The organism is Rhodococcus sp. IEGM 1381 (genome assembly GCF_030056795.1).
Classification (GTDB): domain Bacteria; phylum Actinomycetota; class Actinomycetes; order Mycobacteriales; family Mycobacteriaceae; genus Rhodococcoides.
Genome location: NZ_JASHKQ010000018.1, coordinates 1 through 57,270, shown reverse-complemented (window position 1 = coordinate 57,270; position 57,270 = coordinate 1). Strand labels below are relative to the sequence as shown.

Sequence of the window (57,270 nt, the reverse complement as noted above, 5' to 3'; positions counted from 1 at the left end):
GAGTCCGGAAATCCGGCCGCTACCGCTGCCGCCACTTCCAGCAGCGCGGTGCGGGTGCGTCCACGGAGACGATCCAGCTCGATCTCTGCGCCCTCCTCGAGATGCGGGTCGAACGGAATCGTCCGTACATGAGCGCAGCGCTGCTCGAAGTGCTCGATGACCTTCTGTAAGTCTACTTTTCCCGCTCTGGGCCGAACGCCGTTGACCACGGCCACCGACGTGGCCACCAATGCGCGATACCCGTGAGCATCGAGCCAGTCCAACGTCGCCGAGGCGCTCCGTGCACCGTCCACCGACGCCGAGCTGACGACCACGAGAGTATCGGTGCCTTCGAGGATGCTTTCCATGGCCGAATGCATCAAACCGGTTCCACAATCCGTGATCACGATGCTGTAGAACTTCTCCAACATGTCGACCGCGCGGTCGTAGTCTTCGCCGCTGAACGCCTCCGACGCTGCCGGATCCGAGTCGGACGCCAACACCTCCAAGCGGTTGGCATTCTGCGACGTGTAGGCACGGACATCGCTGTAGCGATCCAGAGAATCTATGTCACGCAACAAGTTTCGAACGGTTGCAGTCGTTTCGCAAGGAACCTTCTGCCCCAGTGTTCCGCGGTCGGGGTTCGCATCGATCGCGATCACTCGATCACCTCGGATGTCGGCGAACGTCGACCCCAGCGTCGCGGTGGTCGTCGTCTTGCCGACTCCGCCCTTCAGTGAGAGCACCGCGACGCGATAGCACCCCACGAGCGTCCGATCCACCTGTGCGGTCAGCTCGAGCCGGCGCTGCTGGGCGGCGCTGTTACCAACATCGATTCGGCCGCCGGACATTACATACAGCGCCCGACGCCATCCGGAAACCGGTGGCACATTCGCCGATCGAACGAGCAACGAGTTGCCGAGATCGCGCGAGGAGACCGGCTGCAGAATGGGCCGATCACCCGAGAGACTCTGACCGATCGCCGCTGTGTGGGGAATCAGAAGCGGCGCGTCGACATCGCCGTGCTGCTGCTGGGGATGGAGCGGTGCGATGCGTTGCGGTTGCGGAAGTTGTGGCCACTGACCGGCCTGAGCTGGCCACTGATTCTGTGGACTCCATTCACCCTGCGACCCACCCTGGCCGTGAGGCACCACCTGCCCCTGCGGCCCGCCCGGGCCCTGGTGCGGAGCCCAGTTGTTCGGCGGAGCCCAATTGTTCTGCGGCACCCAATTGTTCTGCGGCGCTCCATAATTCTGTGGCATCCACTGCTGAGGTGGCGGTGGCCCTGATGGCACCGGCGGCATAGGCGGATTCTGGATCGGCTTCGCCTCGGGCGCTGGAGCCACGGCACTCTGCACCGCAGGAGTCGCCTGCTCAGGGAAAGCTACGGGAGTCTTGGGCTGGTTTGTCCATGTCCCGCTCGCGGTGGTTTTGTCCACCTCTTCGCCCAGCACCACCGCTTCAACAGAACCCACAGCCGCATCAGGTCCGTCGGCCCCAGTGTTTATCCCGCTCTCGGCTTCTTTACCGATTTCGGTCTGCTCGGAAGCATCTTTCGACACAACCGCAGATTCCGCGGTGACCGGCGGCGGAATAGGCGTGGGCTTGGCCTCGTGTGGCGCTACCGGTGGGTTGTCCGCGCTCTCGGGCGGCATGGTGATGGGGGTCGAGCGGAACGGTTCCCGTCGAACCGCGGGCTTCGCGTCGGATCCGGATGTGGTTTCGACGGCGGCCGCGGGCGAGTCGGTTCTCGATTCGGGGTTCACCGCCGGCTCCGGAGCTCGGTCGTCCGGCAGGTCGTCGTCCAATGGTCGGACAGGTTGCCAGTTGTTCTCGTGCCGATCGGCCATGACCGATTCCCCCCAGTTCGCGTCCTACATCCTTCGATCCGGCTCGGATGTCTCCCCCATCGAGCCGGATCGGACGCTACCAGCTGAGCGGCCTGCGCAGCGGCCGACTGCTAGTTCAGGCCCGCATAGCTGTGCAGTCCCGAGACCACCATGTTGATGATGAAGAGGTTGAACAGCATGGCGGTGAATCCGGCGACGTTGATCCACGCGGCGCGGGTGTTGCGCCAGCCGGAGGTGGCGCGGGCGTGCAGGTAGGCGGCGTAGATGATCCAGGTTATGAACGACATCGTTTCTTTGGGGTCCCAGCCCCAGAAGCGTCCCCATGCGGCCTCGGCCCAGATCGCACCGAGGATGACGCCTGCACCGAAGAGCGGGAAGGCGACGATGGTCGTCTTGTATGCGAGTCGGTCGAGGGCCTGGGCGTCGGGCAGCTTGGACGCGAATTTGCCCCAAAACCCGACGCTTTCCTCGCCGAGGGGCTGCTTGATGCGCAGCAGGAACAGCAGGCTTGCCACACCGGAGACCAGAAGGATGCCGCTGCCGACGCTGACGATGGTGACGTGGATGGGCAGCCAGTACGAGCGCAGTGCCGGGACGACCGGGGCGGCGTCGGCGTAGAGCTTGGTGGCGGCGAAGAACATCAGCACGATGATCGGTGCGAGCACGAACACGAGCATCGGACGCATCGTCTTCTTACGCAGGGCGATGACCGAGGTCAGGGCCGCGGCCGCGGTCGCCATGGTGACGAACTCGTACATGTTGCCGAGCGGGAAACGGTGCGTGGCGAATCCGCGCAGCACCACCGCGAGGACGTGCAGTGCGAGGGCCGGCGCGAGCAGCGCGAAACCCATGCTTGCGAGGCGGTCGGAGAGCGGTCGTTTCGGGGCTTCGACAACCAGTCCCGGTCGGGACTGGGCCACCGGCGCACCGGCACCGACGAGTTCTTTCGCCTGCGCGGCGGTCGCCTTGGCGGAGGCGTACTGGGCGATGAGTAGGACGAATGCGAGCACGTAGATGGTGAACGCTGATTCGAACGACCAGTCGCTGTACTGCGAGAGTGTCTCGTTGATCGGCATCGGTCAGTTCTCCTGTTTCGAGGTGTCGCCGAGCAGGCGGGTGCACAGGCGGTCGAACTCTTCGCCCCACCCCGCCTGATCGGTGCGTGCAAGTCCGCCGAGTTCTACTACAGTACGTCGTGACTCACCCTCGGCGGTGAGTCGGACCCAGATTCTGCGACGCTTGATCACCAGTGAGACCAGCAGCCCGCCCATCATGGTGATCGCGAATATCAGTACCCAGGTCTGGGCGGGATCGTGCGAGACCTGGAGGTTGACGAATTCCTCGGCCCCGTCGAACGTGACGATGGTGCCGTCGCTCAGCGTCGCCGATTCACCCGGCTTCAGGTTGACGCGGTCCTGCTTGACGAGCCTGCCCTGAGCCACCATTTCCTGATCGAGCGAGAAGATGGACTGCGGCAGCCCGGTGTCCAGTCCGGTGTCGCCCTTGTAGATGTCGATGGCGACGGCGGGATCGTTCATCGCAGGGAAGCTCGACGACAGCAGGGCCCCCTGCAACGACGCAGTCGGCGCGAACAGTCCTTCGATCGCAATCTGATTCTTCCGACGGTCCAACGGGTCGGGGTACAACCCACCGGGCGGGTCGACGCGCAGCACTCCGCTGGAGAGGAAGGTCGTCGCGTCCGTCGGTTGCCACTGAATGGTGTCGGTGCGGGTCTCACCGTTCGGGAACGTCACGGTGAAGGTCGGTGCGTAGCCGTGGCCTTGCAGGTAGACGCGGTCTCCCGCGACGCGAAGCGGATCGTTTACCTTCAGCTGATCGTCGCGCCACACGTTGTTCGTCAGGTCGTCGCCGGCCTGGTATTCGATGTTGGAAGTGAACATCTCGGCCTGGCCGTTGTCGAGGTAGTCGGCCTGAAAGTCCTTGACGCGCACGCACAGTGGCTCGAGGTCGGTGCCGTCGACGAGATTGCCTGCGCGGAACGAGTCGTAGTTCGCGGGGGTCGAGGTGCAGAACCCGGGGCCGTCGTCGGCGATCACGATGCGGTTGCCCTCGTAGCCGAGCAGTTTGCCCATGGCGATCGCGGCCAACAGCCCGACGAGGGAGAGGTGGAACACGAGGTTGCCGAGTTCACGGACGTACCCCTTCTCGGCCGAGAGCGTCACCGTCCCGTTGTCCTCGGATCGCTGGGCCACGCGCCAACCGCGAAGCTGAGCACGCACCTCTCCGGCAATGTCCTCGGGGGTTCCGTCGATGTCGTACCGACTGTGGTGCGGCAGCCGCGAGAGATTGCGGGGCGCGCGAACAGGCTTTGTACGCAACTGCTTTGCGTGCTCGATGCAGCGCGGCAGGATGCAGCCGATCAACGAGACGAACAACAGTGCGTAGATCGCGGTGAACCAGAAGCTGCCGAACACGTCGAACAGCTCGAACTTGTCCATGATCGGGCCGAGGGTCGGACGGTTGGCGATGTACTCGTCGACCTTGCCCGCGTTGAGGCTGCGTTGCGGCACCAGGGCACCGGGCACCGCGGCGAATGCCAGCAGGAACAGCAGCACCAGCGCGGTTCGCATGCTGGTCAGCCCGCGCCAGGTGTTGCGAATCAGGGCCACTCCCCCGCCCAGCACCGACTGCTTGTGGGGTGGCGACGCCTCGGTGCGCTCTTCGGTATCAGCGGTCATATCGGCAACACCACATCGGAGACGAAGGCGTCGCGTACCCAACCGACGAACTGATCCCAGGCACCGGTGACCAGTGCAATTCCTACCGCTATCAACATGATTCCGCCGAACACCTGTATCTGTCGTGCGTGTGTACGCAGCCAGCCGACGCCTCGCAGCGCGCTGACCGAACCGAACGCGAGGATCACGAACGGCAATCCCAGACCGAGGCAGTAGGCCACGATGAGGGTGACGCCGCGCGCTGCCGTCGCACCGTCGGTGCCTGCGGCGAGCGAGATGACGCCTGCGAGTGTGGGCCCGAGGCACGGGGTCCACCCGAGTGCAAACACGCCGCCGAGCAACGGAGCTCCGGCCAGTGAACCGATCTGCTTCGGCTCGAAGCGCACATCACGCTGCAAAGCAGGGATAAGTCCGACGAACACCAGACCCATGGCGATGGTGACGACGCCGCCGATGCGCATGAGCAGCTCACGGTTGATCGCCAGCACCGAAATCGCCCCGAACACCGATGCGGTCGCAAGAACGAACACCACGGTGAAGCCGAGTACGAACAGGCCCGCTGCCCCGGCCACGCGCACTCGACCGCTGCGCACCTTGGTCTTGACGGCGGCCTCGTCGGCGCTGACGGCCGGAGCGTCCGCTCCGACGACGCCGGCGAGATACGACAGATAACCCGGCACCAGCGGTACGACGCACGGCGAGGCGAAAGAGACGAGCCCGGCCAGGACGCAGGCTCCGAGGGCCAGGAACAGCGGCCCTGAGGCCGCAGCTTCCTGAAAACTCGCGCCTATCCCGGCCAGAAATGTCACGTTCACGGCTGCACTGGCTCCTCGGCTGCTATCCGTTCGACGACGGGCTGCAGATCCTCGGCGAGCAGTTCACGCAGGAATACTGCGGCGACGCGGTGCTGTCGGTCGAGCACGATGGTCGTCGGAATGACGGAGGTGGGAACGCCGCCGAGCGCGGTCAGGGTGCGCATCGGCGGGTCGTAGATCGAGGAGTAGGTGACGTTGTTGCTGACGACGAAGTCCTGTGCGGCGGTTTGTGATTCGTCGCGCACGTTGATCCCGAGAAATTCGACGCCAGAGGACTTGGTGGCCTCGTAGACCTTCTCGAGATCGTCGGCTTCACCGCGGCACGGACCGCACCACTGCCCCCAGACGTTGAGTACGACGACGTCACCGTCGTAATCCGACAGCGAGGTCGTCCTGCCCTCGGTCATCAGGTCGGGCCCGGACAGTTCGCCGAGGGCACCGCGGTCGGACGGCGGATCGTAGAAGATGTCGGTCTTGCCGCCCGGCGAGACGAACTGGAAGGTACCGCCCTGAGCAACCGCGTCGGTGCCGGTCGAACAACCGGCAACGAGGGCCACAGCGGCAACGGCGAGCAGAAACCTACGCACCGGAGATCCTCGGGTCGGACGCTCCCGCTGGCTCGGAGTAGACGAGGTCGACGAGCTGATCGCCCTCGTAGACCAGCGACGTCAGCGACGCGAGTCCGCACTGGCGATTGCGCGGGTCGTGCCAGAGCCGGTCGCCCTGCAGGAAGCGGCGAAGCGTCCACACCGGGAGTTGGTGGCTGACGCAGACGGCCTCGTGTCCGACGGCCGCGACGCGGGCAGCGTTGACGGCGGCGAGCATGCGGTGCGCAATCTGCAGGTACGGCTCGCCCCAGGACGGGGTGAACGGATCGCGCAATTTCCACCAGTGTCGTGGCCGCCGCAGTGCGCCGTCGCCCACTGCCACGCGCAGTCCCTCGAACTCGTTTCCCGCTTCGATCAGGTTCTCGTCTTCGACGATCGTCAGTCCGTGCGCGGCTGCGATGGGAGCCGCGGTCTCCTGAGCACGCAGGAGCGGAGATGCGACGACGTGAGTGATGTCGTGACCGGCGAGCGCATCCGCCACCGACTTGGCCTGCGACTGGCCTGTCACCGACAGCTTGAAGCCCGGCAGCCGTCCGTAGAGGATGCCCTTGGGGTTGTGCACCTCGCCGTGCCGGAGGACGTGCACGATCGTGCGCGTCGTCGAGTGCGGATGTGTTGCGGGGGCCTCGGTCACGTCGGGGTCCTGTTTCTCGTTAGTCGGATGGTGATCACTTCTGTGTAGACATCACAGTGGTGCTGCAGCAGCTGCGGCGGCCTTCGCGGCGGCCGGGGCCGCGTCGGCGATGATCGAGAACGCGTCGTCGTCGAGGGCTGCGGAGACGAACCAGGCCTCGAATGCGCTCGGCGGCGGATAGACACCGCGCGAGAGGAAAGCGTGGAAGAACGCCGGGTATCGCCATGTCTGCGCGGCTTTGGCCTGCGCGTAATCGGTGACGGGTCCATCGGCGAAGAACACACTCACCATACTGCCCGCGAACTGCACCTGATGGGTGACGCCTTCGGCGGTGAGGGCATCGCCGAGCAACGTTCCGAGCCGTTGCGAGTTTGCCTGCAACTTCTCGTAGACGGCTGCGTCGGCCAGTTGCAGGCTCATCAGACCGGCTGCGACGGCCACGGGGTTACCGCTGAGCGTGCCCGCCTGGTACACCGGCCCGGCCGGCGCGAGGTAGGCCATGATGTCTGCTCGGCCACCGAATGCGGCAGCGGGCAGTCCACCGGACATGACCTTGCCGAAGGTGTACAGGTCGCCTGCGACACCGTCGATGCCGTACCAACCGGCGGCGCTGACGCGGAACCCGGTCATCACCTCATCCATGATCAGCAGCGCGCCGTGCTCGGTCGCAAGACGGCGCAGTCCCTCGTTGAAGCCGGTGACCGGGGCGATCGCGCCCATGTTGCCTGCGGCGGCCTCGGTGATGATGCAGGCGATCTGGCCGGAGTTGGCCTCGAACGCGGCGGAAACAGCGGCGAGGTCGTTGTAGGGAACGACGATGGTGTCCGACGCCTGAGCACCGGTGACTCCCGGAGATGTCGGGAGTCCGAAGGTGGCCAGACCTGAACCTGCGTCGGCGAGCAGCGCATCGACGTGGCCGTGGTAGCAGCCGGAGAACTTCAGGATCTTGGTGCGGCCGGTGAATCCGCGAGCCAGACGCACCGCGCTCATGGTGGCCTCTGTGCCCGAATTCACAAGGCGAACCTGGTCGACGGGGCCGACTCGACGGACAATTTCTTCGGCGAGTTCGATTTCACGCTCGGTGGGTGCGCCGAACGACAGGCCGGTTGCCGCGGCCTTCTGGACGGCTTCGACGATGGCCGGGTGAGCGTGCCCGTGGATCATCGGGCCCCAGGACGAGATGAGGTCGACGTAGGACTTCCCGTCGGCGTCGATCATCGTGTATCCGCTGGCCTGCGTGATGAACCGTGGGGTCCCGCCGACAGATGCGAAGGCCCGCACCGGCGAGTTGACGCCACCGGGAATCACCGTGCTCGCGCGAGCGAAAAGTTGGGCCGATACGGGGGCGTCGTCGCCGAGAGAAACAGTCACGACTTCCAGTGTCCCAGGTTCGGCGAAATCACCAACTACAGGGCGTAATAATGCGCTCGCCCGACAGCCTCAGTCCTTGTCGGTTTTCTTGTCATCGGGCATGAACACCATCGCGATCAGGATGATGCCCCAGATGCCGAGGGGCCACAGAGGCCAGTAAGAGGTCGGCTCGCCGTCGGAGATCCACTGAACGGCCCAGATTCCGTTCATGACGACGGCACCGCCGAACCACCAGCGCCACTCGTCCAGATACTCGCGCCACTCGCTCCTCGTGTGAGCGACATCGACCGCTGTCGATTTCTCTGCGGCCGGCAAGTCGCGAACGACCTCGGCCAAGTCACCGCGAGTGGTCGACGCCCATACCGTGTCGAGGCGTTGTTCGTACTCGACCAACGTCAAGCGGCCCTCGCTCATGGCCAGGCCGAGTGTGTTCACGACGACCTCACGTTCGTCGTTGCTCACGCGCAGGTCGAGCCGATTGTTCTTGTCGAGATTCTTCCCCATGCGCAGCCTCCCGGTACCCGTGTCCGTTTTATCACCTTAACGGTTGAGTGAGCTGCACACCGGGTAGTTGGTTTCGATGACGAACACCGATAGAACGAACACCGACAACTCCGCGGACGGCGTCACCAAGGTCGCTGAATTGATGTCCGAAGCCGGACTCTGCATGTTCACCACAGTCGGCCGAGACGGCCACCTCATCTCGCGCCCGATGGCGCTGCAGGAAGCCGAGTTCGACGGCGACCTGTGGTTCTTCGCCGCACGCGACTCCCGCAAGGTGGCCGACATCGCGGCGAATCCAACGGTCAACGTCTCGTTTCAGTCCGGCGAAGGCTGGGTGTCCCTGTCCGGCACCGCGGCCGTCGTCGAGAACCGGACGAAGGCCGAGGAACTGTGGAACACCCGGGCGGCCACGTGGTTCGAGAAGAACCCCGATTCCCGGGAGGTGGCACTGATACACGTGGCCGCCGAAGGTGCGGAGTACTGGTCGACCCCCGGATCGAAGGTCTCGAATCTGATGGCCTACGCCAAGGCCAAGATCACCAACGAGCGGCCGAACCTCGGCGAACACGAGGTCGTCGAACTCGAACTACCTCAGACGTCGACGAACTAGTTCTGCTGGTGCCGGGGTGCTGTCGGGGGCACGTCCGGATCGCCTAGGACGTTCCGGTGGCCTGCGACGTTGCGGTCGTTCGCCACACTGCGGTCGCCGGCGATGTCCCGGTCATCTGTTGCATTGCGGCTCACGACGTTCCGATCGCCCGTCGCATTGCGGTCGCCCACGACGTCACGGTCGCCTGCGACATTCCGGTCATCTCGCACGTTGCGGTCGTGTGTCATGTTCCGGTCGTTCTTCACGTCCGGGTCGATCCGATTCGCGCGCTCGAACTCCGAGTCGACCTCGTCGCGGGACGACGCGGCGACACCCTGATGAGACTGCGCCTGCTGCGCAAGTTTCTCCGCCTCGGCGGCTTTGACGTCGGCCTCGGCCTGCGCCCGACGCGCTTTGGCCTCACTTTCGCGAGCCAGCAGCTCACGCTCCTCGACGATGGCCGCTTGATCGGCTGCCTTCTCGCGAATATCGTTCGCTTCCAGCCTCTTTCGCTCCTTGCCTTTGCGCGCCACGACCAGGGCGACGGCAACGACCAACACTACGACGACTACTGCAACGATGATCCACACTGCGGTACTCATAATTGGAACTCCCGATCTGTTTCGAATGCCGAAGCGGCAGACGTTCCCTGTCGGTTACCCGAGTAACGAATCAGTAAACTCGCCGAGCGTCGTGCGGGCGAGCGCAAGGAATTCATTCTCGTCCAACGCGCCTGCACCGCCGGGCACGCACGCGATCAGCTCGACGCCCGTCGCGAGCGGCAACTCCTCCAGGTTGACCCGCGCCGCCAGACTCGGTTCGGTCGGCCACGACCCGATGACCAGGCCGGAACACGTCACGCCCGCTGCACGCACAGCTGCGACGGTCAGCGCGCTGTGATTGAGCGTCCCCAGCTCTGCCCCTGCCACGACCAGAACCGATGAGCCGACGGCACCGGCGATATCGAGCGCGGTGAACCCTCCGGCACCCAGGCGCACCGCTACTCCGCCCGCGCCCTCGACCAGAACGAGGTCGTGGGTCTCGTCGAGTACGAGAACCGCGTCGACGACGGCGTCGAGTTCGAGCATCGGCCGACCCGATCGGCGGGCCGCGACATCGGGCGCAAGCGGCTCGGGGTACCGCGCCAGCTCGATTCCGCGAACCCCCGAAAGACGTTCCACCACATCGATATCCGACTCGTCCGTGCAATCGTCACCGATTCCGGTCTGCGCCGGTTTGCACACCGCCACGGACCGTCCACCTGCCTGTGCTGCAGCCGCGAGTGCAGCGGTGATCACGGTCTTGCCGACGCCGGTCGACGTTCCCGTCACGAGTAGAACCGTCACCACAGAACCTTCGCGAGGACCGACGCGGCACGGTCGACATCGGAATCGGTGAGATCGGCGCGCGCGGTCAGTCGGAGTCGAGACCCGTCGGCCGGAACCGACGGTGGCCGGAAGCATCCGACGCGGACGCCGAGCTCGAGGCAGTCCTCCGCCGCGCGTACCGCACGCTGCGCGTCGCCCAGGACCACCGGAACCACCGCCGATTTCGTCGGTTCGACGCCCGATGCGGCGGCCAGTTGCGTTGCTCGCACGCCGATCGAATGCACCCGGTCGGGTTCGCCACGCAGGACGGTCAGCGCGGCCGATGCTGCGCCCACCGACGCCGGGGCGAGCCCGGTGTCGAAGACGAAGGTCCGCGCACCGTGCAGCACCTGCGTGCGAACCGCTGCCGGGCCGAGTACGACGCCACCCTGCGACCCGAGTGCCTTGGACAACGTCGCGGTGATCACCAGATCGGGCGCACCAGCCAGTCCGGCGTCGTGGACGGCTCCCCGGCCGCCGTCCCCACGTACGCCCAATCCGTGCGCTTCGTCGACGACGAGCACCGCGTTCCGTCTCCGACACACCGCGTACAGCTCGGCCAGTGGCGCGAGATCGCCGTCGGCGCTGAACACCGAGTCGGTGACCACGAGGGCCCGCTGTTCGGGACGCTCACGCAACAGCTCGTCGACGTGCTCGGGATCGCAGTGCCGAGCGATGGCCACCCGTGCCCGCGACAGGCGGCAGGCGTCGATAAGCGATGCGTGCGACGCGGCGTCGGAGATAACCAGCGCGTCTCGGCCCGCCAGTGCCGTCACGATCCCGAGATTGGCGGTGTAGCCGGAGGAGAACACCAGCCCGGACTGGGCCCCGACAAAATCGGCTAGTTCCTCCTCCAGTCGCTCGTGTGCCGTCGTCGTGCCGGTGACGAGCCGCGATCCGGTGGATCCGCCGCCCCATCGGCGCACGGCAGCGCAGGCCCCGTCGACGACGGCCGGATGTCGGGCCAGGCCGAGGTAGTCGTTCGACGCCAGATCCAGAACCGTGTCCCCGGCTGTGCGGGCAATGACGACGCGCTCGAGTCCGGCCTCGCGTCGGTCGCGCGCGGCGGCGTCGAGCCACTCCAGTGCGGTCATGGCAGCACCATACTTGAACGCTGTTCAAGTATGGCTTCGGGCCACCGCCAGCATGGCGTCGGCGATGGCAGCCACCTCCGCATCGGTGCAGATGAACGGCGGCATCGCATACACCAGACGGCCGAACGGCCGCAGCCACACTCCCGCTTCGACGGCCGCTGCCGTGGCCCGTGCCATGTCCACCGGGCTGTGCATCTCGATCACCCCGATCCCGCCCAGCACCCGGACGTCGGCGACGCCCGGCAGCGAACGAGCAGGTGCCAACCCCGCTGCCAAACCCGATGCCAAACCTGCGACCTCGGCGCGCCAATCGCGCGAGAGCAGCAGTTCCACCGAGGCCACCGCGATCGCGCACGCCAGTGGATTACCCATGAACGTCGGCCCGTGCATCAGGCCTCCGGCCTCCCCGCCCGAGACCGTCGTAGCCACCTCGGTGGTGCACAGCGTCGCCGCCAGGGTCAGATAGCCGCCGGTCAATGCTTTGCCGACGCACATGATGTCTGGTGCGACGCCCGCGTGGTCGGCGGCGAACAACTGCCCGGTCCGGCCGAAGCCGGTCGCGATCTCGTCGAAGATCAGCAGCACGCCGTACTCGTCGGCCAGGCGACGCAGCTCGACCAGGTACTGCGCATCGTGAAATCGCATACCGCCGGCACCCTGCACTATCGGTTCGACGATGATCGCCGCCAGTTCGCTCGCGTGTTCGCTCAGTACCCGCTCGAATTCGGCGACGTACCCGGCGTCGAACTCCGCGGGCGGAGCCGGAGCGAACACCTGCTTCGCCAGCACTTCGGTCCACAGTGTGTGCATTCCACCATCCGGATCGCACACGCTCATCGGAGCGAACGTGTCTCCGTGGTACCCGCCGCGCCAGGTCAACAGCCGAGTGCGACCGTGCTCGCCGCGGCCACGCCAGTACTGCAACGCCATCTTCACCGCGACCTCGACCGAGACCGATCCGGAATCGGCGAGGAACACCTTGTCGAGCCCGGCGGGGGTGATCTCGACCAGCAGCTCGGCCAACCTCGCCGCCGGAGCGTGCGTCAGTCCGCCGAACATCACGTGACTCATCCGGCCCAGCTGATCGTGCGCGGCGGCGTCGAGCACCGGGTGGCGGTAGCCGTGCACCGCCGCCCACCACGAACTCATCCCGTCGATCAGCTGCCTGCCGTCGGCAAGGCTCAGTCGCACCCCGGATGCACTCTCGACCACCAGCGGTGTCCCACTCGCAGGAAACCGGCTGTAGGGGTGCCACAGGTGGTCGGAGTCGATTCGACGGACGTCCTCGGAAGTCAGCACGCCACAGCACCCTGCCACAGCAACCCAGCGGAACCGACTCCCTCACCCTCGAAGGCGAAATGTCCGAATCCGTTAGCATCGCAGCATGATGACGCCGCGCACCACGACGAGACTCGCAGGTGCCGCCCTCGTGGCAACTCTGACACTCGCTGCCTGCGGGGGTGCAGCCGAGGCACCGTCGCCCACGAGCACCACCACGGCACCGGCCTTCGCCGTCGACACCTCCACTGCGCTGGGTGCGCTCAACGACCGGATTCTGCAGTGGATCAACGGCGAGAACGCACCCGATCCCACCGAGGTGGAGGCCGTCGTCGGGCCCGAGTTGGCAGAGGCGGTCGCTCCGCTCGGCGGACTCGTCACCCCACTCGAACAATTGCGCGCCGGTGCACCGAACGTGGCCACAGGTTTCGAGGCCGGCCCCGATACCGGCGTCCTGCGCTTCACCACCGCCGGCGTCCCGGCCACGATCTCTACCTCGATCGGTGCCGACGGCAAGCTCGACGGATTCCTGGCCAAGCCCGATACCCCCGAGGTCTCGTCGTTCGACGACCTCGATGCGGCGCTGTCGAAGGTGGCCCCGAAGTACTCCTACAGTGCGTCTCGTCTCAACGGTGGTGACTGCGAGGCCGTCTACTCCACCAATGCGGACGCAGTGCTCCCGCTGGGTTCGGTGTTCAAGTTGTACGTCCTCGGCGCGCTCACCGACGAGATCGAGGCAGGCACGGTTCGGTGGAACGAGCAGCTCACCGTTCGCGACGCGACCAAGAGCGCGCCGTCGGGCGAGTTGCAGAATCTGCCCGACGGCACCGCGGTGTCGGTTCGCGAGGCCGCGGAGAAGATGATCTCGTTGTCCGACAACACCGCAACGGATCTGTTGATGGAACGACTCGGGCGCGACCGCGTCGAACGCCAGCTCGGTGTCATGGGACATCACGATCCGTCGGTCATGACGCCGATGATGGACACCCGGCAGTTCTTCGTCATCGGATTCGGCGATCCGAACATGCGGGCCGAGTGGTCGGGTGCAGACCCCAGCGGCCGGGTCGAGCTGCTGGCCCGAGCGGACGCGCGGCCACTCGAGATCGACTTCGAGAACTTCCTCGACAATCCGGCGTCGGCCGAGGGCGTCGAGTGGTTCGCCAATGCGCAGGACGTCTGTGCGGCGATGGGTTATCTCGCCTCGGGTCCGGCAGCGGAGGAGAACCGCCGGATTCTGGCGATCACTCCGGGCGTGCAGCTCGACGCCGCACTGTGGCCGTACTCGGGCTTCAAGGGCGGCAATGCACCCGGTGACCTCGCCGGCGCATTCCTGGCCACCGATGCGTCCGGTCAGGACTGGATCGTCACCGAACAATTCCAGGCCGACGGAGCGATCGATCTGATCCCGTCCAGCTACGCGTTCCTCGTTGCTCAGGAGGCATTCGCGCTACTGAAGTAGGTGTGATTTGTAACATCGATGTTACTGCTGCATTACACTCGCAGTCGTGGAGGCACAACACGAACCAGCCCAGCACGCGTGGCCGTCAGGCTTCAAAGAGTTCCTGGTCAGGGAATTCGCCGACTTCAGTCCCCTGGTCACCAGGGCTCTGGAGGACAACTGTGCGTCGCTGTTCCACGACGGTCCGTACGCGAAAACGGGCTTCTGGCGCACCTGCAGAGCGGTGTTCAAAGAATTCGTCTGGCCGGTCTGAGTTTCCGGCCCTCACGGGCGGCGGCAAAAGGTTACCGTCGAGTATGGCAACCACAACGGATCACCTTCGGAACACTCTGGACGGCCGCTGGCGAGATGTGAAGAACGAGGCGCGCACACAGCTGGCGCGCGACGAGTTCCGACCGCACTACACGCCGAACACCGTCATCGCCCGCACCAAAGCACTCGAGCAACTCAAGCTCCTCGCCGCCGCCGGTGCTGCCGACAACGGCTTCAAGAAGGAACACGGCGGTACCGGGGACGTCGGCGCAGCGGTGACGATGATCGAGATGCTCGCAATGAGCGACCTGTCGCTGATGGTCAAGGCCGGCGTCCAGTGGGGACTGTTCGGTGGTGCCATCGAAAATCTCGGCACCGAACGCCACCACGAGGCCTACGTCCCCAAGATCATCAACCTCGAACTGCTCGGCTGTTTCGCCATGACCGAGACCGGGCACGGCAGCGACGTGCAATCGCTCGAGACCACGGCCACGTACGACCCGAAGACGGACGAGTTCGTCATCAACTCTCCGACGCCGTCCTCGCGTAAGGACTACATCGGCGGTGCCGCCGAAACCGCGACCGTCGCCGCTGTGTTCGCTCAGCTCATCACCGCAGGCCCGGGCGAGGAGCCCGAAAGCCACGGCGTGCACTGCTTCTTCGTTCCACTCCGCGACGAGAACGGTGACGACCTGCCCGGTGTCACCACCTCGGACTGCCAGTACAAGGGCGGTCTTCCCGGCGTCGACAACGGCCGCCTGATGTTCGATCACGTCCGCATCCCGCGAGACAACCTGCTCAACAAGTACGCCGACGTGTCCGACGACGGTACGTACTCCTCCCCCATCGAGAACAAGTCTCGACGGTTCTTCACGATGCTCGGCACGTTGATCCGCGGCCGTGTCACGGTCGGCGGCAGTGCCGCTGCGGCGGCCCGCGTCGCCCTCGACATCGCGACGCGATACGCGTTGCAGCGCAGGCAGTTCGCTGCACCGGATTCCGATCAGGAAGTTCTGATCATGGACTATCTGGTGCATCAGCGTCGGCTGTTCCCGCTCATCGCCAAGTCCTACGCCCTGCAGTTCGCGCAGAACGAACTTGTGTCGAAGATGCACGAGTTGCAGACGGCGGACAGCCCCGACGCCGAGGAGCAGCGCGAGCTCGAGGCGCGCGCAGCCGGCCTCAAGGCTGCGAACACCTGGCATGCGACCGCCGCGATTCAGGAAGCCCGCGAAGCATGCGGCGGCGCAGGCTATCTCGCCGAGAACCGGCTGATCTCACTCAAAGCCGACACGGACGTGTTCACCACGTTCGAGGGCGACAACCATGTGCTCACTCAGCTGGTGGCCAAGGAATTGCTCACCGCGTACGCCGACGACGTCAAGTCCATGAGCCCGGTCGAATGGGTCAAGTTCGCCGCCGACATGGTCGGTGACCGAGTGGTCAAACGCACTGCGGCACAAGCGATCATGCAGACCATCCTGGACCGCCGCCAGGACAATGAGGAAGAGGGCTCGCTGTTCAACCGCGGTACTCAGGTCAAGATGTTCGAGGATCGTGAGGAATACCTGCTCTCCACCGTCGCGCGCCGGTTGCAGTCCAAGTCCAAGGAAACCAGCCCGTTCGAGGCGTTCAATGCGGTGCAGGATCACGTGCTGCACGCGGCGGGCGCGCACATCGATCGCATCATTTTCGAGGCCTTCATCGCCGGCATCGAGTCGTGCGAGGACCCCGCCACCAAGGATCTCCTCGACGAGGTCTGTGACCTGTACGCCCTCTCGGTGATTGAGAAGGACAAGGCCTGGTTCATCGAGCACCGCTACCTGTCTACCGAGCGGTCCAAGGCCGTCACCCGCGCCATCAACGAGCGCTGCCGCACACTGCGTCCGCACGCTGAGTTGCTCGTCGACGGTTTCGGTGTGCCCGACGCGTTGGTCGGTGCGGCGATGCTCGGCGAGCCGGGAGCGGGAACCGAGGAAGAGCCGGCCGCCAACCCCAGTCACGCGCACTGACGAAGTAGTACGACGCCGAGGTGCGGGTCCCCTGAGGGCCCGCACCTGGCGTCAGTTCACGTCGGGCGTGACGAGCAGAACCTTGTCCTCGGATCCGTTGTCGGTGGTGAGCAGGAAGCCACCGTCGTTCCCGACGCTGGTGAGCGAGCGAAGTCGGCCGTAGGTCCCCTCCAGCGCCTCTGCCTCGGCGACGTACTCGGTTCCGTCCTCCGACAATGCCAGGAACACCAGCTTCTCGCCCTGCTGGCTCGAGATCACCGCGGCGCCGTTCCAAGAGCCCCACTGCTCACCGTCGGTGAACGTGACGTCGGGGGTGGCGATGGTCGGATCACCCGAACTCCACACTGCGGGCAGGGCACCAGGAACCCGATCGGGGTCGGTCATGGGGACCGATTCGTCGTAGACCGACGGGCGTCGATCGGGCCGATAACCGTAGTTGCCGCCCGGCACCAACAGGTTCAGCTCGTCGTCTCGGCTCGTCCCCTGCTCGACCTCGAAGATCTGATCGGTTCCGGGACGGATCGCCAGTCCCTGCACATTGCGATGACCGAGAGTGAAGATCCGATCCGGTGCGTCGGCTGCGGCAGTGCCGTCTGCATTGACGTGTAACACTTTGCCGCCCAGCGAGTTCCGATCCTGGGGAAAGGTCGGGTTCGCGTTGTCGCCGGTACCGATGTACAGCGTGCCGTCGGGATGAGCCAGGATGCGGCACCCACCGTGACGACCGCCGTCGGCGACGGGAATGTCGTCGACGAGCGTCCCGGTGCGTGAGAGCTGCGTCCATTGCGGATCGACGGTCCACGACATCACCGCGATACGGTTGCCTGCATCGCCCCGCACACCCTGGCAGGTGTAGATCGTCCGCGACGCAGCGAAATCCGTGGCCAGCGCAATACCCATGAGGCCGGTCTCGCCGGAGGCGTAGAGATCGCCCATATCCGCATCGAGGTCGCGCACGTCTCCAACGGCGTCGCGGACGACGAAGCGTCCCGATCGTTCACCGGTCAGCACTGTGCCGTCCGGTGCCATCACTACGTCCCACGGCTTGTCGAGGCCGTCGAGCAGGGTGGTCACGGAGAGCGACGGCAGCGGTCCGGGCTCGGAGCTAGCGGATACCGACGGGCTGGTCCCGGGTGCGGCGACGTCCTCGGTGCCCTGCTGCGGTGCCGCGACCTGTTGCGCCGACCCACCCGACGAACAAGCCACGAGCACACATGCAGTCACGGCAATGATTCCGACTGTGGACACCAACTTCACGAGCAAACTCCTGACGGCGGGAACGAATGGTCCGGTTCCTCCGGTATCACCGTTTTCTCCGGATCCGAACCACCCGTGCCGCTGGATCAGGACGCGAGTCGGTACCCAGCCTCGGCGATCGCGGCGTCCACCGCTGCGGTATCGAGCGTCGCATCACTGCTCACCACAACGGAACCGGCGTCCACATCCACATCGACACCGGTGACCCCCGCGATCTCGGAGACTTCTTCCTTCACCGACGCAGCACAATGTGCGCACGTCATGCCCTCGACCGAATATGTCGTCTGCATTGTCGACTTCCCTTCTGTCGTCAGGAGCGCACGAGGCGCGCGATGGCCTCGGACGCTTCTTTCACTTTTGCGTCTGCTTCCGGCCCGCCTTGCCTCGCCGCCTCCACGACGCAACCGGCGAGGTGGGCATCGAGCAGCTTCAACGAGACCGACTGCAGCGCTTTGGTTGCGGCAGAGACCTGGGTGAGAACGTCGATGCAGTAGCGGTCGTCGGCGACCATTCGGGAAATCCCGGCCACTTGACCCTCTATCCGACGCAATCGCTTCAGCAGGTCGTCCTGCTCGGCGCTGTAGCTGCTCATAGCGTCCACTATACCCCTACCCGGTAGGGGGTGGCTCTTCCGTCCGGACTCGACGCACCGCGTCGACGATCAGCAACCCCGCGACGGTGACGGCAAGGGCCGCCAGCGCGATCCAGGACCCCGAGTAGAACGTCCCCTGATACGCCGGGGACACGTCGGGAACAGCGGGGAACTCGGTGGTTCGCACGCCCATGTTCCAGCACACCACGGCTCCGATCACCGCCAGCAGCGCGAACACGAATTCCACCCAGCCGACGGACTTCCTCACAGGTACTCCCGTTTGGCCGTTTCGAGGGCCGCGCGCAACCCCTCGTCATCCTTTGCCCAGGCCTGAACCAGCCCGCCGCCCACCAGCCGCAGCCCGATGCCGTGGCGCTTACGCGGCACACCCGAGAGCTCCCCGAGCACTCGCGCCGTCTCCCATCTCTTGGGCTCGTACTCGTCGTCGGCGTACTCGGCCGCAGGAAAGATGTCGTCGATTTCGGCGATGTCGACCGTCTCCGTGCCCTGACGCAGCGTTCGGGTGGTGAGTTCGACGCTGACGTGCATGCGAGCAGCGCGCAGCTGAACGTAGGTCAGACCGACGAGGATCAGCGAGAACAGCACGAGTGCGAACCAGTGGATCACCGGACCGGAAGCGAGCTCGACGGCGAGTACCACGAGGCAGAACACAGGCCCCCAGGCCAGCATGCGCCATCGACCACCAGGTTCGTGGAACAGCACGGTCTCACTCGCCGACATCTCACTGCTCACGCTGAAACCACTCCCGCGCCGACGGTCGGTAAACGAGAACGGCCGCGAGAACAAGGCCGACGGTGATCACCAGCGGAACGAACGGGAACACCAGTGCCGCGAAAATCAGCAGCAGAGCGGCAACTCCCGACAGCGTCACCAGAGCGCGCCGAAATCTGCGGTCACCGCCGCGGACGTGACTCGACATCAGCCCGACGGCCAATCCGACCACCCCGGAGATCACACCGAGGCCACGAAAGACGGTCAAGAACGAATTGCCCTGCTCTTCCGAGCTGAACGACGCACGAATCTGATCGGCGGGGAGCGTCAAGGCGATCATGCAGACGACGATCAGCAACACGGCCGAGGCCAGCCACAGCCAGTAGGCGGCAGAGACCACCCGAGGACGGACGATCGATGCGTCGGTGTCTGCGCTCACGCCAGACATCCTGCCACCGCGGGGTTGGAAAGGGTTCCGCAGGCAGAAATTCCGGACGGCACCCAGCACTCAGCCGGCAGAAATCCCCAACGCCATGATTGCGATCGCGGCCGAGACGGCGAGGAGCAACCCGAGCAGCGCCCAACCGGGACGGCCGCTTTCCCGGGGACAGGGCTCGCGGTCGACCACCGGCTGGGCGACGCTCGCTACTGCAGGGGTGTTCTCTGCCATGTCGGATCCGATCACTCGAAAAGATATCGAGAGTGATGCTAGTCACACAGCGGGGCTTGCGGCCGAGAACACGCCCGAAACTACCGAGCTCTGACAACTACCGCCGTCTGGACGCGACGAAGTATTCGTTGGATTCACGACGATGCATCAGGTAGATCGCCCCGGCGGCAACTACACCCTGGCCGATGCTCAGCACGCCCATCACGATGTTCATCGCCCCCGCCGTCGATGCCATGGCGAACAGATCAAGGATCGTGGTGAACACGATGAACGATCCGATGACGGTCAGCAGCATCCGGGCCCACATCTTGCCCGCGCGCATCCGCTTGACCCAGAACAGGAACAACGCCCCGAAACCGAGCACGACGAAGATGGTGACGACCAGCATCACCGTCACCATCGACTGCGTGGATTCGACGGTCATGTCCGCTGCCGCGTCCTGCGCCGCGAGTTCGTCGAGCAGAGACTGCGCAAATTCTTCACGCGCCCCGAACAGCGTCCATACCGAATACAGCGCTGAGAGAGCGCCGATCAGCGCCACTCCCCACCACAGATGGCGAGCCGTCTCGACGTCGACCGGTGCCGGTCGCGGAGTCGGCTCCAGCTCCGGGCCCGACCGCGGGAACCCGTGCTCGAGCTCCCAGCGCTGCCAATCCGGTTGCGACGGTGGATTGTTGGGCGTGTTGCTGTCGGGGTTGTTTCCCGGGGGAAAATCGTTCACAGCCAGCCCGCCACTTCGGTTGCCCAGTAGGTCAGTAGGACATCGGCACCCGCACGCCGAATTCCGACGAGCGATTCCAGCACCGCCGCGTCGCGATCTATCCAGCCGTTCTGTGCGGCGGCGGTGATCATGGCATATTCCCCGGAGATCTGATACGCCGCAACCGGAACCGGCGACATCTCGGCCACATCGCGGAGTATGTCGAGGTACGACATGGCCGGCTTGACCATCACCATGTCGGCACCCTCGGCGAGATCGAGCTCCACCTCGTGGGTGGCCTCTCGGCGATTCCGTGCGTCCTGCTGATACGTCCGGCGATCCCCCTGCAGCGACGAGCCCACGGCTTCCCGGAACGGACCGTAGAAGGCCGACGCATACTTCGCGGAGTACGCCAGCTGCCCTACCTCGACGTGACCGGCCGCGTCCAGTCCGGCGCGGATCGCACCGACCTGTCCGTCCATCATTCCGCTGGGTCCGAGCAGGTGAGCACCCGCGTCCGCCTGTGCGACGGCCATGTCGACGTAGCGCAACAGGGTGGCGTCGTTGTCGATCGAGCCGTTCTCCCCCAGCACACCGCAGTGACCGTGCGAGGTGAACTCGTCCAGACACGTGTCGGCCATGATGACCGTCGAATCCCCGAGGTCGGACTTCAGCCGAGCCAGCCCGCGGTTCAGGATTCCGTCCGGATCGGTTGCCCCCGAGCCGGTTTCGTCCTTGTCCTCGGATTTCGGCACACCGAACAGCATGACGCCGCCCACGCCTGCCGCTACGGCCTCCTCGGCCGCAGCACTCAGCGAGTCCAGCGTGTGCTGGAACACCCCGGGCATCGAGCTGATCTCCCGCGGCTCGGTGATGCCGTCGGCCACGAACATCGGCAGTATCAGATGCCGTGGCTCCAAGGACGTTTCGGCTACCAGCCGACGCAGCGCCGGGGTACGGCGCAGGCGTCGGGGGCGGTCGGTGGGGAACAAGCGAACTCCTTACGGACCGGGTGTGCTGAGCGTGAGATCCGCGACCGAGTTACCGGCGGCGCGACTTCTTTCGCGGCGGAGGCAGTGCACCCTCGGCGCGCAGGCGAGCTGCGTGCTCGGCGAGCGCCTCGACCAGCGGTCCGACCTGAGCCGACTCGGGCTGCACGTCCACGCGCAGACCGAATTCGACGGCCGTCTCGGCGGTCTTGGGGCCGATGCACGCAACGAGTGTGCGGGCGTGCGGCTTTCCGGCGATGCCGACCAGGTTCCGGACGGTGGAGCTCGACGTGAAGCACACTGCGTCGAATCCGCCGGTCTTGATCATCTCGCGGGTCTCGGCGGGGGGCGGCGCTGCCCGCACGGTGCGGTATGCGGTGACGTCGTCGATCTCCCAGCCGCGTTCGCGCAAACCTTCGGCGAGCGTTTCGGTCGCGATGTCGGCACGCGGCAACAGAACTCGATTGACCGGGTCGAACACCTCGTCGTACGGCGGGAAGTCCTCGAGCAGTCCGAGCGAGCTCTGCTCACCCGACGGCACGAGTTCGGGGTTGATGCCGAACGAACGCACCTTCGCCGCCGTTGCCTCTCCGACGCACGCGATCTTGACGCCGGAGAACGCGCGGGCGTCCAGACCGAACTCCTCGAACTTCTCCCACACTGCCCGGACGGCATTGGTGGAGGTGAAGACGACCCACTGGTAGCGGCCGTCGACCAGGCCCTTGACGGAACGTTCCATCTGGGCCGGGCTGCGCGGCGGCTCGACGGCGATGGTCGGAACTTCGATGGGGATGGCCCCGTGGGTGACGAGGCGATCGCTCATCTCACCGGCCTGGTCCTTGGTGCGCGGAACCAGCACGGTCCAGCCGTACAGTGCGCGAGACTCCCACCAGGACATCTTGTTTCGGCCCGAGACGACCTTGCCCACGGTGACGACGAGCGATCCGACGAGCTCGGATCCGGCGTCGTTGAGGGTGGCGAGGGTGGCCTCGACGGTGCGCTGCTGGCGAGTGGTGCCACGAACGGTGATGGCTGCAGGCGTCTGCGGTGCCAAACCGTGTTCGACGAGGGCACTGGCGGTTTCGGCCAGGTGACCCGACGTCGCGTGCAGCACGAGCGGGCCGGGAGCAGCAGCGAGCGCTGCCCAGTCGACCTCGCCGCGGACGTCGGCCTCGGTGTGGCCCGAGCCCAATGCCATGCCGGCGTAGCTGGGCACCGCGGATCCCGCAGGCAGGCCCGGGAGCACCTCGAACGGCACGTGCGTCCGCGCGACGGCACTGACCTCGGCGATCACCGAATCGGTGGTGAGCGGATCACCGGAAACCAGGCGAACCACGTCGTGGCCGTTCTTGGCCTCGGCGAGAAGCGTTTTGGCGACCTCAGCGGGCTCACCGAGTGCCGGACGAACCTCGACACCGTTCTCACCCGTCTCCGCGTCCCGGGGGACGTCGGCACCGACGAGCGCGGTGACGCCCTTGTCGACGTCGGGATCGGTGAATGCGAGCTCGGCCGCTCCGAGCACTTCACGTGCCCGGACCGTGAGCAGAGCCGGGTCACCCGGCCCGGATCCCACGAACAGGATCCGTCCGTTGGTGTTCTTGCGGACTGGGCTCATCGGTTGTTCTCCAGTGCTGTTTTGTATGGGTACTGCAGTTCTATCGGGGTTGCCGCGCCCCGTTTCGGAATCAGTCGAGCGGTAGCGATCGACTCTCTTCGTACGGCCGGACGGGTCGCCGTGCGTTTGGCGCGTCCGCGGACGGGTGCCGTTATGGCCCTAGACATGAGATCCACCCTGTACGTGAGAACCGGCCTGCGCTGGTTCGGTGACTGAAACGAGTTCGCGGGCACCGAGATCGAGCAGTTCGCGGGCCAGTTCTCGGCCCAGCTCCTCGGCGCGGTCGGGTGATCCGACGATCGACGCGCGGATGGTGTCGCTGCCGTCGATCGCGGCGACGCAACCGCGCAACGACAGTTCGTCGAAGATGCGGCCGTCCTCGTCGATGGATTCGACGACCTCGGCGATCGCGCCGACCGGAGCGGTGCAGCCGGCTTCGAGTTCGGCCAGCAGTCCGCGTTCGGCTGCCACCGCGGCACGCGAGTGTGCGTCGTCGAGGGTGGCGATGGCCGCCGCGAGATCGGTGTCGCCGGTGCGGCATTCGACAGCCAGGGCACCTTGAGCGGGTGCCGGCAGCAGCTGTACCGGATCGAGTGCTTCGGTGACGACGTCGAGTCGGCCGATGCGGGACAGCCCGGCGCGGGCGACGATGACGGCGTCGAGCTCGCCCGAGGCCACCTTCCCGATCCTGGTGTCGAGGTTGCCTCGCAGCGGCCGGACGTCCAATCCCTGTCCGAGAGCTCGCAATTGAGCAATCCGACGGGGTGCGGAGGTACCGACCTTCGCATCCGTGGGCAGCTCGCCCAGCACCAGCCCGTCGCGGGCCACCAGGGCGTCTCGGGGATCTTCGCGGGCCGGGATGGCCGCGATGACGAACCGATCGTCGGCTGCGGTCGGCAGATCCTTGTAGGAGTGCACGGCGATGTCGACGGTGCCGTCGGCGAGTGCCTCGCGCAGCGCTGCGGTGAAGACCCCGACGCCGATCGTCTGTACGGGTGCGGCAGACAGATCGCCCGCAGTCTTGACGATCACCAGTTCCGCCTCGACCCCTGCTGCGGCGAGAGCCACGCGCACGGTGTCGGCCTGAGTGGTCGCGAGAAGGCTTCCGCGAGTACCGATCTTGACGATGTCGCTCATTCCGATCGCTCCTGACCGGCGGTGCCGCCGGGGTACGAGTCCGAGCGCAGATCGGTACGGCTGGCGGTGAAGTCGTCGACCAGCTCCAGCGAGCCGATCTCCATCGGCGTCGCCACCGCATCGACCGAACCGGGGCTCAGCTCGAACAACTCCCGCAGCGCCGCGGCGTAGGAATCCCCGCCCGGGGTGCTGGCGAGCTGCTTGACGCGCACCGTTGGCGAGTGCAGCAACTTGTCGACTACACGGCGCACGGTCCGGGCCACCTCGTCGCGCTGCGGCGAATCGAGGCCGGGCAGCCGCGACTCGAGGCGCAACAACTCGCCCTCGACCACTTCGGCCGCGCGCTGACGCAGTGCGGTGACGGTGGGGGTGACCTCGGCAAGTCGTTGCCCCGCAAGGTAACCCGAGAGTTCACTGGATACGATCTCGCGAGCCGCCGACGCGTCGTTCGCCGCAGCACCGGCTGCGGGATCGCGCTGAAGCGACTCCATGTCGAAGACGGTGATGCCCGGCAGCTGCGCCACCGCGGCGTCGACGTCGCGGGGCAGTCCGAGGTCGCAGATCACCAGCGGGTGCTCGGCGTCGCGGCCGACGAGGGCGAGGTGAGCATCGGCGATGGAGACCACGGCCCCCACCGCACCGGTACAGGTGATGAGGATGTCGGCCTCGGCCACCGCGTCGGACAGATTTTCGAGGGCGACCGACGTTGCCGCGATTCCGTTCGAGACGGCGTTCTCGGCCAGGTGGTCGGCCCGCTCGCGGGTGCGGTTGACGATGGTGAGGCCGCCGATTCCGGCGCGGCCGAGGTGCGCGACGGCGAGGCCGCCCATGGCTCCGGCTCCGAGGACGACGGCCTTGCGACCGGCGAGGGAACCGCCGAACGTCTCGGCGGCGCGATCGAGGGCCACCGAGACCACCGAGGCTCCGGCGGAGTCGATCCCGGTTTCGCTATGCACCCGCTTGCCAACGCGCAGCGCCTGCTGAGCCAGTTCGTGCATCACCCGGCCGGATGCCTGCTGCCCGTCCGAGGCGGCGTATGCCGACCGGATCTGGCCGAGGATCTGCTGCTCGCCGATGACCATCGAGTCCAGGCCGCTGGCCACTGCGAACAGATGCTCGACGGCGGCTTCGCTGTAGCGCACATAGGCGTGCTTGGTCAGGTCCGCGATCTCGAGTCCGGAGTGTTCACCGAGTACCTCGCCGACGGCCGTCAACGCGCCGTGAAAGGCGTCGACGACGGCGTAGATCTCGACGCGGTTGCACGTGGACACCACCATGACCTCGGAGATGCTTCCGCTGGCCATCAGTTTGTCGGTCAGTTTCGGGCGATCGGTGTCCGTGATCGCGACACGCTCGAGAACTGCGACGGGAGCGCTACGGTGCGATATCCCGACGAGAAGGACACTCACGGTGCAATCACCGATCCGTTTCTTGTCGAACTGTTGACTGGGCTTGGATTACCGGCGATGCGCGGGCCGTGACTGCGGCCCAGACGTGCCGTGGACGTGAGTGGAGGCGGTGAGACCGGCTGTGGCCGAGGCGCAGTGACGACGGTCGGTGCGGTCACGTCGGCCGGTTCGGACACATTGCGAGAGCTGTTGAAGGAGAGCACCTGCATCTCCACCGCCAGGTCCACCCGCCGTACCTCGACGTGTTCGGGAACGTCGAGCACCATCGGCGAGAAGCTCAGAATGCACTCGACGCCGCCTGCAACGAGCTTTTCGGCGACGACGTGCACTGCGTCGTCAGGGGTGGCGATGACGCCGATGGTCGCCTCGAGTTCACGGCAGGCCTTGTCGAGATCGTCGACGTGCCGGACGGTCAGTCCGTCGACGTCTGTGCCCACCCGAGCCGGGTCTCGGTCGAAGAGGCCGACCATGGTGAAGCCGCGACGCGCGAATCCGCCGTACCCGGCCAGCGCCTGTCCCAGATTGCCGACTCCCGCCAGTACGACGCGGTGTCCACGATCGAGTCCGAGTGCGCTCTCGATCTTGGCGCGCAGCCGTGCGACGTCGTAGCCGACACCCCGAACGCCGTTGGGGCCGAGAAAGGAGAGATCCTTGCGGAGTTTGGCCGATCCGACACCCGCTGCGGTGGCCAGTTCTTCACTGGAGACGATGAGAACGCCCTCGTCTGCGAGGATCGAGAGGACCCGCAGGTAGGTCGCCAGACGGGTGACCGTAGCCTGAGGGATGACCCGCTCTACGCCGCTGGGCGACGGGCGCTCTTCGGTCACGTCTGGGGCTCCTCGTCCGAACGGCGTCGATGCCGGTCTTCACGCTGATCCTGCGTTCGTGTCTATTTCACGAATGCTGTTCACACCACGGTAACTGCTTGTGAACGAATGAACAAAGTTGCGCATACCGGCCTTCACCTGCACACGGAGACGAATCACACGTTCTTAGGGTGCCCTGCCCGAGCCAGATCGGCCCGCAATCGGGGCACGTCCACCTCCCAGTAGCTGTGCTCGATGCCGTCGAGCAGTACCACCGGCACTCGGTCCCCGTACTCCGCACGCAGGTCAGGCGATTCCGATGCCGCCTCGTCGACGTCGACGACCGTGACGGCCACGTCGAACTCGCCGCAAACCTCGTTCAACACCTCCAGCGCGTGGGCGCACGAATGGCAGCCTGCACGGGTGAGAAGAGCCACGCCGGGGGGAGTCGTCTGCATCCGTCCACTGTGACACGTCCGCAATGGAGACGAACGTCACAGACCACTACCCCAACTGCCCGCCCTCTCGGCCGGCTTCGCTTGTCCCCCGCCGGTCCTGTCGGACCCACGACTAGGCTGTTTCAGTAACCGAGCGGGCTGCGAGGGTGACCGAGTGGGCTGCATCGAGTACTCGAGTGGGAGGAGGACCGAAGTGAGTGACGGGGGAACCGACCTGCCGATCGAGGCCACGCCCGATATCGACATGGTCGACACCGAGGATCCGCGCGGGGACAAGCAGTTCAAGCGGCGTATTCGCAGGATTCGCAACCCCTTCGGTCCGTCCGATGCAGAAGTCCGCGCCAACGTGGCGGGCCAGGCCAGTGCCGACGCCGCTCTCGCGTTGCGGATCGAGTCCGAGGGCGCGATACCGCGGGATCTCACCGCTGCGGCCTTCTTCGATGTGGACAACACCATGGTCCAGGGCGCATCGATCATTCATTTCGCTCGCGGGCTGGCTGCTCGTAAATACTTCACCAGTGGCGACTTGGCTCAATTCGCTTGGCAGCAAGTGAAATTCAGGGTCAGCGGCAAGGAGAACAGCGAGGACGTGGCCAGCGGCCGGGAGAAGGCGCTCTCGTTCATCACGGGCCGTCCCACCTCCGAACTGACCACGCTCGGCGAGGAGATCTACGACGAGGTCATCGCCGACAAGATCTGGGCCGGCACTCGTGCTCTCGCCCAGATGCACCTCGACGCCGGCCAGCAGGTGTGGCTGGTCACCGCCACTCCCCTGGAACTGGCTCAGATCATCGCCAAGCGGCTCGGCCTCACCGGGGCACTGGGAACCGTCGCCGAGAGCAAGGACGGGGTGTTCACCGGCCGCCTCGTCGGAGACATCCTCCACGGCATCGGCAAGGCGCACGCAGTGCGCTCACTGGCAGTGCGGGAAGGCCTCAATCTCAAGCGGTGCACCGCGTACTCGGACAGCCACAACGATGTTCCGATGCTTTCGCTCGTCGGGACCGCCGTGGCGATCAATCCCGATCCGGACCTTCGTGAGCTGGCCAAGAACCGGGGCTGGGAAATTCGCGACTACCGCACCGGACGCAAGGCCGCCAAGATCGGCGTTCCGACAGCGTTGGCCTTGGGCGCAGTGGGCGGCGGACTCGCTGCCGTGATCGGCCGTCGCAAGGGCTGACCCAGCCGGGCAGGGCGATCAGAGCGTCAGCTGCATCAGGGTCAGGTCGAGCCATCGGCCGAACTTGACGCCTACCTCAGGCATCTGCCCGACGGTGGCGAAGCCGAATTTCCGGTGCAGAGCGATCGAGGTGGTGTTCTCGGACTCGATGAACCCCACCAGCACGTGCACGTCGCCTGTCCTGGCCCGCTCGATCAATTCGCTGAGCAGCGCACTGGCCAGGCCACGCCGGTAGAAGTCCCGGTGGATGTACACCGAGTGCTCCACCGAGTGCCGATAACCACTCTTGACCCGCCACTGACCGTACGACGCGTAGCCGGCCACCCGGCCGTCGACCTCGGCGGTGAGGACGGGGTATCCCGCCGCGAGGCGGCCGTCGAACCAGGCCGTGCGGTCGGCGAGGTCGACCTGTTCCTCGTCCCAGATGGCAGTCGTGTTGGCGACGGCATCGTTGTGGATGTCGAGAATCTCGGGCAGGTCGTCGATGGTGGTGTTGCGAATGTGCACTGGCACAGGATAACCCGTGCGTTCACCCCAGGAAGACGTTGCGCCTCTTGGCCAGCAGTCGGTACAGCGTGTGCTGAATGGTTTCGCGAACGTGGTCGGTCAGCTCGAAGAGCACCATCGGATCCTCGAACGCGGTGGCGTCGTACGAGTCGGTAGGAATCGGCTTACCGAACTCGATGTACCACTTGGACGGCAACGGGATCAGGCCGAGCGGACCGAAGTGCGGGAAGAACGGCGTAACCGGAAAATACGGCATGCCCATCAGTCGAGCCAGTGGCGCGATGTCGCCGATCTTCGGGTAGATCTCCTCCGAGCCGACAATCGAGCACGGGATAATCGGTGCTCCGGTTCGCAGAGCCGCCGACACGAACCCGCCGCGGCCGAACCGCTGCAATTTGTAGCGCTCGCTGAACGGCTTGCCGATGCCCTTGAAGCCCTCGGGAAACACTGCTGCGAGTTCGCCGGTACGCAGCAGACGCTCGGCATCGGGGTTGCATGCCAGCGTGTGCCCGGCCTTGCGGGCGATGGTGCCGACGCCGGGCATCTCGAAAGCCATGTCGGCAGCCAACATTCGCAACGGACGGTGCGCCGGATGGTGATCGCGCACCGCGACCGACGCCATCAACGCGTCGACGGGAACCACGCCTGCGTGGTTGGCGACGACGAGTGCGCCGCCGTCCGACGGGATGTTCTCGATGCCTTTGACTTCGACGCGGAACCACTTCTCGAACAGCGGCCGCAGCAACGGAAGCCAGATGGCGTCGGCGAAATGCGGGTCGTAGCCGAACTCGTCGACGCTGTAATCGCCGGCCAGACGCCGACGTACGAATTCGGCAACGGAGGAGATCTGGTCGACAACGGCGGTCTTGGTGTCGTCGATCATCGAGAGCAACGGAGTCGGGATCACTGCCGCCGGGGCGGACGCGACTGCGGGGGCAGGGTCGAGCAGTGGCGTCGGCTCACGCGGCTCGGTGTAGGCGGAGGGGTGCCGTTCGCGCGAACCCTGCGACGCACGGACCGAGCGGCCACCGTGCAGTGGAATTACTTTGGCCACTTCACTCACCCGTCCCTCCCGAACTTCGCACTGTGTCCGAGCTACGCAGTGCTGCCAGTGCGCGCGCCGTGGATGCGCCGGTATCGACGGCCGAGAGCAGTCGATTCTCGATGCCGTCCACCCACTCGGTCCTGATGACCGGGCGCAGCGCCGCGCCGCGGACGAAGTCGTCGAACGCCTGAACCGTAGTCCACCGCGGCTCGAAGCCCAGGACCGAACGCATCCGGGTGGTGTCGAGGCCGCAGCCGAAGTGGAAGTAGTCGAGTTGCTCAGTGGTGAATTCCCGCATCATGCCGCCCATGAGAGCGCGGCCGACACTCTTGAACAATGGAAATGGAACCGGCACCTGGACGCGCCCGGCACGGCGGATCGCCTGCGACAGCATGATCGTGCCGTCGGCCCCGATGTTGAACGTGCCCGCCGGACCACCGATGGTGGCGCGCTCGAGCGCGGCGAGGGCGTCTTCCTCGTGCAGCAACTGCATACGTGCATCGCGGCCGATGATGCTCGGGATCAGCGGCGAGGTCATGTACCGCGAGATGGTGCCGTTCAATCGCGGACCGATCAGCGGTGCCATGCGGAGGATCGACACAGCGATGTCCGGTCGTCGACGGCCGAGTCCGCGAACGTATCCCTCGATGTCGATGGTGTCCCGCGCATACGCACCGTTCGGTGGGCGTCGGGCACTCATCTCCTCGGTGAACTTCACCGGATCCTTCGCGCTGCAGCCGTACACCGAGGAGGACGAACGCAGGACCACCTTCTCCACCGTCGGAGATTTCTGGCACACCGCGAACAGCTGCATCGCGCCGATGACGTTGAGGTCTTTCATCGTGGCGCGGCCCCCGGATTTGGGGGGCTTGGCCACGGTGGCAGCATGCACGACGGTATCCACGCCGGCATTACGAATCACTTTGCCGATCAACGGGTTTCGAATGTCCGCACGGACGAATTCGGCGCGGCCCATGCGTCGGAGCAGATCCTTGCTCGGCGACAGCGCATCGACGGCGATCACCCGTTCGATCTGCGGGTTCTGGGCCAGTCTGGTGACGAGGTATCCGCCGAGAAAACGACTGGCTCCGGTCACCAGGACCACTCGGGGCGCGGCAACACCACGATCGCTCGGACTCACTGCGCACCCCCAACATCGGCTCCGTCCAAAGCCTACTGGATCGGTGGGCAGACGCGAGGGTGAGAAGCAAAGCCCATCCACGAACGCCAGGAGGCCCGCCACCGATGGTGACGGGCCTCCTGGTGAAAGCTATGCCGGCAGAACTACTTGCCGAGTTTCCTGCGCTGTACGCGGGTACGACGAAGCAGCTTGCGGTGCTTCTTCTTCGACATGCGCTTGCGACGCTTCTTGATCACTGAACCCATGCGGGTGTCCTCACGTTCTTCTCTAGCGTTTTCGCGCACGCCGTTTGCGTACGCCTACCTGACAACCAAGCTCTGAGGGCTTCGAGCCAAAAGCCTTGGTCACCGAGCTGGCGCTGGGGCCACGTACTCGCCCACGGCTGCACACCGGCTGGCTGGCACGACGAGCGCCAATCCTACCGGTCCGAACCGGCACTTACGAAACCGGCCCCGCGTGCACTACTAGCCTGCGTCGAAGTACGAGGTCTCGAGATAGTCGTGAACCGCCTTGGCGTGCACACGAAAAGACCGACCCACTCGTACAGCGGGCAATTCTCCGCCGTGTACCAGCCGGTACACGGTCATTTTCGAAACCCTCATCAACGTCGCCACTTCGGCGACAGTGAGGAACTGCGTTCCGGCCAGAGCCGGTTGACCATCCGGGGACGAACCCTTGGACGGCTTGTTTATAGACGCCATAAATCCACATACCTCCGGCACGTCTCATGCGGCAGGCTTCCCCTCCTGCCGAACAGACACGCACGTGCTGCCCCCGAGCCTATAGGGACAGATGGGGTTACTGCGACGGGAGTGGGGAAAAGATTTTTCAATCTGCTGTGATGCCCATCTCAATCGATCGGGCGTTGGCAGCACCGAGAGCATCGAAAAACGCTGCTCGAAGGCCATTTCGTTCCAATTCTCGCACTGCTGCGGCCGTCGTACCGCCCGGCGAGGTCACGGCGTATCTGAGCTCGTTCGCACTCTCGTCGGACCGATCCAGCATCGCCCCGGCCCCCACCATCGTCTGAACCACGAGCGCCGACGCCACGTCGCGGGCCAATCCCAGGCCCACTCCCGCGTCGATCATGGCCTCGGCCACCAGGAAGAAATAGGCCGGACCCGACCCTGATACGGCCGTCACGGCGTCGAGCTGATGTTCCTTGACCACCACGACCTTGCCGACGGCCGAGAGGATGGAGCGGACCAGCTCGAGGTGCTCGGCGCGCGCGTACTTGCCCGGAGCCAACACGCTGACGCCCTCCCCTACGAGCATCGGGGTGTTGGGCATGACCCGAACGACAGGGAAGCCGGCGGGGAGCTTGGGCTCGAATTTCGTGGTGGGGACGCCTGCGGCCAGCGAGACAATGAGTTGTTCGCGATCGCCGTCGAGCTCGATCTTGGTGATCTCGGTCAGTGCCGCCTCGACGTCGGCCGGCTTGACCGCAAGCACGATCACGTCGGCCCCCTCGGACGCGTCGCCGACGGTGGTGGTCAGGACACCGAATTCCTTCGCGATCTCCTTGGCGCGGGCCTCGGACTTCTCGGCGACCACCAGATCGCGCACTGCATGGCCGGACTCGAGGAGTCCCGCAATCAACGCCTCGCCGATCCGTCCGCCGCCGATCACTGCAATTCTCGTCATGCGGCCAAGCCTGCCATGTCAGTTCGAGCGCGGCACCATCGCCAACTGTCTGCTCTGCACTACGACGGCACCGGTCGAATCCAGCACCACATGGTCCTCCTCGAACCACGTGCTGCCGATGACGCTGCTGGTCGCCGCCACGCGCAGCCACCCCGGCGCAGGACGGTGCCGCAGGTAGGTCGTCAACTGCACGGTCGGAGCCCAACCGAACATTCCGCGGTTCATGGTCACCGGAGCCGAGATGTCGCCGGTCATCAGTGCGAACAGCACCGCGGTGTCGATGTCGGCCTCGTCGCCCGCGAAGGGGCGCACCCACAACCGAATCTCCGCCTCGCCCGTCGCGCCGGTCAGGAACGACGCCGAGGACGCGTCGATACGCATCTCACAGCCCTTGGCGACGTGCACGATGGACGCCATCGGATGATCGCCTGCCACCGCGAGGGTCTCTGCGGGCGGCGAGGTGGCCATCGACGCCAGCGACGTCGGTGTCTCGTGGTGAGGTTCGTCGGAATCGGGACGACCGAGGGTCACCACCGCCCGCACGGCAACGCGTCCGGCCTGGGTGAGTTCGACGTCGACGTGGGAAACCTGGCGACCGCGCTTGCGCACCACCGTCGTCAGCGCAACCTCGCCGGGATCGGGAGCGGCCAGGTAGCTGACGCTCACCGCGAGCGGCTGGATCTCGGACTGCTCCGGGTCGGTCCTGACAATCTGCTGACGCGCTGCTGCCGCGCAGACGGCGAGCATCGCCCCGCCGTGCACCTTGGGACCGATGGTCCAGGTGGAGTCGATCGCGCCTGCGAACGACGCGGAGTCGGCGGTGACGTCGAGCGCGGTGAGGGTGGTGGCGGCTTTGAACGGGCTGACGGAACTCATTCCGAACAACTTACCGGCGACCTCAGGACAGGTGTGTACGGGCGAACTGCAGGGCTTGGTCGAGCATCGACGACCGCTCGGGCACGGTGCGCGCGTTCTGCGTGTTGATCTCGATCACCGCCTGGCCATCGAAGCCGCGACGAACCAGCTCGGTGCACACCTCGACGCACGGCTGACTGCCGTGCCCGGGGATCAGATGCTCGTCGACGGACGCGCCTCGGCCGTCGGCCAAATGCAGGTGTGCGATGCCCTCGCCCATCCGATCGAGCATCTCGATGGCGTCCGAGCCCGCGGTGGCCGTGTGCGAGAGGTCGAGGGTGTAATGACCGTGCCCGACGTCCGTCGGGTCGTACGACGGGGAGAACGCCGACAGGGCGGCTCCCGGACCACCTCGTCGTTCCAGTCGCTGCGCCGATTTCTCCTTGCGTCCGAAGAACCTGTCGGCACGCATCGGAAACATGTTCTCGACGGCGACCACCACGTGCGAGTTCGCTTCCAGTTCCGCTACCTGATCGGCGAAGCCCTCGCTGTACTTACGTTGCCAGCGGAACGGCGGATGCACGACGACCGTAGCCGAACCGAGCTTCTCGGCCACCTCGACCGACCGGGCCAGTTTGGCGATCGGATCCGAGCCCCACACTCGCTGCGAGATCAGCAGACACGGCGCGTGGATGGCCTGAACCGGAATCGAATACTCCCGAGAGAGTGCGGCCACCGCGTCGACGTCCTGGCTGACCGACTCGGCCCACACCATCAGTTCCACGCCGTCGTAGCCGAGTTCGGCTGCGTACCGAAAAGCCGCCTCGGTGTTCTGTGGGTACACCGATGCCGTGGACAGTCCAACGTGTATTCGCTGCGCAGCCATCGTGGTTCCAGCTCAGCCGGTACTGAGCTGGAAGGCGAGCGGGCCGAGCGTCACGAACACACCCACGGCGATCGCGATGACGATCGATATCAGATCGTCGGTGCGCCGCAGAATTCTCACCACTGCAACAAGACCGACGATCACCAGCACCGACAGCACCAGGGCGACCCATGGCAGCACGTCCCACAGTTGCTCGAAGCCCTTGAACAGCAATGCGCCGACGACGATGGCCACCACTGCCTGACCGACGAGCACGAGCCACTGCCGAACGGCGCCGCCCTTGCCCCTGGCGGCCGAAGCACGGCGGCCGGATCGGGTTGCGGGGCTCGCGTCGGCCTCGGTCTCCGGTGCCGCAGCAGTGTCCTCCTCGGCGTCGCGCTCTGAATCCGTCTCGACGAGATCGACGGCCTCGGTGGCAGCGGATGTCTCGGGTGCGTCGGTGGAAGCGACCTTGCCCGTCGTATCGGATTCCGTATCGTCCGTGCGCGCAATGCGCGCAGACACCGCCGTCTTGGCGACGTCGTCGACGTCGATCACCGCTGCTCGCGGAGTGACGTCGGTGTTGGGCTCGGCCACCTCGACCTGGCGCGGCGCGGTGAATCCTGCGGGCTTGCGGTTCCGTCCCTGTTCGGCCGCGGTGGATCCGTACGGCGGCCGATCCGGCGGCGTCGTCGGTGCAGCCGGGCGATGACCGCGCTCGGTGTCGTCGTGCGACCGGTTCAGCAGGTCACCGGCCACCGTGGTGGAGCCGGACAGCAGTTCGGGCTCGGGCTGTTGCTTCTCGCGCCTACCCACCGGTTGATACGCGGTCGGGCGAGAGCTCTGCGGCCGGGCCGGTTGCGGGCGCGAGGACGGGAAAGCGGGCGCATCGTCGGACGTGGCGCGGTCGTCGTCGTCCTCAGCTCGAGCAGGGGTCGGCGTGTCGCGGTCGGCCGGGGGCGGAGCAGGTGCGTCGACCACCGGGGCGCTACGGCTGCCCGGCTCGTCCCGGACGACCGGGATTTCACCGGTGAGCTCTGCGACGGAGATGCCACCCTTGACGCCTCGGCGACGGCGTCCACCTGTACTCAGGTTCGTCTGCTGGCCGTTTCGGGCCAACAGCTCGGCAACCGAGATCTGTCCGGTGTCTTCTGGATTGTTCTCGCTCATCTCGAACTCCCCACCAGATCGCCGTCGGTTTCGGTGTCCAGCTTCCTCAAAATCAAACCTTCCCTCAGCGCCCACGGGCAGATCTCGAGTGACTCCACCGACAATGCCCGCATGCTCGCCTCCGCTACCAATGCCCCGGCCACCAGTTGTGGCGACCTGTCGGCGCTGACGCCTTCCAATTCTGCACGGTCGGCGGCCGTCATCCGCGATATGAAGGCTATGAGTTGCCTCAAGCCGCTCGCAGTGAGCGTCCGCGTCACCCTGGGACCGGCCGCGGAGGGCGCAGCACCGGTCAAGCGAGCCAACGAACGGAATGTCTTCGACGTTCCCACGGCCCGGTCGGCGTCACCGGCCGCGAGCAACTCCTTGGCGGGGGTCGCCAACTCCGCGTCCAGCCAATCCCGGAGAACCGCGATACGACGCTTGCCCGGTGGATCCTCGTCGAGCCAATCGCGGGTGAGGCGACCGGCACCGAGTTGCAGAGAGAATGCGACGTCCGGATTCTCGTCGCTGCCGCTGGCCAGTTCGAGCGATCCGCCGCCGATGTCGAGTCCGAGAATGCGGCCGGCAGACCAGCCGTACCAGCGTCGCACCGCGAGAAATGTCAGCCGCGCCTCATCGACGCCGGACAGTGTCTGCAGGGAAACTCCGGTTTCGGCGAGTACTCGGGCGAGTACGTCCTCGGAGTTGTAGGCGTCGCGCACTGCGGAGGTGGCGAATGCCATCAGCTCACTGCAGCCCGACCGCTCGGCGATGGCTGCGAACTCACGAACCTCGTTCACGAGGCGATCCGCGCCCGCAGGGGTGATGTTTCCGTACGCATCGGTGTTCTCGGAGAGGCGCAGTGTCGCCTTGCTCGAGCTCATGGGGGTGGGGTGAGCGCCACGGTGGGCGTCCACGACAAGTAGATGCACCGTGTTGCTACCGACATCGAGCACCCCTAATCGCACAGGTCCACGGTACTGGGTCTAGCGTCGTCGTTTGTGACAGCAGGTCGTGAGCAGCCACCGTTCGCTGCAGAGGTCGAGATGGATTTCCCACGAGAATGGGTCGAATTCCCTGATCCAGACAATTCGGAACACTTGATCGCCGCCGATCTGACGTGGCTCTTGTCCAACTGGACCTGCGTGTTCGGCACTCCGGCATGCCAGGGAACCGTCGAGGGCAGGCCTGACGACGGGTGCTGCTCGCACGGCGCATTCCTGTCCGACGACGACGACAAGCGCAAGCTCGACGAGTCGGTGAAGTTGCTCACCCCGCAGGACTGGCAGCTCATGGACAAGGGTCTGGGCAAGAAGGGATACGTCGAATACGACGATCTCCACGACGAGCAGTCGCTGCGTACGCGCCGCTACAAGGGCGCGTGCATCTTCCAGAACCGTCCCGGATTCGAGGGCGGCATCGGGTGCGCGCTGCACTCGATGGCGCTGCGCAAGGGCATCGAGCCGCTCGAGGTCAAGCCTGATGTGTGCTGGCAGCTGCCGATCCGGCGCACCCAGGACTGGGTGACGCGGCCGGACGGCTCAGAGATTCTCAAGACCACCATCGGCGAATACGACCGACGCGGCTGGGGCGAGGGCGGTCTCGATCTGCACTGGTACTGCTCCGGCTCACCCGATGCTCACGTCGGCGCGAAGCAGGTGTTCGAGTCCTACAAGCCGGAATTGACGGAACTGCTCGGCAAGGCGGCCTACGACGAACTGGCATCGCTGTGCAAGCGTCGCCGTGGATTGGGTTTGATCGCAGTGCATCCGGCGACTCGTGGGGCCCAGCGCCGTTAGACCGGCTTCGCCGCAGGTGAGCGGAAACTTCGTAGCAGGGCCCGATACGATTTCCGCTCACGATCGAGCCGTGTGTCAGGGAACGATGACCGCGCGGCCCCTGATTTCGCCGGCGTGCAGTTTGTCGTAGGCGTCCGTAGCGTCGTCGAGGCTGTATCGCTCGACATGGATCACGATGGCACCCCGCTTCGCGAGTTCGACCACCTCCATCAACTCGGCACGCGAACCCCAGTTGATCGCACGGCCGGTCACATCGAGAGGAACCGTGCGCTGGCCGATCGGGACTGCGCCGCTAGCAACTCCCACCACCACAATGCGTCCTGCGGTGGACACCATGGCCGCGGCGAGGTCTGCGGTGGGCTGAATACCGACGAAATCGAAAACGACGTCTGCGCCGAGTCCACGAGTGAGTTGCTTGACGGAATCGGCTGCACCGGGCTCGGACCGATACACGTGATCCGCGCCGACTTCCGTGGCGAATTCGAGTTGCTTGTCGCCGAGGTCGAGAGCAACGACGGTCGACTGAGTCAAGGCCTTGAGTAACTGGATCGCCACGTGGCCGAGTCCGCCGGCACCGATGACGACGGCAGTGGTGCCCGGCGTGAGCTTGTCCAGCGCCGACTTGACCGCCCGGTACGGCGTCAAGCCCGCATCGGTCAGCGAGACGCTGGTGACGGGATCGAGGTCGCCGAGCGGGACCAGGTGGCGGGCGTCGTCGACAATCATGTATTCGGCCATGCCACCGTTGCTGAAGATGCCAGGCGCGCGCATCCCCTTCTCGCAATTCATCTCGTCGCCCTTGGCGCAGTGATAACAGCGTCCACAGCCCCACGGTCCGTACACGATGACCGACTCGCCGATCTCGACGTCGGTCACGCCCTCACCGATGGCTTCGACGACGCCCGCCACCTCGTGGCCAAGTGTCAGCGGAACCGGCTTGAAGAAGTACTCCTCCTCGGAGACGCCCATGATGAACTCGTCCGAGTGACAGGCTCCTGCGGCCGTCACTCGCAGCAGGATTTCCGACGCTGTGGGCGTCGGCTTCTCGACATCGACCAGTTCCGGGCGTGAGCCGATGGTTCGATACTGTAAGGCCTTCATGCAATCACTTCTCTCGTCATCGGATTCGTCAGTTGTACTTGAATCTTAAACCTTCAGAGAGAGGTCGTTACCGGCACTACCCTTCCAGCTTGTAGCCCAAGCCTCGCACCGTGACCAAATGCTCCGGCTTGGCCGGGTCGGTTTCGATCTTGGAGCGCAGTCGCTTCACGTGCACGTCCAGTGTCTTGGTGTCGCCCACATAGTCGGCTCCCCACACGCGGTCGATCAACTGCCCGCGGGTGAGCACGCGACCGGAGTTGCGCAGCAGGTACTCGAGCAGGTCGAATTCCTTGAGCGGCAACGTGATCTGCTCGGATCCCACCATCACCACATGGCGTTCGACGTCCATTCGCACCGGTCCGGCCTCGAGCACTCCGGTGTCGACTCCGCCGTCGACCTCGGCGTCGGAGCCCCGGCGCAGTACCGCGCGGATGCGGGCGATGAGCTCGCGTGCCGAGTAGGGCTTGGTGACGTAGTCGTCGGCTCCCAGTTCGAGGCCGACCACCTTGTCGATCTCGCTGTCGCGTGCGGTCACCATGATGACGGGAACGCCTGAGCGCGAGCGCAATTGCTTGCACACGTCGGTGCCGCTCATCCCGGGGAGCATGAGATCGAGCAACACGATGTCCGCTCCGGCACGATCGAATTCGGCCAGTGCCGACGGTCCGTCGCCGACGACGGTGGCCTCGAACCCTTCTTTGCGGAGCAGGAAGGCCAGTGGATCGGCCAACGACTCTTCGTCTTCCACGATCAGAACGTTGGTCACTGATTCTCTCTTTCTGTAACCGCAGCGTCGTCTTCTTCTTCGAAGTACGCGGGGATCTGGAGGGTGAAGGTGGATCCGGTGCCCAGCTTGCTCCACAGCGAGATGCTGCCGTTGTGGTTGGCTGCGACGTGTTTGGCGATGGCCAGGCCCAGGCCTGTGCCGCCGGTGGCCCGCGACCGAGCTTTGTCGACGCGGAAGAATCTCTCGAAGACGCGTTCCTGATCGGCTTTGGCGATGCCGATGCCGCGGTCGGTGACGGCGAACGCGACCTGCGAGCCGCGCAGTGCCCGGCTCACCGAGACGGGCGATCCGTTGGAGGAATATGCGATCGCGTTCTGAATGAGGTTGGCGAGCGCCGTCACCAATAGTGCTTGGTCGCCGAGTACTTCGAGTCCGCTCGGGTGATCGGTGGTTACGGAAATGCCGGCGTTCTCGGCGGCGAGCTTGGAGCGGTCCATCGCCTCGTTGACGACGGTATCGACATCGACGACATCGAGGTCGGGTAGCTTCTCGGCCCCTTGCAATCGCGAGAGCGCGATCAGCTCGGTCACCATGTTGCCCAGCCGTTTGGATTCGGCGACGACCTTGCCGCCGAAGTGCCGAACGGAATCCGGATCGTCCGCGGACTCGAGCAGCGCCTCGGCCAGCAGGCTCATCGCACCGACGGGTGTCTTGAGCTCGTGACTGACGTTGGCCACGAAGTCGCGGCGGGTCGCTTCCATCCGGACCTGCTCGGAATCGTCGTCGGCGAAGAGCACCACGAAGCGCTTGTCTTCCTTGCTGAGCAGACGTGCGACGCACCGGACGGCGATTTTGTCGCGGCCCGGTCGCGGTGCCTTGGAGCTGAGATCGACTTCGACGGGATGGCCGTCGGACAGCACTTTCGTCGCAGCAGCCCAGGCGCGCTCGTCGATGGAACGATTACGCACCAAACCGAGCTCCTCGGCCCGTGGATTCGACAGCACGACGTCGTGAAACTGATCGACGACGGCGATGCCGCTCTCCGACGCGAGCACGATCAGGTCCAGTACCTGCGACATCGTCAGGCCGGACGTAGCGCGGCGACGCTCCGAGTGTCGAGTGTTGAGGTACGGGATGAGAACACCGCCGACGAGGTATCCCACGAAGGCCGTGGCTATTGCCAGTAGTACGGCCGATGCGACACTCACACCGGAATCGTACGTTCGATGGACGGCTCACATACGCAGGGTGCAGGCATTTCCCTGGTCGTCATAGTCCTCGTCGGCAGTGTTCTTCGTTCGTTCACCTTCAGTTTCGACAAACTGCCGGTTTGTGCGCGTCGGAGTTACTTACCGCCCTGGTTTGCCACGGCAGCAGCGCCCGCGGCCGCTGCTTCCGGGTCGAGGTAGGTTCCGCCTGGGTTGGTGGGCGTCAGCTTGCCGTCGACTGCCTCGAGGTCGTATTGCAGCGGAATGCCGGTCGGGATGTTGAGCGCGGCGATGTCGTCGTCGGAGATGTTGTCGAGGTACTTGACCAGCGCGCGCAGCGAGTTCCCGTGCGCCGCCACCATGACAGTCTTCCCTGCGAGCAGATCCGCGACGATGACGTCCTCGTAGTACGGGATGAACCGATCGACGACGTCCTTCAGGCACTCGGTGAGCGGAACGCTGTCGAGGTCGGCGTAGCGCGGGTCTGCATCCTGGCTGTATTGGCTCCCGATCTCGATGGGCGGCGGCGGCGTGTCGTAGCTCCGACGCCACAGCATGAACTGCTCGTCGCCGTACTTGTCCTTGGTCTCGGCCTTGTTCAATCCCTGCAGCGCGCCGTAGTGCCGTTCGTTCAGACGCCAGTCGCGTACGACGGGGATCCAGTGCCGATCGGCAGCGTCGAGGGCGAGGTTCGCGGTGCTGATCGCGCGGCGCAACAGCGAGGTGTACAGCACGTCCGGGAGAATGCCGGCGTCCTTGATCAGCTCGCCGGCGCGCTTACCTTCTGCCTCACCCTTCGCGGTGAGGCGCACGTCCTGCCATCCGGTGAACTGATTGGACGCGTTCCATTCGCTCTCGCCGTGACGGAGCAGAATCAGGGTTCCGATACTCATGTGGTCAGTTTCTCATGCTCTACCCCGGGAGTGGAGCCTGCGGAACGACCTGATGGTGGGAGGTAGTTGGCCCGCGTGCGACCAGGACTGCGACGACGACGATCATGACGAGAGCGGTGAGGGTGATCGGGATGGGAATGACGGGGTCGAACAGCACCAACACGGCACCCACCGGAACTGCGATGTTGACGATGCGGTCCGCATTGGCTCGGATGGCGATCAACCACACTCCGAGGACGAATATCGCGATCGGAACCGTGACGGTGAACGACGCGGCGACGTCGCCGAGCTTGCTGTGTTCGGTGAGCACGTCGATCTCGACCTCGATGCCCGCCGAGAACGCGCCGGCGGCCGCGAAGATGAAGTAGTGCGCGTAGCCGTAGATCAGCGAGTTGCCGAACTTGGCGATTGCCCGGTGATGCGGCGGCCAGAAGTAGATCCACCACAGGCTCGCGGTGACGACGAGTGTGAGAACGGAAATCGAAATCAACGGTGCCAGGGCCGTCTCGTCGTGAAGCGCTTCGATGATGGCGTTGGCCGATGCGAGCAGACTTTCGCCGAGGAGTATCAGCGTGAACAGCCCGTAGCGCTCGGTGATGTGATGCGGATGCCACGGCGTCGAGCCGCTGCGTTCGGCGATCACCGGAACCGACATCTCGACAGCCGCCAGCACGAAGAACATGATGACGGCGGCTGTGCCGTCGAGCAGCACCATCCAGAGAATCCACAGAACCTGCACTCCCGCAATGCCTATCGCGTACGACAGTGCGGTCTTCCTGTACTCGCTCGACCGAGATGCTCGAACCCACTGCGTCACCATGGCCACGCGCATCACGACGTAGCCGAGTACCACGATCGCGAAATCCTTGTCCACGAAGGCAGATTCGATCCCGGCGGCAAGCACCAGTACGCCGGCCATCTGCACAACGGTCAACGCGCGATACAGCCAGTCGTCGGTGTCGAACGACGTGGCGAACCAGGTGAAGTTCATCCACGCCCACCAGATCGCGAAGAACACGAGCGCATAGCTGAGAAGACCGTCGGCAAGGTGGTTCTCGGTGAGCGCGTGATGGAGCTGCACCGCCGCGATACTCACGGCCACCACGAACACGAGGTCGAAGAACAATTCGAGGGGACTCGCGGCCCGATGCGGCTCCTTGGGATCACGCGGTCGCATCGGTGCCAGACGGGCAATGGAGAGATTCACGATCGCAGACTAAGTCATCCGATTCGCGAACGTTGTCTCGATTGTGTTGCTGTGGTTGCCTTTGCGGACATTTCGGGCATGTTCGACGGTATGCCGCGGCGATTTTCGGGACCTCACACCTTTTTTGCCGACCGCGCGCTGGGGTTCAAGGCATAGCTGGGGTGTGAGGTCGAGAGAAAGGGTGTGAGGTTGCGGACCTACTCCCCCACCCCCAGACCCGCTCCGATATCGCCGATCCGAGCTCCCACACTCTGATCGACCGCTTCGGTTTCGACGAAATAACGACGGAAAACCGAACGCATCAATTGAATGACTTCGATGTGCTGCCTGATCACAGCAGCCGCCGACCCCTCTTCCCCATCGGCAAGTCGCTTGAACTTGCGACCCAACTGTTGGGCTGACGGAAGCGTGCCGAATGCGTCGAGATCGACGAGAAACTCCGTCTGCTGCACCATGCCCTCCAGGTGGGCAATGTACGTGACGCATACAGCGTCACACTGCGCCGCAACATCTTCCGGTATCTCCAGAATTCCGGCCTCGGCCTGATCCGACAAGTGTCGCCAGTATTGCATCGAGTCGAACAGGTCCCCCGAGTTTTGTCCCACAGCCATAGCCTTCAGTTCAGTTCGAAGTAGGTGGCAGAGACGCGCGCGTGGTGCGCGCAATATTCTCGATTTCCACGCACGGATCTCTGGCTGGCTCGCTCGCCGCGCGAGTGTCGAGGACGAAGTACACCAATCCGTATTCGACTTCGAAAGCCATACCGCAGCTTCTTCCAGCGGGACGATCGGCGCGCAAAAACTGATATCCGCCCAGATCGTCGTCCTTCGAGAACTGGCCGAAGCGGTCGTTGCTTCGCAGATCGTCCAATGAGTGGAAGCCCGAGAACACTCCCAGGAAATACCACGCCCCGGGATCAGGGTCCGTCCAGATGCAGGTCATCCAATCGGTGGACAGTGGCGCGTCTCCGAACAGGTTCGTGCTCTTGCTGTCCACATCCAATCCCGCTGCCTCGACGGCACTGTCCGGAATGGTGCAGGGATCCCATGGCTCGTCCGCCACCGGCGTCGCAACCACCGAGGTCGTCGGCTCTGCAACCGGCGCGCTCTCCGTCGCCCCGCCGCATCCGGCGACCGACACCATCACACCGACCAGACCCGCCACCCACCACCGCGTAACGACACCACTCCCCTTCGTCGAACCCACCCACCCCTTGGACGCAGCGAACGCCAACCCGGTTCCACAGCAACCTCACACCCCCACTACCGACCGCGCGCCCATGATCGCCTCGGATCAGGGCCCCGCGGTCGGGAAAAGGGTGTGAGGTTCCGGAAAAACGTTGACACACACACGAACAACACCCCGCCCCACTGAGTGTGGGACGGGGTGTTGTCGTGGAACAGAGTCTTACTTTCCGGCCTCCGCGGCGCGCAGATCCTTGCGCAGAATCTTGCCTGCCGCGGACTTCGGGACGATGTCGATGAACTCGACCCGTCGTACCTTCTTGTGCGGCGACACACGCTCGGCGACGAAGGCGATGATGCCTGCCTCGTCGATCGTGGCACCCTGCTGGCGGACGACGAACGCCTTGGGGATTTCCTCGCCCTCGTCGTCGAGCACACCGATGACGGCGGCGTCGGCGATTTCCTCGTGCGTGAGCAGCAGGGCCTCGAGCTCGGCCGGGGGCACCTGGTAGCCCTTGTACTTGATCAGTTCCTTGAGGCGGTCGACGATGTACACGACACCTTCGTGGTCGGCGACGGCGATGTCGCCGGTGTGCAGGTAACCGTCGGAGTCGAGGGTCTCAGCGGTGGCGGTGGGGTTGTTGAGGTACCCGACCATCACGTTCGGTCCCTTGACCCACAGCTCACCGGGCTTGCTCAATCCCTCTGCGGGCAGCTCGATTTCCTCGAGCGTGCCCGGATCGACGAGCTTGTTCTCGGTGTTGGCCAGCGGCTGACCCACCGAGCTGAGCGGCATGTCGTCGCGATCGAACGGGATGGCGTGGCTGACGGGGCTGAGCTCACTCATGCCGTAGCCCTGGCGCACCCGTGTGTTCAACCGCTTGGCGACGGCCTTGCCGAGCTCCTCGTCCAGCGGTGCCGCTCCCGAGAAGATGGTGTGGACGCTGGAGAGGTCGTACTGGTCGATCATCGGGTGCTTGGCGAGAGCGACGGCCACCGGCGGTGCGATGAACAGGTACGTCAGCTTCTGGTCCTGGATGATGCGCAGAAATTCGACGAGGTCGAACTTCGGCATCGTCACCAGGTGCGCACGCAGCTTGAGGGCGATGTTGAGCAGCACCGTCAGACCGTAGATGTGGAAGAACGGCAGCAACGCCAGGATCGCGTCGTCGCTGTCGATGCCCACGCGCGGTTCCATCTGTGCGACGTTCGCGACGAGATTGCGGTGAGTGAGGATGACGCCCTTCGGCACACCCGTCGTACCGGAGGAGTACGGCAGCACGGCAACGTGCGTGGCCGGATCGAACGAGACCTCGGGGGCGGGCGCGCCCTGGGTCAGCAGATCGCGCAGATTCGGGTGGCCCTCGGCGCCGTCGAGCACGATGACGTGATCGGCATCGATGCCGACTTTCTCCGCGGCCGCCTTTGCCTGCGGATACAGCGGCGAGACGGTGAACAGGAACTTCGCGCCCGAGCCGGTGAGCTGCTTGGCGATGTCCTCGGCCGTGTACAGGGCGTTGATCGTCGTCGCAGTCCCGCCTGCACGAAGGATGCCGTGCAGCACCGACGCGAACGCGGGAACGTTCGGCGAATGCAGGCCGACGACATCGCCTACCTCGAGCCCGCGCGCAGCGAGCGCACCTGCAATGGCGTCGATCTGGCCGATCAGCGTCTTGTAGGTGGTGACGTCACCCGAGGTGCCGTCGATGAGCGCCGGCTTGTCCAGATCGGACTCGGCGATGGACCCGAACAAGAAGTCGTAGACGCTCAGATTCGGGATCTCGACGTCGGGAAAGGGACTGCGGAAGCTCATGGCTCTCCTTCGAAAAACTGCGGCAACAATGATCGAACCTTACAGTGAAAGCGGTCACATCGGACAGCGACCCTACCGCTGAGTCAGGTAGGGCGGTCGCTAACTTCGGGACGCGTACGGTTTGCCCGCTGCTGCCGGTCCTCGCACGTGGCCCACCAGCCCGGCGACGGCGAAGATGGTCACCACGTAGGGCAGCATCAACATGAATTCGCTCGGCACCGGAGACCCGATGATGCCCAGTACATTCTGCAGATTCGACGCGAATCCGAACAGCAGTGCGGCCAACGTCGCGCGCACCGGATCCCAACGCCCGAAGATGACCGCGGCGAGTGCGATGTAGCCGGCACCGGCCGTCATTTCCTTGCCGAAGGCTCCGACGGAACCGAGCGTGAAGTACGCACCGCCGAGTCCGGCGATGGCACCGGCGAGGCAGACGTTCCAGAATCGCGTTCGAGCCACGTTGATTCCGACGGTGTCGGCGGCTTGCGGATGCTCACCGACGGCGCGCAGTCGCAGACCCCACTTGGTGTGGAACAGGCCGAAGAACACGAGGGCTACCGCCACGTACATCAGGTACACGATCAGCGTCTGTCGAAACAGCACCGGACCGACGATCGGAATCTGCGAGAGCACCGGAATGTCGATGCGCGCAAAGCGCGGTGGCGAATTGAGCGTCTCGGCGTTCTTGGTGAGCACCACCGAGTACAGGAAGCTGGTCAGTCCGACGACCAGGACGTTGAGCACCACACCCACGATGACCTGATTGACGAAGTAGCGGATGGAGAACACCGCCAGCAAAGACGCGGTCAGTGCGCCGGCTACCAGAGCGGCGAGCAGCGCCACGTACGTCGACCCGGTGATCGACGCGACAACGGCGCTGACGAAAGCGCCTGCGAGCAACTGACCTTCGATGGCGATGTTGATGACACCGACCCGCTCGGAGATCACCCCGCCCATCGCGCCGAAGATCAGCGGTGTGCTCAGAGCGATTGCGCCGATGAGCAATCCGGGCACCGGGATGGTCTCGCCGTCGGCTGCCCACGCGAGAAAGCCGAACACGAACAGCACCGCGAACACGGCGAGCAACCACAGAGGCGTCGAGCGGTACCGCGAGGCCAGCAGCGCCGCGTAGCCGGTCATGACGGCCAGCAGTACGACCACGACCAGACCGGTACCGTACGACGGCACACCCACGGCCGGCAGCGCGAAGAAGTCGTCCTCCGATGCCAATGCGAATGTACTTGTGCCCGAACCCTTCTTGACGACGAACAGCACCAGCGCCAGCAACGTCACGACCCCGAGGATCGACGGCACCTTCCAGCTGCGACCGAGTACTGCCTCGGCGGGGGCGACGACGGGGGCGGTCACAGTGCACCCACCTTCGCGGTCTCGGCTTTCGCCAGTTTCTCTTCGCCTGGTTTGGGCAATCGGAACACCGCTCGCACCAGTGGCGGCGCAGCGATGAACAGCACGATCACCGATTGCACGACGAGCACGATGTCGATGGGTACGCCCTCGGCCGCCTGCATGGCGAACCCGCCGGCCTTGAACGCGCCGAACAGGATTCCCGCGAAGAACACGCCCCACGGTTTCGATCGGCCGAGCAGTGCGACGGTGATGGCGTCGAATCCGATTCCGGCATCGATGTCGGCGCTGAAGCCGGTAGTAACGGTGCCCAGTACCTGGGCAACTCCGGCAAGGCCGACGAGCGCACCGGACATGATCATGGCGTAGAGGTAGATCCGGTTGACGTTCATACCGGCCACCCGTGAGGCATGTGGGTTCTCGCCCACTGCCCGGAAGCGGAATCCGAGGCTGGATCGCTCGAGCAGCCACCACACCGCGACGGTCACGAAGATCACCAGCACGAAACCGAGGTGCAGGCTGTACCGGTCGCCGAACAGCTTGGGGAACACCGCAGTCGACGCGATAGGAGCCGTCTTGGGGTTGTTCGATCCCGGTGCCTGGAGCGCACCGGGGGTGCGCAGTAGGTATGAGACGAGGTAGAACGCGATGTAGTTGAGCATGATGGTGACGATCACCTCGTGAGCGCCGGTGCGCGCCTTCAGGAATCCGGAGATTCCGCCCCACACCGCGCCGCCGAGTACACCGGCGACGACGGCGACCAGCAGGTGCAATCCGGCCGGCAGGCTCACCCCGAATCCGACCCAGCCCGCGCACGCTGCAGCGATGAGCATCTGGCCTCGGCCACCGATGTTGAACATGCCGACGCGGAAGGCAAGGGCCACACCGAGTCCGGCGACGATCAAGGGAGTGGCGAACGTCAAAGTCTCGGTCAGCGGCCGGATGCCGTTCTCGAATCCGGGACGCCGGAAGTTGTACACCGAGCCCTGGAACAACGACGAGTACGCCCCGGCAACGGAATCCCAGATGGCCTTCAGCATGTCCGAGGGACGCGAGAAGAAGTAGCCTGCCGACTCCTGAACACCGGTATTGGTGGCGGCGATGAGCACGGCACCGACGATCAGCGCGAGCAGTACTGCGAGAACCGAGATGATGGCACTGCCGGTGAAGATCTGCCGGAGAACGACATGCGACTTCGAGGGCTGCTGGGATGCCGGGGGCTGCTCGGCGCTATTCACCACGCTCACCGCCCATCATCAATCCGAGTGTTTCGCGGGACGTATCCCCGGGGACGATTCCCACGATTGCTCCTCGATACATGACGGCGATGCGGTCGGCCAGTGCGGCGACCTCATCCAGTTCGCTCGAGACCACGATGACCGGGATCCCCGAATCCCGAGTGGCGACGATGCGCTTGTGCACGAATTCGATGGACCCGACGTCGATTCCGCGAGTCGGCTGCGCCGCGACGAACAGCCGCAGATCCCGGCTCAGTTCGCGTGCGAGCACAACCTTCTGCTGGTTACCACCGGACAGGCGTCCGACGGCGGTCCCGATTCCCGGTGCCCGCACATCGAATTCGCTCAGCTTCTCCGATGCGAACTTCTCCAGATAGTCGCGCTGCACCGCTCCGCGCCGCACGAACGGCATGCTGTTCGAGCGGTCGAGCATCAGATTCTCCGCGATCGAGAACTCGCCCACCAAACCGTCGACGGTACGGTCCTCCGGCACGAAGCCGACACCGGCGTCGAGCACGTCCTGCACCGTCGATCCGACGAGCGAGCGACCGTCGAGGCTGATCTTTCCGGACACGTTGTCCTGCAACCCGAGTAGAGCCTCGACGAATTCGGTCTGCCCGTTGCCCTGCACTCCGGCGACGGCGAGGATCTCCCCGGCCGCGACCTCGAGGCTGACGTCGTCGACGGTCTTGTTGCCCTGGGCGTCGAACACAGACAGATTCTCGATGACCAGCGCCGCGTCTCCCGGAGAGGCGGGATCCTTCGAGACGGTCAACTGCACATCGCGTCCCACCATCATGGCCGCGAGTTCGGTGTTGCTGGCGGTCGGTTTCGCTTCGCCGACCACCTTGCCGAGCCGGATGACGGTGATCTTGTCTGCCACTTCGCGTACTTCGCGCAGCTTGTGGGTGATGAAGACGATGGTGGTGCCCGACGCCGCTAGCTCGCGCATGATCCGCATCAGATCGTCGGTTTCCTGTGGCGTCAGGACGGCCGTCGGCTCGTCGAACACGAGCACCTTGGCCTCGCGAGAGAGTGCTTTGACGATCTCCACCCGCTGCTGGACGCCGACGGGTAGGTCGTCGACGAGTGCATCGGGATCGAGATCGAAGCCGAACCTCGCGGAGATCTCTCGTACCAGCTTTCGTGCTGCCACGAGATCGAGTCGTCCACCGAGCGAGGTGGTTTCGTTGCCGAGCACGATGTTCTCGGCCACGGTGAACACCGGAATCAGCATGAAGTGCTGATGCACCATGCCGATGCCGGCGGTCATCGCCTCGCCCGGTCCAGCGAAATTCTGCTCGACGTCGTCGAGCAGAATCTGACCCTCCTCGGCGCGATACAGGCCACTGAGCACGTTCATCAACGTGGACTTGCCTGCACCGTTCTCGCCGAGGAGGCAGTGGATCTCGCCGGATTCGACGCTCAGATCGATATGGTCGTTGGCGATCAACGAGCCGAATCGTTTGGTGATACCGCGAAGTTCGAGCTTCATGTCCCTTTACGACCGCTTGGTGCTACTTGGGTGCCGACGGCGACTCGACGGTGATGGACCCGTCGACGATGCCGGCCTTGATCGTATCCAGCTCGCCCTGCAGTGCGGGGTCGACCTTGGACTCGAAGTCGTGGAACGGTGCGATGCCGACACCGTCGTTCTCCAGGGTGCCGACGTACGGAGCGTTGTCGAACTTGTCTGCACCGGAGTTGGCCACGACCTCGTCGACGCTGGTCTTGAGGCCCTTGGTCACCGACGTGAGCAGTAGGTCGCCGACCGAGGGGTCGGACTCGAAGACGTCGGCGTCCGCACCGATCAGGGCGACCGGACGCGAGGAGTCCCGAATGGCCTGCGCCGCACTCTGATAGATGGGTCCACCGACCGGGAAGATGACGTCCGCGTTCTGGTCGATCAAGCCCTGAGCGGTGTTCTTGGCAACTTCGTTGGCGGTGAATCCACCGGTGAACGAGCCGTTCTGCGAGGGCACGTCCCAGCCGATGACGCGGACTGCCTTGCCCTTCTGCTCGTTGAAGTAGTTCACACCGTCGGCGAAACCGTCCATGAAGATGGTGACGGTAGGCAGCTGGGAGCCGCCGAAGGTACCGACCACTCCGGTCTTGCTGTAGCTCGCGGCAGCGTAACCGGCGAGGAATGCCGACTGCGACGCGTCGTAGGTCAGCGGCTTGACGTTCGGCAGATCGATCGTGGAGTCGTCGATGATCGCGAAGTCGATGTCGGAGTTGGCCTCGGCTGCCACCTTGGTGGCGTCGGCCAGGTCGAATCCGACGGTGACGATGAGGTTGCAGCCCTGATCGACGAGGTTGTTGATGTTGGGGCCGTAGTCGGTGGGCGACGCGGACTCGACGGTGCGCGGCTCGACACCCAGTTCCTGGGCGGCTTCGGTCAAACCCTCGAACCCGAGCTGGTTGAACGACTTGTCGTCGAATCCGCCACTGTCGGAAACCATGCAGGGCAGGAAGTCACTGGATTCGCCTCCACCCGATCCTTCGTTCTCGGGAGCAGATCCACAACCTGCGATCAGGGCGATGGCACCGAGCGACGCGACGCCGCCGAGTGCTGCCTTCCGCGTACTCGTGCGGGTAACGAATGACAAGATGTCCTCCAATTTAGATGTGCTTCGTCTGGTTCGGGACGCTACTCGCGCGGGCGAGGGTGCGCAGGATTTCACTCAGGTGTCGTTATCAGGTGCAGCCTGATCGCGCCGAGCCTTCTCGGGCAAGCTGCCGCCCTCACGGAGTATTCGTGCTTCGTCCTCACGCACCATCACTGCCGGTCCCGCTGCCACCACCGATGGGTTCGGCGGCGTACCGGGTCTGAATACGTTGAAGAATACGTTGAGGACCACCGCCACGATGCTGGCGGCACTGATTCCGGAATGGAAGATGGTGACGAACCAGTCCGGAAATTCGTCCCAGAAGTCGCTCGCGACAACGGGAATGAGGCCGAACGCCAAGGTCACCGCCACGATGACCACATTGGAATTGTTGTCGTAGTTCACCTTGCCGAGGGTCCGGATGCCGCTGGCTGCGACGGTTCCGAACAGCGCGATGCCTGCCCCTCCGAGTACCGGCAGTGGAACGACTCCGACGACTGCGGCAAGTACCGGCGAAAGGCCCAGTAGCGCAAGCACGCCGCCACCCACCGCGACGACGAAGCGGCTCTTGATGCCGGTCATCGCCACCAGACCCACGTTCTGCGCGAAGGCCGTCGCGGGGAAGGTGTTGAAGATCGGGGCGACGGCAGAGGACACCATGTCGGCGCGCAGTCCGTCACCGACGCGCTTGGAGTCTACGTCGGTGCCGACGACCTCACCGACGGCGAGGATGTCGGCCGTGGTCTCGACCATGATCACCAGGATCACGATGGTCATCGAGACGATCGCACCGACGGCGAAGATCGGTGACCCGAACGCGAACGGCGTCGGTACGGCCATCACGGATGCGTCACCGACACCGTCGAAGTCGGTCTTGCCGACGATCAGTGCCGCGATGGTGCCGACGACGAGTCCGAGCAGAATCGACAGCCTCGACAGCCCCGGAATCTTGGTCATCACCAGCACGGCGAGGAGGGTGAACATCGCCAGACCGATATTGGCGGGGTCGAGGTAGTTCGGGTTCGGGGCACCGCCCACCATTTCCTGGCCGGTGATCCACCGCGCTGCGACCGGCATCAGGGACAGACCGATGACGGTGATGATGCTGCCGGTCACCAGCGGCGGAAAGAAGCGAATGATCTTCGAGAAGAACGGCGCGATGGCCAAACCGATCAGCGCGGCCACCAGAACGGCACCGAGCACCGTGCGCAATCCGGTTCGGCCGTCTTCCGCACTGCCGATGATCGTCAGCACCGTCGAGACCGAGGCAAACGAAATGCCCTGCACCAGCGGCAGTTGCGAGCCGAAGAAAGGAATACCGACGGTCTGCAGCACGGTGGCCACGCCGCTGACGAACAGCGCGCACGAAATCAGCAGGGCTTGGTCGGCACCGGACAGCCCGGCCGCACCACCGACGATGATCGGTACGGCGATGACGCCACCGAACATCGAGAGAATGTGTTGCAGACCGTAACCGAACATCTGCAGCACCGGCGGGCGGGCGTCCTCGGGCCTGGTCATGAGTGTCAGGCTATGAACCGGACGTTACGGGCAGCGACACCGACCCATTTCGAGCGAGTTACGCTTGCTCGGCCTTGTCTGCTCCCACCAGGTGCTCGAACGCCTTCAGGTTCGCCAACGATTCGCCACGCGAGACCCGCCATGCCCATTCACGTTTGATGGACTCCGCGAATCCCAGTTCGAGCAGCACGTTGAAGTCGCCGTCGGCGGCCTCGAGGGTCTGACCGAAGAAGCGATCGAGTTCGTCACCGTCGACGGCCCGCAACGACATTCGGCCCACGAGATAGATATCGCCGACTTTGTCGATGGTGTAGTGCACCCCATACAGCCGACGGTTACGACGCAGCAGGTACCTGTAGACGCCCTCGAAGTTCTCGTCGGGCTTGCGGCAGACGAACGCCTCGATGCGCACCCCGTGATGTCCGACGGTCAACATCGTCGTCGTCTTCAGTTTGCGTTCCCCGGGCAGTTCGACGGTGAACACCTCACCGCGCCGTGTGTAGTCCAGTTCGCGATCCTCGAGGATCCGGTCGATCAGTTCGGCGGTCTCGCTCATGCAGTCACAGCTCCCGATCTGCGTAGTTTCGACAATCCACGGATGCGTCGCGGCGAGAACTCGCTCGGTGCCTCACCGCGGTCGAAATGGAATTTGGCCTGCCGGTAACTCTCGATGAGACCGTCCGCGGTGTGCTCCCACGAGAAGTTTCGGGCGTGCCTAGGTGCCGCACTTGCCATGTCCGCCAAAGCCGTTCGATCCGAGAGCATCGACGCGAGCGCATCGGCCCAATCCTCGGTGCGGTGCCCCTGCACCAGCCGACCGGTCTCGCCCGATCGCACGGCCACGCCGAGACCGCCGACATCGGCTGCCAACACCGGCGTTCCGCAAGCCTGGGCTTCGATCGCGACCAGGCCGAACGATTCGTTGTAACTCGGCACCGCAACGACATCCGCGGCGCGGTAGATCTGTGCCAGTCGCGACGACGGTTGCGGCGGCAGGAACGTCACGCGCGCGGTGATCCCGAGACTCTCGGCCAGATCGATGAGGCTGTCGGGCCGATCCAACCCGCTGCCCGACGGCCCGCCGACGATGAGGACCCGTAGCGGCGACGACGGATCTCGCTGCAGCACTTCGGCGGCCGCGGCGATGAGCACGTCCGGAGCCTTGAGCGGTTGGATGCGTCCGACGAATGCGACGATCGACTCGTCGGGGTTCAGACCCAGCTCGGCGCGGGCCGCGAGCTTGTCCCCCGGATTGTATTGCGCCAGATCGGCTCCCGGCGCAACCACGTCGATCGAGTCCTGAGAAGCCCCGTAGATCTCCACGAGGGACTTCGCTTCCTCGGTCGTGTTGGCGATCAGGCGGTCTGCCTCGGCCACCACTTGCTGCTCGCCGATCTGGCGCGCCGCAGGCTCCGGTGAGTCACCATGCGCCAACGATGCATTCTTGACGGCGGCGAGGGTGTGCGCGGTGTGTACCAGCGGCACTCCCCAGCGATCGCGCGCGAGCCAACCCACCTGCCCCGAGAGCCAATAGTGCGAGTGCACCAGGTCGTAGTAACCGGGCTCGTGCCGAGCTTCCTCACGCAACACTCCGGCCGCGAACGCGCACAGCTGGGTAGGCAGGTCGTGTTTGTCCAGGCCCTCGAACGGGCCCGCGACGATGTTGCGGACCAGCACTCCGGGTGCTGCCTCGACGACAGGAGCGTCGGTCGACGCCGTCGCCCGGGTGAAGATCTCGACCTCCACACCCCGCTTGGCCAGCTCTTTGGCGCTCTGCAACACGTAGACGTTCATGCCACCCGCGTCACCCGTTCCGGGCTGCGCCAGGGGGGACGTATGCAACGACAACACAGCGACCCTGCTCAGCTGGTGTCCAGTCACTCCCTCAGTGTGCACGCCTCCACATTACGTCTCGATAACTACCCCTTCAGACGACCGGGCAGGAGTGGAGCCTGCGGAACGACCAGATCGGACTTGCATTACACGCCGAGACTGTCCACGAACTCGTTTACCTCGACGAAGAACCTCTCGGGATCGGCGACGAACGGTCCGTGATCCACGCCCTCCCAATACGACGCCACGGCCGTGGGAATCAACTCCGCTGCATGACGCCCGGCGGAGACGTCGACCACGGTGTCCTCGGTGCCGTGCAGCAGGAATGCCGGCACATCGAGACTGCGTAGCAGGTCGTCGTGCCCGACGGCACGATCGAACAGGGCAGCGCGCACTCGCGGCCGGGTGGACAGGGTCAAACCGAACAGCGCCTGTGCTTGCGTCCCACGACTCTCACTGGGTCGTTCCGCAGGCTCCACTCCCGGCCCTTGTACCGGCCCGGTCAACGCGTTGCCGAAGCTACCGAGCGCCTTGATCGCAACCCTGGGCTCCTCGGCCATCGCACCGGGGATCGCCGCCCGCATGGCCGTCCCCACGCGTCCGCCCGCTTCTCCCCTACCGATGCTGGTGATCGCGCCGACCAGCACGATGCCCGCCACCGCGCCGGATCCGTGTTCGGCGAGGTAGTCACAGATCACCAGACCGCCGTAGGACCAGCCGAGGAGCACCGCGTCGGCGGTGATGCCCTCTGCAGCGAGCACCGCCTCGACGTCCCCGGCCCAGACTTTCGAGTCGTCGTACCCCGTCGCAGGGGCATCGGAGTAGCCGTGACCCCGCAGGTCGACGGCGACAACGCGGTACCGCTCGGCCAAGTTCGCCAACAATCCCTCGCCCCAGCACGCCGAGCTCTGCGCCCACCCGTGCAGCAGAACCAGTGGCCTCGCCTCGGGGTCACCGCTGACGCGGTAGACGATATTGGCTCCGTCGATCCCGATCGCCTGGCGAACCGGTCCTGCTGCAGGGGTGCTCATAGTCGGTGAACCTACGCGGCAGCCCTGCGCATCGACGCGAGCGGATCGGAGTACAGAGAGCTGAGAGAGACCACCGTCGCGGCGTATTCCTGCACCCGGTCGCCGAATCCGGTGACGCGAATATCCCGGCGTGCCAGCGTCGAATGCGCGGTGAAGGCCTCGCCCACGTGCGGGATTCCGGCCGTGTACGCGGTGAACGCCTGGCCCCCGAGTACGACGCGATCAGGATTGAACATGTCGCGCAGCAGCGCCACCGTTCGGCCCAGTATCCGAGCGCGCTCGACCAGCAGTTCGCGCGCCGCCTCCGAACCGCCCTGCGCTGCCTGGTACACCGCGGCGATACTCGGACGTGGCTGCGGCGCAGCGACATGGGTCGCTCCGCGGGCTACGCTCGCAATGATCTTGCGGTCGACGGCAGCAGCGACCACCGCTCGATCACTGATGGAGGCCTCGAGGCAGCCTCGGTTACCGCATCCGCACAGCGCCGATGATCCGGTGGGTAGGTGGGCGATGGACCCGGGGCCACTTGCCGGGGTGTGGACTCGGCCGTCGATCGTCAGTGCCATGCCTGCGGTCTCGCGAGCGTAGAAGTACAGGGAGGTTCCGCTCGAGCTCTGCGCTGCCGCGGTGTCCGACAGTCGAGGTGCGAGCAACAATTCCGAGGCTGCCATCGCCTCGACGTGCCCGGAGACCGAGATGGGAAGGCCGAGTCCGCCGCCGATGATGCCGGCGACGCGGCCGTTCTCCCACCCCAGCCGCGGGTGGTCGACGGTGCCGTTCGCGGTGTCGACGCGGCCGCCGATGGCCACCCCGACCCACAGTGGTGTGCGGCGATGCCAGCGTCCGGCAAAGGCACCCGCACTGCGAGTGACGGAAGCCAGCGCCGCATCGGAGGATCCACCTGGGGTGGGGATTTCGACAGCGCCGAGGATGCGCCCGCGCAAGTCGCTGACGGTGATGCCGGTGACGACGGCACCGATGTGGATGCCGATCGTCGAAAATGGTTCATGGTTGACCTCGAACGGCACCCGCGGCCGGCCGATCGCGCCCGATGCCGTCAGGTCCGCGCGCTCGCGCAACAGCCCGACCCCGAGCAGAGCCGATACCTGACGATTGACAGTAGCGATGCTCAATCCCGTTGTGCGAGCGGCACTGTCGCGTGAGATGGGGCCTTCGACGCAGGCCACTCGCAACACCGACGCCACAGGGCTGTCGACGATCCGCAGATCGGGTGCGACGAGTTGGACGCGCGATGCGGGAGCGGTGATCCGACCGGGCGAGCGCAGAGCGGGGCGAGCGTGGTGGTGCAGCGTGGTTACGGACATCCGTCGTGGATCCTCAGCAGTGGAGACCGTCGTCGCGAATGAACAACGACGACGGTGCGAAGTGGTGCAGGTCAAGGGGCGAGCACGGTGGTCACGAAAGACCACGACACGCGAATCGACTGTCCGTAGCGCGAAAAGGCTAGAGACAGGTTCCTTGGCCGAGACAACACAGTTCCCGAGGAAGCGGCAAGCGAGAACCGAGGGACGCGGTCACATAGGTGACCCGCATCGCGGTGGTCTCACTGGCGGACATGATTCCAAAATTAGCACTCGAAGCCCGATTGTCCAATCGGGCCCGTCCAGACGCGCTGTTTCACCCGAACTAGAATTTCCCCATGACCTCGCCCGAACACATCGCACCCGATACCCGAATCGCCGTCGTCACCGGAGCGAGTTCCGGCATCGGCGCGGCCACCGCCCGCCAACTCGCCGCCGACGGATTCCACGTGGTGATCGGTGCCCGCAGACTCGACCGGCTCGAGGAGTTGGCGTCGGACATCGGCGGCACGGCGCTGGAACTCGATGTCACGGACGAGGATTCGGTAGCGGCCTTCGCCGCGGTGATCCCGCGCGTCGACGTCCTGGTCAACAATGCAGGCGGCGCAAAGGGACTGGCTCCGGTGATCGACGCCGACCTCGACGACTGGCGCTGGATGTGGGAGACCAACGTCCTCGGCACGCTACGGGTCACGAAGTCGTTGCTGCCCAAGCTGATCGACTCCGGCGACGGCCTCATCGTGACGATCACCTCGGTCGCGGCGTTCGAGGCGTACGACAACGGCTCGGGGTACACATCCGCCAAACACGCTCAGGCCGTGCTGCATCGGACGCTACGCGGCGAACTGCTGGGTAAGCCGGTGCGGTTGACCGAGGTCGCGCCCGGTGCCGTGGAGACCGAATTCTCGCTCGTCCGCTTCGACGGTGACGCCGACAAGGCCGACGCCGTCTATCAGGGCATCACGCCACTGGTGGCGAGCGACATCGCCGAGGTGATCGGCTTCGTGGCCTCGCGCCCGTCGCACGTCAACCTCGATCAGATCATCATCAAGCCGCGCGATCAGGCCGGCCCTGGACGCTTCTCCCGCAAGTAGCCCATGTGAGTGGAACTTCGTGACGGGTTCACGTGGTCGTCGCAACGAGCAGTCGTTTGT

General features: G+C 65.1%; 60 protein-coding genes (1 of these 60 only partly in view). 7 read left to right on the top strand and 53 right to left on the bottom strand.

All coding sequences use genetic code 11. The annotated features are described in order from the left end of the window. The 8 genes from QM797_RS23505 to QM797_RS23470 form a co-directional block, all read right to left on the bottom strand. Positions 1-1,283, bottom strand: the 5' portion of a protein-coding gene (locus QM797_RS23505; RefSeq protein ID WP_502942388.1) for a MinD/ParA family ATP-binding protein. 25 nt of this gene lie to the left of the window's left edge; only the first 1,283 of its 1,308 coding nucleotides appear in the window; its start codon is at positions 1,281-1,283; its stop codon lies beyond the left edge, outside the window. 656 nt (positions 1,284-1,939) lie between these two features. Further along, positions 1,940-2,905 carry a c-type cytochrome biogenesis protein CcsB gene (gene ccsB, locus QM797_RS23500; protein WP_283278072.1) on the bottom strand — a complete coding sequence of 322 codons (966 nt, stop codon included), beginning with the start codon at positions 2,903-2,905 and terminating at the stop codon, positions 1,940-1,942. Between the two features lie 3 nt (positions 2,906-2,908). After that, positions 2,909-4,528, bottom strand: coding sequence for a cytochrome c biogenesis protein ResB (resB, locus tag QM797_RS23495; RefSeq protein ID WP_283278071.1), 1,620 nt, complete (start codon positions 4,526-4,528; stop codon positions 2,909-2,911). Further along, positions 4,525-5,343 (bottom strand): cytochrome c biogenesis CcdA family protein, encoded by an 819-nt coding sequence (locus QM797_RS23490; protein ID WP_283278070.1) that lies wholly within the window; start codon positions 5,341-5,343, stop codon positions 4,525-4,527. The genes resB and QM797_RS23490 overlap by 4 nt, the downstream gene beginning before the upstream one ends. Next, positions 5,340-5,930 (bottom strand): TlpA disulfide reductase family protein, encoded by a 591-nt coding sequence (locus tag QM797_RS23485; protein WP_283278069.1) that lies wholly within the window; start codon positions 5,928-5,930, stop codon positions 5,340-5,342. The genes QM797_RS23490 and QM797_RS23485 overlap by 4 nt, the downstream gene beginning before the upstream one ends. Further along, a complete protein-coding gene (locus QM797_RS23480; RefSeq protein WP_283278068.1) occupies positions 5,923-6,585 on the bottom strand; it encodes a histidine phosphatase family protein in 663 nt (220 codons plus the stop codon). Before QM797_RS23480 ends, QM797_RS23485 begins: the two co-directional genes overlap by 8 nt. A gap of 51 nt (positions 6,586-6,636) precedes the next feature. Further along, positions 6,637-7,956, bottom strand: a complete 1,320-nt coding sequence (gene hemL / locus QM797_RS23475) for a glutamate-1-semialdehyde 2,1-aminomutase (RefSeq protein WP_283278067.1) — start codon at positions 7,954-7,956, stop codon at positions 6,637-6,639. 69 nt (positions 7,957-8,025) lie between these two features. Beyond that, positions 8,026-8,460 (bottom strand): DUF1707 SHOCT-like domain-containing protein, encoded by a 435-nt coding sequence (locus QM797_RS23470; protein WP_283278066.1) that lies wholly within the window; start codon positions 8,458-8,460, stop codon positions 8,026-8,028. A gap of 76 nt (positions 8,461-8,536) precedes the next feature. Here QM797_RS23470 and QM797_RS23465 point away from each other — a divergent pair, with 76 nt between their 5' ends. Then, positions 8,537-9,070 (top strand): pyridoxamine 5'-phosphate oxidase family protein, encoded by a 534-nt coding sequence (locus tag QM797_RS23465; RefSeq protein WP_283278065.1) that lies wholly within the window; start codon positions 8,537-8,539, stop codon positions 9,068-9,070. Here the strand turns inward: QM797_RS23465 and QM797_RS23460 are convergent. Genes QM797_RS23460 through QM797_RS23445 form a run of 4 tightly spaced genes read right to left on the bottom strand, consistent with a single transcriptional unit; the run spans position 9,067 to position 12,806 of the window. Beyond that, positions 9,067-9,651, bottom strand: a complete 585-nt coding sequence (locus QM797_RS23460; protein WP_283278064.1) for a hypothetical protein — start codon at positions 9,649-9,651, stop codon at positions 9,067-9,069. The two genes, QM797_RS23465 and QM797_RS23460, sit on opposite strands and share 4 nt — an antisense overlap. A gap of 54 nt (positions 9,652-9,705) precedes the next feature. After that, complete coding sequence (bioD, locus tag QM797_RS23455; RefSeq protein ID WP_283278063.1) at positions 9,706-10,395, bottom strand: dethiobiotin synthase; 690 nt, start codon at positions 10,393-10,395, stop codon at positions 9,706-9,708. Further along, a complete protein-coding gene (locus tag QM797_RS23450) occupies positions 10,392-11,510 on the bottom strand; it encodes an 8-amino-7-oxononanoate synthase (RefSeq protein WP_283278062.1) in 1,119 nt (372 codons plus the stop codon). The genes bioD and QM797_RS23450 overlap by 4 nt, the downstream gene beginning before the upstream one ends. 24 nt (positions 11,511-11,534) lie before the next feature. Further along, positions 11,535-12,806 (bottom strand): adenosylmethionine--8-amino-7-oxononanoate transaminase, encoded by a 1,272-nt coding sequence (locus tag QM797_RS23445; RefSeq protein ID WP_502942387.1) that lies wholly within the window; start codon positions 12,804-12,806, stop codon positions 11,535-11,537. A gap of 88 nt (positions 12,807-12,894) precedes the next feature. On the opposite strand from QM797_RS23445, the gene QM797_RS23440 reads away from it, so the two are divergent. Genes QM797_RS23440 through QM797_RS23430 form a run of 3 tightly spaced genes read left to right on the top strand, consistent with a single transcriptional unit; the run spans position 12,895 to position 16,511 of the window. Continuing rightward, positions 12,895-14,247 carry a serine hydrolase gene (locus tag QM797_RS23440; protein WP_283278060.1) on the top strand — a complete coding sequence of 451 codons (1,353 nt, stop codon included), beginning with the start codon at positions 12,895-12,897 and terminating at the stop codon, positions 14,245-14,247. Between the two features lie 46 nt (positions 14,248-14,293). Then, positions 14,294-14,500 (top strand): inositol 2-dehydrogenase, encoded by a 207-nt coding sequence (locus tag QM797_RS23435; RefSeq protein ID WP_283278059.1) that lies wholly within the window; start codon positions 14,294-14,296, stop codon positions 14,498-14,500. A 43-nt stretch (positions 14,501-14,543) separates the two neighbouring features. After that, positions 14,544-16,511, top strand: a complete 1,968-nt coding sequence (locus tag QM797_RS23430; protein WP_283278058.1) for an acyl-CoA dehydrogenase family protein — start codon at positions 14,544-14,546, stop codon at positions 16,509-16,511. Positions 16,512-16,562: 51 nt separating this feature from the next. Here QM797_RS23430 and QM797_RS23425 read toward each other — a convergent pair whose 3' ends face one another. From QM797_RS23425 to QM797_RS23360, 14 genes are all read right to left on the bottom strand, one after another. Next, on the bottom strand, positions 16,563-17,768 hold the full coding sequence (locus tag QM797_RS23425; RefSeq protein ID WP_283278057.1) for a PQQ-dependent sugar dehydrogenase: 1,206 nt from the start codon (positions 17,766-17,768) through the stop codon (positions 16,563-16,565). A gap of 86 nt (positions 17,769-17,854) precedes the next feature. Continuing rightward, the gene (locus tag QM797_RS23420; protein ID WP_283278056.1) at positions 17,855-18,058 is read right to left on the bottom strand and encodes a heavy-metal-associated domain-containing protein; all 204 of its coding nucleotides are present in this window, start codon (positions 18,056-18,058) and stop codon (positions 17,855-17,857) included. Positions 18,059-18,078: 20 nt separating this feature from the next. Next, entirely contained in the window at positions 18,079-18,360 is a 282-nt protein-coding gene (locus tag QM797_RS23415) for a metal-sensitive transcriptional regulator (protein ID WP_037188667.1), read from the bottom strand. Positions 18,361-18,376: 16 nt separating this feature from the next. After that, positions 18,377-18,628 carry a hypothetical protein gene (locus QM797_RS23410; RefSeq protein WP_283278055.1) on the bottom strand — a complete coding sequence of 84 codons (252 nt, stop codon included), beginning with the start codon at positions 18,626-18,628 and terminating at the stop codon, positions 18,377-18,379. Then, positions 18,625-19,101: a transport-regulating membrane protein Mce1N gene (gene mce1N / locus QM797_RS23405; RefSeq protein WP_283278106.1), complete on the bottom strand. Its 477-nt coding sequence runs from the start codon at positions 19,099-19,101 to the stop codon at positions 18,625-18,627. The genes QM797_RS23410 and mce1N overlap by 4 nt, the downstream gene beginning before the upstream one ends. 1 nt (position 19,102) lies before the next feature. After that, positions 19,103-19,531: a hypothetical protein gene (locus QM797_RS23400; RefSeq protein ID WP_283278054.1), complete on the bottom strand. Its 429-nt coding sequence runs from the start codon at positions 19,529-19,531 to the stop codon at positions 19,103-19,105. A gap of 69 nt (positions 19,532-19,600) precedes the next feature. Further along, the gene (locus tag QM797_RS23395) at positions 19,601-19,762 is read right to left on the bottom strand and encodes a hypothetical protein (RefSeq protein ID WP_283278053.1); all 162 of its coding nucleotides are present in this window, start codon (positions 19,760-19,762) and stop codon (positions 19,601-19,603) included. Between the two features lie 97 nt (positions 19,763-19,859). Beyond that, positions 19,860-20,483: a hypothetical protein gene (locus QM797_RS23390; RefSeq protein WP_283278052.1), complete on the bottom strand. Its 624-nt coding sequence runs from the start codon at positions 20,481-20,483 to the stop codon at positions 19,860-19,862. Continuing rightward, positions 20,480-21,454 carry a porphobilinogen synthase gene (gene hemB, locus QM797_RS23385; RefSeq protein ID WP_283278051.1) on the bottom strand — a complete coding sequence of 325 codons (975 nt, stop codon included), beginning with the start codon at positions 21,452-21,454 and terminating at the stop codon, positions 20,480-20,482. Before hemB ends, QM797_RS23390 begins: the two co-directional genes overlap by 4 nt. A gap of 49 nt (positions 21,455-21,503) precedes the next feature. Next, complete coding sequence (locus tag QM797_RS23380) at positions 21,504-23,066, bottom strand: bifunctional uroporphyrinogen-III C-methyltransferase/uroporphyrinogen-III synthase (RefSeq protein ID WP_032401867.1); 1,563 nt, start codon at positions 23,064-23,066, stop codon at positions 21,504-21,506. A gap of 159 nt (positions 23,067-23,225) precedes the next feature. Beyond that, the gene (hemC, locus tag QM797_RS23375) at positions 23,226-24,203 is read right to left on the bottom strand and encodes a hydroxymethylbilane synthase (protein ID WP_283278050.1); all 978 of its coding nucleotides are present in this window, start codon (positions 24,201-24,203) and stop codon (positions 23,226-23,228) included. Then, positions 24,200-25,612 carry a glutamyl-tRNA reductase gene (locus QM797_RS23370; RefSeq protein WP_283278049.1) on the bottom strand — a complete coding sequence of 471 codons (1,413 nt, stop codon included), beginning with the start codon at positions 25,610-25,612 and terminating at the stop codon, positions 24,200-24,202. The genes hemC and QM797_RS23370 overlap by 4 nt, the downstream gene beginning before the upstream one ends. After that, positions 25,609-26,439, bottom strand: coding sequence for a redox-sensing transcriptional repressor Rex (locus QM797_RS23365; protein WP_283278048.1), 831 nt, complete (start codon positions 26,437-26,439; stop codon positions 25,609-25,611). Before QM797_RS23365 ends, QM797_RS23370 begins: the two co-directional genes overlap by 4 nt. A gap of 155 nt (positions 26,440-26,594) precedes the next feature. Further along, a complete protein-coding gene (locus QM797_RS23360) occupies positions 26,595-26,876 on the bottom strand; it encodes a glutaredoxin family protein (RefSeq protein ID WP_283278047.1) in 282 nt (93 codons plus the stop codon). Between the two features lie 244 nt (positions 26,877-27,120). Between QM797_RS23360 and QM797_RS23355 the strand changes: the two genes are divergently transcribed. Then, positions 27,121-28,056 carry an HAD family hydrolase gene (locus QM797_RS23355; protein WP_283278105.1) on the top strand — a complete coding sequence of 312 codons (936 nt, stop codon included), beginning with the start codon at positions 27,121-27,123 and terminating at the stop codon, positions 28,054-28,056. Positions 28,057-28,074: 18 nt separating this feature from the next. Here QM797_RS23355 and QM797_RS23350 read toward each other — a convergent pair whose 3' ends face one another. From QM797_RS23350 to QM797_RS23305, 10 genes are all read right to left on the bottom strand, one after another. Beyond that, entirely contained in the window at positions 28,075-28,563 is a 489-nt protein-coding gene (locus QM797_RS23350) for a GNAT family N-acetyltransferase (RefSeq protein WP_283278046.1), read from the bottom strand. 22 nt (positions 28,564-28,585) lie between these two features. Beyond that, complete coding sequence (locus QM797_RS23345; protein WP_283278045.1) at positions 28,586-29,626, bottom strand: lysophospholipid acyltransferase family protein; 1,041 nt, start codon at positions 29,624-29,626, stop codon at positions 28,586-28,588. Next, entirely contained in the window at positions 29,619-30,749 is a 1,131-nt protein-coding gene (locus QM797_RS23340) for an NAD-dependent epimerase/dehydratase family protein (protein WP_283278044.1), read from the bottom strand. Before QM797_RS23340 ends, QM797_RS23345 begins: the two co-directional genes overlap by 8 nt. Positions 30,750-30,892: 143 nt before the next feature. After that, positions 30,893-30,994, bottom strand: coding sequence for a 30S ribosomal protein bS22 (locus tag QM797_RS23335; protein WP_003402602.1), 102 nt, complete (start codon positions 30,992-30,994; stop codon positions 30,893-30,895). Between the two features lie 219 nt (positions 30,995-31,213). Next, entirely contained in the window at positions 31,214-31,450 is a 237-nt protein-coding gene (locus tag QM797_RS23330; protein WP_008713658.1) for a helix-turn-helix domain-containing protein, read from the bottom strand. A gap of 127 nt (positions 31,451-31,577) precedes the next feature. Continuing rightward, positions 31,578-32,393 (bottom strand): pyrroline-5-carboxylate reductase, encoded by an 816-nt coding sequence (gene proC / locus QM797_RS23325; RefSeq protein WP_283278043.1) that lies wholly within the window; start codon positions 32,391-32,393, stop codon positions 31,578-31,580. A gap of 18 nt (positions 32,394-32,411) precedes the next feature. Further along, entirely contained in the window at positions 32,412-33,269 is an 858-nt protein-coding gene (locus QM797_RS23320; RefSeq protein ID WP_283278042.1) for a thioesterase family protein, read from the bottom strand. A gap of 22 nt (positions 33,270-33,291) precedes the next feature. Beyond that, the gene (locus tag QM797_RS23315) at positions 33,292-34,134 is read right to left on the bottom strand and encodes a sugar phosphate isomerase/epimerase family protein (RefSeq protein WP_283278040.1); all 843 of its coding nucleotides are present in this window, start codon (positions 34,132-34,134) and stop codon (positions 33,292-33,294) included. Between the two features lie 12 nt (positions 34,135-34,146). Next, positions 34,147-35,283 carry an Rv0497 family membrane protein gene (locus tag QM797_RS23310; protein WP_283278039.1) on the bottom strand — a complete coding sequence of 379 codons (1,137 nt, stop codon included), beginning with the start codon at positions 35,281-35,283 and terminating at the stop codon, positions 34,147-34,149. Beyond that, a complete protein-coding gene (locus tag QM797_RS23305; RefSeq protein ID WP_283278038.1) occupies positions 35,280-36,233 on the bottom strand; it encodes a Ppx/GppA family phosphatase in 954 nt (317 codons plus the stop codon). The genes QM797_RS23310 and QM797_RS23305 overlap by 4 nt, the downstream gene beginning before the upstream one ends. 78 nt (positions 36,234-36,311) lie before the next feature. Between QM797_RS23305 and QM797_RS23300 the strand changes: the two genes are divergently transcribed. Further along, entirely contained in the window at positions 36,312-37,064 is a 753-nt protein-coding gene (locus tag QM797_RS23300; protein ID WP_283278104.1) for a DUF3109 family protein, read from the top strand. Positions 37,065-37,139: 75 nt separating this feature from the next. Here QM797_RS23300 and QM797_RS23295 read toward each other — a convergent pair whose 3' ends face one another. The 17 genes from QM797_RS23295 to QM797_RS23215 form a co-directional block, all read right to left on the bottom strand. Next, positions 37,140-38,165, bottom strand: a complete 1,026-nt coding sequence (locus tag QM797_RS23295; RefSeq protein WP_283278036.1) for an NAD(P)-dependent alcohol dehydrogenase — start codon at positions 38,163-38,165, stop codon at positions 37,140-37,142. Positions 38,166-38,241: 76 nt separating this feature from the next. Further along, positions 38,242-38,931 (bottom strand): winged helix-turn-helix domain-containing protein, encoded by a 690-nt coding sequence (locus QM797_RS23290; RefSeq protein ID WP_283278035.1) that lies wholly within the window; start codon positions 38,929-38,931, stop codon positions 38,242-38,244. Then, positions 38,928-40,100 carry a sensor histidine kinase gene (locus tag QM797_RS23285; RefSeq protein ID WP_283278034.1) on the bottom strand — a complete coding sequence of 391 codons (1,173 nt, stop codon included), beginning with the start codon at positions 40,098-40,100 and terminating at the stop codon, positions 38,928-38,930. The genes QM797_RS23290 and QM797_RS23285 overlap by 4 nt, the downstream gene beginning before the upstream one ends. 137 nt (positions 40,101-40,237) lie before the next feature. After that, positions 40,238-40,993, bottom strand: coding sequence for a phosphoglyceromutase (locus QM797_RS23280; RefSeq protein WP_283278033.1), 756 nt, complete (start codon positions 40,991-40,993; stop codon positions 40,238-40,240). A 19-nt stretch (positions 40,994-41,012) separates the two neighbouring features. Beyond that, a complete protein-coding gene (locus QM797_RS23275; RefSeq protein WP_283278103.1) occupies positions 41,013-42,170 on the bottom strand; it encodes a low temperature requirement protein A in 1,158 nt (385 codons plus the stop codon). 227 nt (positions 42,171-42,397) lie between these two features. Next, positions 42,398-42,811 carry a hypothetical protein gene (locus QM797_RS23270; protein WP_283278032.1) on the bottom strand — a complete coding sequence of 138 codons (414 nt, stop codon included), beginning with the start codon at positions 42,809-42,811 and terminating at the stop codon, positions 42,398-42,400. Positions 42,812-42,821: 10 nt separating this feature from the next. Continuing rightward, complete coding sequence (locus tag QM797_RS23265) at positions 42,822-43,406, bottom strand: DUF3558 family protein (protein ID WP_283278030.1); 585 nt, start codon at positions 43,404-43,406, stop codon at positions 42,822-42,824. Between the two features lie 201 nt (positions 43,407-43,607). After that, positions 43,608-45,197, bottom strand: a complete 1,590-nt coding sequence (locus QM797_RS23260; RefSeq protein ID WP_283278029.1) for an AMP-binding protein — start codon at positions 45,195-45,197, stop codon at positions 43,608-43,610. Between the two features lie 99 nt (positions 45,198-45,296). After that, a complete protein-coding gene (locus tag QM797_RS23255; protein WP_283278027.1) occupies positions 45,297-46,565 on the bottom strand; it encodes an ABC transporter permease in 1,269 nt (422 codons plus the stop codon). Continuing rightward, positions 46,562-47,809, bottom strand: coding sequence for an ABC transporter permease (locus QM797_RS23250; RefSeq protein ID WP_283278025.1), 1,248 nt, complete (start codon positions 47,807-47,809; stop codon positions 46,562-46,564). The genes QM797_RS23255 and QM797_RS23250 overlap by 4 nt, the downstream gene beginning before the upstream one ends. Next, positions 47,793-49,295, bottom strand: coding sequence for an ABC transporter ATP-binding protein (locus QM797_RS23245; RefSeq protein ID WP_283278023.1), 1,503 nt, complete (start codon positions 49,293-49,295; stop codon positions 47,793-47,795). The genes QM797_RS23250 and QM797_RS23245 overlap by 17 nt, the downstream gene beginning before the upstream one ends. 22 nt (positions 49,296-49,317) lie before the next feature. After that, positions 49,318-50,409 (bottom strand): BMP family lipoprotein, encoded by a 1,092-nt coding sequence (locus QM797_RS23240; protein WP_283278021.1) that lies wholly within the window; start codon positions 50,407-50,409, stop codon positions 49,318-49,320. 75 nt (positions 50,410-50,484) lie between these two features. Beyond that, a complete protein-coding gene (locus QM797_RS23235; RefSeq protein WP_283278019.1) occupies positions 50,485-51,930 on the bottom strand; it encodes a nucleobase:cation symporter-2 family protein in 1,446 nt (481 codons plus the stop codon). A 58-nt stretch (positions 51,931-51,988) separates the two neighbouring features. Continuing rightward, a complete protein-coding gene (locus QM797_RS23230) occupies positions 51,989-52,486 on the bottom strand; it encodes a type III secretion system chaperone family protein (protein WP_283278018.1) in 498 nt (165 codons plus the stop codon). Next, complete coding sequence (gene mshA / locus QM797_RS23225) at positions 52,483-53,811, bottom strand: D-inositol-3-phosphate glycosyltransferase (protein WP_283278017.1); 1,329 nt, start codon at positions 53,809-53,811, stop codon at positions 52,483-52,485. The genes QM797_RS23230 and mshA overlap by 4 nt, the downstream gene beginning before the upstream one ends. A 98-nt stretch (positions 53,812-53,909) precedes the next feature. Next, complete coding sequence (locus tag QM797_RS23220) at positions 53,910-54,794, bottom strand: alpha/beta fold hydrolase (protein WP_283278016.1); 885 nt, start codon at positions 54,792-54,794, stop codon at positions 53,910-53,912. Positions 54,795-54,805: 11 nt separating this feature from the next. Then, positions 54,806-56,119: an ROK family protein gene (locus tag QM797_RS23215; RefSeq protein ID WP_283278015.1), complete on the bottom strand. Its 1,314-nt coding sequence runs from the start codon at positions 56,117-56,119 to the stop codon at positions 54,806-54,808. Between the two features lie 335 nt (positions 56,120-56,454). On the opposite strand from QM797_RS23215, the gene QM797_RS23210 reads away from it, so the two are divergent. Continuing rightward, positions 56,455-57,210: an SDR family NAD(P)-dependent oxidoreductase gene (locus QM797_RS23210; RefSeq protein ID WP_283278014.1), complete on the top strand. Its 756-nt coding sequence runs from the start codon at positions 56,455-56,457 to the stop codon at positions 57,208-57,210. Positions 57,211-57,270: the final 60 nt, after the last annotated feature.

Excerpts from the sequence above, each read along its gene's own strand:
- ccsB (WP_283278072.1), bottom strand. The coding sequence starts at position 2,905 with ATGCCGATCAACGAGACACTCTCGCAGTACAGCGACTGGTCGTTCGAA.
- resB (WP_283278071.1), bottom strand. The coding sequence starts at position 4,528 with ATGACCGCTGATACCGAAGAGCGCACCGAGGCGTCGCCACCCCACAAG.
- QM797_RS23470 (WP_283278066.1), bottom strand. The coding sequence starts at position 8,460 with ATGGGGAAGAATCTCGACAAGAACAATCGGCTCGACCTGCGCGTGAGC.
- QM797_RS23465 (WP_283278065.1), top strand. The coding sequence starts at position 8,537 with ATGACGAACACCGATAGAACGAACACCGACAACTCCGCGGACGGCGTC.
- QM797_RS23460 (WP_283278064.1), bottom strand. The coding sequence starts at position 9,651 with ATGAGTACCGCAGTGTGGATCATCGTTGCAGTAGTCGTCGTAGTGTTG.
- QM797_RS23450 (WP_283278062.1), bottom strand. The coding sequence starts at position 11,510 with ATGACCGCACTGGAGTGGCTCGACGCCGCCGCGCGCGACCGACGCGAG.
- QM797_RS23440 (WP_283278060.1), top strand. The coding sequence starts at position 12,895 with ATGATGACGCCGCGCACCACGACGAGACTCGCAGGTGCCGCCCTCGTG.
- QM797_RS23430 (WP_283278058.1), top strand. The coding sequence starts at position 14,544 with ATGGCAACCACAACGGATCACCTTCGGAACACTCTGGACGGCCGCTGG.
- QM797_RS23420 (WP_283278056.1), bottom strand. The coding sequence starts at position 18,058 with ATGCAGACGACATATTCGGTCGAGGGCATGACGTGCGCACATTGTGCT.
- QM797_RS23415 (WP_037188667.1), bottom strand. The coding sequence starts at position 18,360 with ATGAGCAGCTACAGCGCCGAGCAGGACGACCTGCTGAAGCGATTGCGT.
- mce1N (WP_283278106.1), bottom strand. The coding sequence starts at position 19,101 with ATGTCGGCGAGTGAGACCGTGCTGTTCCACGAACCTGGTGGTCGATGG.
- QM797_RS23395 (WP_283278053.1), bottom strand. The coding sequence starts at position 19,762 with ATGGCAGAGAACACCCCTGCAGTAGCGAGCGTCGCCCAGCCGGTGGTC.
- QM797_RS23380 (WP_032401867.1), bottom strand. The coding sequence starts at position 23,066 with ATGAGCCCAGTCCGCAAGAACACCAACGGACGGATCCTGTTCGTGGGA.
- hemC (WP_283278050.1), bottom strand. The coding sequence starts at position 24,203 with ATGAGCGACATCGTCAAGATCGGTACTCGCGGAAGCCTTCTCGCGACC.
- QM797_RS23360 (WP_283278047.1), bottom strand. The coding sequence starts at position 26,876 with ATGCAGACGACTCCCCCCGGCGTGGCTCTTCTCACCCGTGCAGGCTGC.
- QM797_RS23355 (WP_283278105.1), top strand. The coding sequence starts at position 27,121 with ATGGTCGACACCGAGGATCCGCGCGGGGACAAGCAGTTCAAGCGGCGT.
- QM797_RS23335 (WP_003402602.1), bottom strand. The coding sequence starts at position 30,994 with ATGGGTTCAGTGATCAAGAAGCGTCGCAAGCGCATGTCGAAGAAGAAG.
- QM797_RS23330 (WP_008713658.1), bottom strand. The coding sequence starts at position 31,450 with ATGGCGTCTATAAACAAGCCGTCCAAGGGTTCGTCCCCGGATGGTCAA.
- proC (WP_283278043.1), bottom strand. The coding sequence starts at position 32,393 with ATGACGAGAATTGCAGTGATCGGCGGCGGACGGATCGGCGAGGCGTTG.
- QM797_RS23320 (WP_283278042.1), bottom strand. The coding sequence starts at position 33,269 with ATGAGTTCCGTCAGCCCGTTCAAAGCCGCCACCACCCTCACCGCGCTC.
- QM797_RS23315 (WP_283278040.1), bottom strand. The coding sequence starts at position 34,134 with ATGGCTGCGCAGCGAATACACGTTGGACTGTCCACGGCATCGGTGTAC.
- QM797_RS23310 (WP_283278039.1), bottom strand. The coding sequence starts at position 35,283 with ATGAGCGAGAACAATCCAGAAGACACCGGACAGATCTCGGTTGCCGAG.
- QM797_RS23300 (WP_283278104.1), top strand. The coding sequence starts at position 36,312 with ATGGATTTCCCACGAGAATGGGTCGAATTCCCTGATCCAGACAATTCG.
- QM797_RS23295 (WP_283278036.1), bottom strand. The coding sequence starts at position 38,165 with ATGAAGGCCTTACAGTATCGAACCATCGGCTCACGCCCGGAACTGGTC.
- QM797_RS23280 (WP_283278033.1), bottom strand. The coding sequence starts at position 40,993 with ATGAGTATCGGAACCCTGATTCTGCTCCGTCACGGCGAGAGCGAATGG.
- QM797_RS23275 (WP_283278103.1), bottom strand. The coding sequence starts at position 42,170 with ATGCGACCGCGTGATCCCAAGGAGCCGCATCGGGCCGCGAGTCCCCTC.
- QM797_RS23270 (WP_283278032.1), bottom strand. The coding sequence starts at position 42,811 with ATGGCTGTGGGACAAAACTCGGGGGACCTGTTCGACTCGATGCAATAC.
- QM797_RS23260 (WP_283278029.1), bottom strand. The coding sequence starts at position 45,197 with ATGAGCTTCCGCAGTCCCTTTCCCGACGTCGAGATCCCGAATCTGAGC.
- QM797_RS23245 (WP_283278023.1), bottom strand. The coding sequence starts at position 49,295 with ATGAAGCTCGAACTTCGCGGTATCACCAAACGATTCGGCTCGTTGATC.
- QM797_RS23235 (WP_283278019.1), bottom strand. The coding sequence starts at position 51,930 with ATGACCAGGCCCGAGGACGCCCGCCCGCCGGTGCTGCAGATGTTCGGT.
- QM797_RS23230 (WP_283278018.1), bottom strand. The coding sequence starts at position 52,486 with ATGAGCGAGACCGCCGAACTGATCGACCGGATCCTCGAGGATCGCGAA.
- QM797_RS23220 (WP_283278016.1), bottom strand. The coding sequence starts at position 54,794 with ATGAGCACCCCTGCAGCAGGACCGGTTCGCCAGGCGATCGGGATCGAC.
- QM797_RS23215 (WP_283278015.1), bottom strand. The coding sequence starts at position 56,119 with ATGTCCGTAACCACGCTGCACCACCACGCTCGCCCCGCTCTGCGCTCG.
- QM797_RS23210 (WP_283278014.1), top strand. The coding sequence starts at position 56,455 with ATGACCTCGCCCGAACACATCGCACCCGATACCCGAATCGCCGTCGTC.